The organism is Cysteiniphilum marinum (assembly GCF_014857925.1).
Taxonomy (GTDB): domain Bacteria; phylum Pseudomonadota; class Gammaproteobacteria; order Francisellales; family Francisellaceae; genus Caedibacter; species Caedibacter marinus.
In genome coordinates this window covers 1-57,671 of sequence record NZ_JACYVZ010000014.1, presented here as the reverse complement: position 1 = coordinate 57,671, position 57,671 = coordinate 1, and the positions used below count along the sequence as shown (strand labels likewise).

Genomic DNA, 57,671 nt, shown 5'->3' with positions numbered 1-57,671 from the left:
GATGCACTATATGATCATGTTGTTGGTGAGGGTAATTATAATATCCCATGTCGTATTTACGCGCCAGTGGGGACGTATAAACATCTACTGCCTTACTTGGTCAGGCGCCTATTAGAAAATGGTGCCAATTCATCATTTGTTCACCGTATTGTCGATGAGCAGACACCGATTGAAAGTTTGGTTGAAGACCCTGTTGAAAAAGCAAAGCGTCTAGGCTTTAAAGCGCATCCACAAATTGCTTTACCTGTGAATATGTTTGGAGAAGAAAGAATGAATTCAAAAAGTTATAACTTAAATGACACACGCGCATTAGAAAAATTGGCATTACAAATGAGTCAATTTGATCGCGATGATTATGTTGCTAAGCCTTTAATAAAAGGGATTGATACTTCAAAGCTTACTGCGGAAAATATTTTTAACCCAGCAAATAATCAAATATTTGGCAAAGTTTATCATGCCGACAAGGCAATGGCTGAAAAAGCAATGGAAGTTGCACATAATGCATTTGACGCTTGGAGTCTGGTTGAAGCTGAAAAACGTGCTGACGCTTTGGATAAGTGTGCGGATTTATTAGAAGAAAATATGCCAAAATTTATGGCAATTGCGGTACGTGAAGCAGGTAAAACCTTGGCAAATGCTGTTAATGAGATTCGTGAAGCGGTTGATTTTTGTCGTTATTATGCCGCACAAGCGCGTGCTGAATTCTCAGCACCTAAAACGTTGCCTGGCCCTACAGGTGAGCTTAATCAAATTAGCTTACATGGTCGCGGTGCTGTAGTATGCATCAGTCCGTGGAACTTTCCATTGGCCATTTTCTTAGGTGAGGTAACAGCCGCCTTAGCTGCTGGAAATACAGTGGTTGCTAAACCTGCTGAGCAAACACCTATTATTGCCTATGAAGCGATTAAATTGCTGCATCAAGCAGGTATTCCTAAAGAAGTATTACAATTTGTGCCAGGCACAGGTGAAGAAGTTGGCAGTACGTTGACACAAGATCCACGTGTTGCTGGTGTGATCTTTACAGGATCCACTGAAGTAGCCAAAATCATTCAGAAAACGCTATCAGCCAAAGAAGGTGCGATTGTGCCATTTGTTGCTGAAACAGGTGGGCAAAACGTAATGGTTGTTGACTCATCATCATTGCCTGAGCAGGTAGTGCGTGATGTGGTATCTTCGGCTTTTGACAGTGCAGGACAACGCTGTTCAGCACTGCGCGTTTTATACCTACAAGAAGATATTGCGGATAATGTTATCACCATGCTTAAGGGTGCGATGGATGAATTAAAGGTTCATGATCCAGCGTTTATTGAAACCGATGTCGGTCCTGTGATTGATCAGGAAGCGCAAGCTAATCTAAAAGCACATATCGATAATATGCGCCAATCAGCAAAGCTTGTGCATGAAGTTAGTCAAGATAAGGCGCTTGAGAAAGGAAATTATATTTACCCTGTGGTATTTGAGATCGATAGTATCCATGCACTTAAGCGTGAAGTATTTGGTCCGGTTCTTCATATTGTGCGTTTTAAAGCGACTGAACTTGAAAAGGTCGTTAAAGATATTAACTCAACTGGTTATGGTTTAACGTTTGGTGTGCATAGTCGTATTCAGGAAACCGTTAATTTCTTTAAAAAACATATTCGTGTTGGCAATATTTATGTTAATCGCAATATTGTTGGTGCAGTTGTTGGGGTACAACCTTTTGGTGGTCAAGGTCTATCAGGTACAGGACCTAAAGCTGGGGGACCCTTCTACTTACATCGCTTAGCTGTTGAGCGCACGATTAGTATTGATACCACTGCATCAGGTGGCAATGCCTCATTGATGAGCTTAGAGCAATAAGGATAACGCTTTAAGATGACTAATTTAGAGCAGCAACTGCGCGAGGATCTCGCGGTAAGTCATCATATTGTTTACCATTATGGTTGGGATGATTTATTGGCAACGCATCTAAGTGTGCGTATACCACAATCAAATGCGGTGTTGATTACGCCACATAATGTTCCTTTTGAAGAAGTGAGCGTGGATAATCTAGTTAAAGTTGATCTAAATGGCAAAGTATTATCACAAGATGGTTATACGGTCATGCCGCAAGCTTTTAATATTCATGCTGAGATTTACAAAACAAGCAGCTCTATTCATAGTGCGATGCATACCCATAGCACTTATGGTGTTGCGGTATCATCACTGAAATCGGGGTTACTGTTTTGTAATCAACAAGCGTTACGCTTTTATAATGATGTTGCCTATCATGATTACAATGGGCTTGCATTAGCAAATGAAGGCCATGAAATTGTTCAAAGTTTGCAGGGTAAAAAAGTCATGATTTTACGTAATCATGGCTTATTAACAACTGGTAAAACGATCTATGAGGCGCTTTATTTACTCTACTACCTAGAGAAAGTGTGTGAATTGCAAATTAAATTGCAAAGTGTAAACGACTTACTGATTGAATTAGATGAAGCCGTGTGTCTGAAAACTAAAGCACAATTTGATCGTATTTTAACGCCAGAAAAGGAATTTGTTGTGCTTAAGCGCCGAGTGCAGTACTTAAGCCGGAATAAATAATAGGAAATCCGTTAATTAATCTTTAGAAGTTTGTTAGACTCGGCACGGGACAGGAAAAAAAGGTAATTAACGGGATAGCAAAATATATGGAAAAGATAAAGCAAGCAAGTACCAAAAAAACGGTTGCGATTACGACCTTGGGTGCAGCCTTAGAATGGTTTGAATTTAGTTTATATGGTTATTTGGCGACTTACTTAAGTGTTTTATTTTTTCCGGATGAAAATAGAACTGTCGGTTTGATTACTGTTTTTGGTATCTTTGCGGCGAGTTATTTTATGCGTCCACTAGGCGGCTTTGTCTTGGGTTCTATTGGTGATCGACTAGGGCGACGCTATGCGATCACACTTAGTATTGGTCTTATGTGTATTCCAATGTTTATTATGACCATTATGCCAACGTATAATAGCTTCGGTATTTGGGCGGTAGTTATTTTAATTTTAGCGCGCATGATTCAGGGTTTTTCGGTTGGTGGTGAGTATACTGGCGTTTTAATTATGCTTGCTGAAAGTGCGCCAAAGCAATATCGTGGATTTGCAACAGCTTTAGCGGCAATGTCATCACAAGTTGGTACGATCCTAAGTGCGGTAGTGGTTGGTGTGTTAGCCACAGTTTTTAGCAAAGCACAAATGCTTGCGTATGGGTGGCGTGTGGCATTTTTTATTGGATTTATTTTTGCATTAACCTCAATGTTCCTGCAGCATTCAGTGCGTGAGTCGCCGTTTTTTGAAGAAGTAAAAAAGTCAAAAAAAGCCTTAAAAAACCCATTAATGACGGCGCTAAAGGGTCCCAAGATGCCGCTTGTATGGGTGTTTGTGTTAACCGGTTACATCGGTATTGCTTATTATATGATGGCAACTTTTTTGCCGAATAACTTTATCGCAACGCGCCATTTAGATGTCAGTATTGTGATGTGGATTACTGTTGTTATATCTGTTGTCTATGCTGTGTTCTCGCCATTGTTTGGCTGGTTTGCCGATTTGTGGGGGCGCAAAGTAATGCTAAACGTCCCGATATTCTTATTACTCATTCTTGCCTATCCAATGTTTATCTGGCTTAATTACGGTGGCATTGTTCAGATATTAATTGCTGAGTCGATTTTTGCGTTATTAGTGGCAGCGATGACAGCATCGTTTCAGGTGGCAATTAGTGAGCTTTTTCCAACGGAATGCCGCTATAGCGGGATGTCAGCAGCTTATAATGTAGGAAATGCCTTATTTGCGGGCACAACACCGATGATCTCATTAATGCTGGTAGATGTTTCAGGCTCACATTATGCGCCTTGTTATTATTTGATTATTACGTCAATCATTACTTTGGCAGTGATTTATAAAATGCCAGAAACACGTACCAGTAGATATTTTGAGTTAGGTGAGAACTCACAAAAATAAGTTGCACCAGCTAGCACCTCTCCCCTTGTGGGATTGCTCGTGCAGCTCAAGCTGCACGGGTGAGGGGATTGAAACGCAACTTACTCTTGATTCATTACATCAGGTATTTTTTTGATTTTTGGATCAAATCCAAAAATGACAGCAAAACATTGAGCGATCATATTTGAGCTTGACTCGGATATCTATACTTACTAATGAAACTATTATTTAGGCGCTTAACTATTGTTTATACTTGTTATTCATCCCAAGGGTTAATTAATGCTACGCTCATATCTTTAAAATCAATGATATTACGTGTTACCAGAGTCATTCCATGAGTAATTGCACTTGCCGCGATCATGGCGTCGCGATCTAATTTTGGGTTAGGGATATGAAGTTGAGCGGTATATATTAACACATGAGCTTATAATCACGTATAATCGCCTAAGTTTTGACGTAATAGCGAATGATTTAACATGCTTGAGCAAACAGATGTATTAATTGTCGGAGCAGGTACCGCGGGGTTAACAGCCGCACTTAATTTAGCGGATGATTGTAACGTGGCGATATTGTGTAAATCCGCCTTGGGTGAAGGCTCCAGCCTTTATGCACAAGGTGGAATTGCTGCAGTGATGGACAAAGGGGACTCATTAGAGGCGCATATTAAAGATACCCTTATTGCAGGTGATGGGTTATGTGATAAAAAAGCGGTGCGTTTTACTGTTGAGAATGCTAAATCATGTGTTGAATGGTTGATTGATCAAGGCGTGCACTTTACGTTAGATAGTGAGCATGAAAATTATTACCACTTAACGATGGAAGGAGGACACTCTTATCGTCGAATTTTGCATGCTGCGGATGCTACGGGCAAAGAAGTACAAACGACGTTAACGGCTTTAGTTAAAAATCACCCGAATATAAAAGTATATGAATATTACAATGTCGTTGATTTGATTTTACAGCAACAACGTTGTGTTGGGGCTTACGCGTTAAACCTTAAGTCAAACAAGATTGAAACTTTTGGTGCACGTGCTGTTGTCTTGGCATCAGGAGGTGCCTCACGCGTCTATCAATATTCCACTAATCCCGTGGTCTCTAGTGGCGATGGCATTGCCATTGCCTATCGCGCGGGCTGTCGCGTGGCAAATTTGGAGTTTAATCAATTTCATCCGACTTGCCTATATCACGTTCAAGCAGGATCATTTTTATTAAGTGAGGCATTGCGTGGTGAAGGCGCATATTTGCGTTTGCCTGATGGTAAGCGTTTTATGCCTGAGATTGATGAGCGTGCTGAGCTGGCCCCTCGTGATGTTGTTGCACGCGCTATTGACCTGCAGATGAAAAAATATGGTTTAGAATGTGTTTACTTGGACATTACCCATAAGCCAGAGGCATTTATTAAAGAACACTTTCCGATGATTTATGAAAATTTATTAAAATATGGACTTGATTTGACCAAAGATCAGATTCCCGTGGTGCCAGCGGCACACTACACTTGTGGTGGTGTGATGGTTGATAATAAGGCACGTACCGATGTTGTTGGATTGTATGCTGCAGGAGAGGTAACTTATACAGGACTTCACGGCGCTAATCGCATGGCAAGTAATTCGTTATTAGAGTGTCTTGTATATGCTTTTGCTGCGGCTAATGATATTAAACAAAATCTCTCAAAATTAATACCAATGTCAGATATTCCCCGCTGGGATGATGCACTCGTCATGGACTCGGATGAGGAGATTTTTATTCGCCATAATTGGCGTGAGATCAGACGTTGCATGTGGGACTTTATGGGGATTGTTAGAAGTAACAAACGCTTGGAGCGCGCAATGCATCGGATTAAGCTGTTGCGCCAGGAGGTATTTGACTATTATTCTGATTTTACGGTAACTGCTGATTTGTTAGAGCTTAGAAATCTGGTGTTAGTTGCTGAATTGATGGTTGAGTCTGCAATGCGCAGAAAGGAAAGTCGAGGGCTTCATTTTACGCTGGATTATAAGCAAAAAGATCCGCGGTTTTTAAAACCTACTATTTTGCATCCAGCTAAAAATTAATAAAACGGACGGTGCACTATGTGTAAGTACAATAATGTGATTTTTGATTTTGATTCAACGCTGATCCATTTTGAATCACTAGAAGTTATCATGGCTGAGCTGCTTCAAGGGGATCAGTCTAAAATACAGCAAATTGAAACCTTAACGAATGCCGGTATGAATGGTGAGATGAGTTTTCGTGATAGTTTGGAGGCGCGTTTAAAAGTAGCAAAGCCAACAAAGGCCGCAGTCAATGAGTTTATTACTCAGTATTGTCCTAGTGCATTAACTGTTGGTATCAAGGAATTAATCGAAACATTACATCAGCATAATGTCAAAGTGTGGATTATTAGTGGTGGTTTTAGTGAACTTATTTTGCCTTTTGCTGAGTATCTGGGTATTCCAGCATCACGCGTTTTTGCGGTGAATTTACACTGGGATGAAAATGGATACTTTGATGGCTTAAATAATGACAATGGTTTTTGTGATTCAAAAGTCACTGGTGCTACAAAAATCCAAGATCAATTGACTGGAAAAACCGTAATTGTTGGCGATGGTTTTACCGACTATGAGCTTTATAATGCTGGTATTGCTGATGAGTTTATTGCTTATACTGAACATGCTCAGAGAGACAAAGTTTTATCTGTTACTAGGCTTTGTGCAAAAAATATTGATGAGCTTAGTACATTAATTGGCAGTTAGAGTATTGTTGATTTAGTAGTGAAAACGGCATTGGGCGATAAGTAAATTGTTACCTTCAACTTTATAAACAAGTCTATGCGTCAAATCAATTCTTCGAGAGTACCAACCTTGTAGATTATGCTTTAGCGGTTCAGGTTTGCCAATTCCTTTGAAAGGGTCACGCATGATTTCTTTTATAAGTCTATTAATGGACTTTACTATTTTTTTGTCATGTGCTTGCCAATATAGATATTGTTCCCAAGCAAGACTATGCCAACATAGGATCATTCCATTAGGTCTCTTTGAATAACATTTTTCATCTTCTCTAAATCATGAATTGCTTTATTAAGTTGTTTTGCATTTTCAGGTGAGCTCATCAGATAAAGTGTTTCATTGTAAGCGTTATAATCCTCAAGCGACATTAAAACGGCATCTTTTCCTCTTTCTCTGGTAATTAATAGCGGAGCATGATCATCATTTACTTTATTAATCATCGAGGCTAGATTGTTTCGGCATTTTGAATAGGTTACTTTTTCCATATTTATACTCGCTCTGCTTATAAGTGATTCAAATTGTACAATACATTGTCAATTTAAACAAGAATGGCGTAAGGCAATGATAGAAATACTATAAAATGGTTTGTGCTGATTTGCCTTGTATATTCTGCTATTACAATTTCGATCATGAGGTGGCGGATACAGAACTTTTAACGGAGTGTTGGCTATTGCTTAAATAGTTTTTATACTAAACGTATGATTTTATAAGTAAAGGGCGATGAAATGGATAGAATTGATCATGTTGCCATTGTGGTCAAAGACTTAGAGCAAACACTTACATGGTATTTGTCGCACTTTAATGCCAAACTCATTTATCAGGATGATACGTGGGCAATGATTGAGTTTCAAAATATAAAGCTTGCCTTTGTTGTGCCACACCAGCATCCACCACATATTGCATTTAATTCTGAAAATGCAGAAAGTCTTGGCAAGTTGAAACAACATCGTGATGGTACTTTATCTTGTTATGCAAAAGACCCCTCAGGCAATATTGTTGAATTTATTAAGCCATGAATATTGCTATTTGCTACAAAAAACAATAGAATTTGCGAGCTTTTTAAAAAGCGCTTTAAATTATGATAACAAAAAGTCAAGCGGCATTATGTCAGCTTGAGCATTCGGAGAATATTATGTTCGCAATTATTAAAAGTGGCGGTAAGCAGTACAAAGCCAAAGAAGGTGGTGTACTTAAGCTAGAAAAAATTGAAAAAGGCGTTGGTGAAACGATTGAGTTCACTGATGTGTTGATGTTGCAAAATGGCGATGAGATCAAAGTTGGCAGTCCTGTTGTTGATGGTGCTAAAGTGGTTGCTGAAATCGTTGAGCAAGGTCGTCATAAGAAAGTTCAGATTATCAAGTTTCGTCGTCGTAAGCACAGCATGAAACGTCAAGGTCATCGTCAGTATTACACTGCGGTAAAAGTCACAGCAATTCAAGGTTAATTTAAGGAGTATAAAACATGGCTCATAAGAAAGCAGGCGGTAGTACTCGTAACGGTCGCGATTCCAATCCTAAGTACCTAGGTGTTAAGCGCTATGGTGGTGAAACTGTTAAAGCAGGTTCAATTATAGTACGTCAACGTGGTACAAAATTCCATGCTGGTGTTAATGTTGGTTGTGGTCGTGATCACACGTTGTTTGCAACGACTGATGGCGTTGTTAAGTTCCACACAGGTGGTCCTTTAAATCGTCAATTCGTTTCAATTGAAGCAGTTGCTAACGCTTAATTATCAATTAGCGAAAGCCAACAAATAAAAAAGGCGCCGGATTGGCGCCTTTTTTATTGCTATTTGTTTTATACAAGGGCGTATGCAATACGCCCCTACAAAGTTGCTTGTGATAAATGTAAGCGGTAGAGGCATATGCAACACACCCTTGCAAAGCTGCCTGTAATAAATATAAGCGTAGGGGTATATGAATACGCCCCTAGAAAGTTACCTGTGATAAATGTAAGCGTAGGGGCGTATTGCATACGCCCGCCCTTGAGAAATTTATCTCATTAAATTGTATTGTTTATAGAGGATGTGACACTTGTGAAAACAGAACTTTTTGATTATGAATTACCTGAGCATCTTATTGCGCGTTATCCTGCAAAAGAGCGTGATCAAAGTCGTTTATTGGTACTTGATCGCCAAAAACAAGCATTAACTAATCATATTTTTAGTGAGATTGTTGATTATATACAAGCAGGTGACTTGGTTGTTTTTAATAATTCACGGGTGATGGCAGCGCGCCTTTTTGGACAGAAAGAAACTGGCGCTAAACTTGAATTTTTGATTGAAAAAGTAGTAAATGATAAGCTTTTTGTTAGCCATGTTCGCGCTAATAAAGCACCTAAACTGAATTCAGTGGTGGAGATCGCTGATATTAAAGCACGTGTGATTGAGAAAAATGACGGGTTATATCATATTGAATTAATTGATGGCAATGTTTGGCAGTTAATGGCTGAGCATGGTCATATGCCTCTGCCTCCTTATATCAAGCGCCAAGATGAAACCTTTGATATAGAGCGATATCAGACGGTTTATAGTGAGCTTCTTGGCTCTGTTGCAGCACCAACTGCTGGACTTCATTTTACTAAAGAGATATTACAAAAAATAAAAGACAAAGGTGCTGATATTGCTTATGTCACATTGCATGTAGGCTCTGGTACCTTTAAGCCGGTGCAAACGGATGATATTCATGAGCATGTTATGCATAGTGAATTGATTGATGTGCCACAAAATGTATGTGATCAGATCAATAAAACCAAATCGCAAGGTGGGCGTGTAATTGCTGTGGGTACAACTTCAGTGCGTTCATTGGAAACAGCGGCAGCTAATGGCAATGGTCAGATAAAGGCATTTTATGGTGAGAGTGATATCTTTCTGTATCCAGGGAAAACCTTTCATGTTATTGATGCAATGGTCACCAATTTTCACTTACCAAAATCAACATTAATTATGTTAGTTAGTGCCTTTTCTTCAATTGATATGATAAAAAAAGCATATCGCCATGCAATAGATGACAACTATCGCTTTTATAGTTATGGTGATGCTATGTTTATTCATTAAAGTCACAATCACAATGACAAAAATACGCATTATTTTATCTCTTTTAACCGTCAGTGCTTTTAGTGTGTCATCAGTTTTTGCAGCAACAGAGTCAACAGCTAGCCCAACACATAGTGCTATGACTGAATCGCAAACTCAACAGCAAGCAACGATTGTCAGTGACACATCGCAAACAGGTAGCCGGATGAAAGTTATTTCTCCAGGTAATCAATCGATGTCTTTGGAAGATCAGCTAAGAGGTGTACAAGCGCCGCAAGCGATTACGCCTGAGAATCCTGTTGCCGTTTCACAAACAGCACAAATTAATTATCCAGTAACGGTTGGCAATGAAGGACAAATTGATCAACTGCAAACAGAGCTTAGCAATATGTTTGTTAAAGCGGACAAAAATGCAGATGATCTAACAAAATATCAGCAGTATAGTTTGTATCTAGCTTATAAACAGGCGCAGCAGAATCAGTTGCTGCTTGAGCAGAATAATAAAATTATTTTGGCTTTAGAGAAAATTTCTCTGCAGAATCAGTTGTTACTCACGCGTCAATCTTCAAAATAATCACTATAACCTATAACCTATAACCTATAACCTATAACCTATAACCCATAACCCATAACCCATAACCCATAACCCATAACCCATAACCCATAACCCATAACCCATAACCCATAACCCATAACCCATAACTCGTGAGTCGCCTTTTTATATTTAAAATGTAGGCTATGACCATATTCCTGCCCACTTTGATTGTGTAAGCGTTGGCTGAGCGTAAGTCAAAGCCTCTATGAAGCATGATTACCCACTTCGACAGATGTTCAGTGAATCGCTTCGACTTACGCTTAGGGTGGGGTGAGCACTTGTGGGTGAATATTTAGTCTTAGCTAAAATGTAAATGTTGTGTTTTTAAAATTAAAAATTATAATAATCATTAATTATTAAATGTGTATTTAAGTTAAATCAAATGAAAAATAGTTATTTAGGGGTGAGTTTCACGCTGTTAAGTGCATTAATTTATGCATTTCAAGCAGCATTGATTAAGAAGTTTAATATCGGATTAAGTATACCTGTGATTGTATTTAGTCAAAGTTTAGTTGCGTTAATTCTGATATTGCCAATTATCTTTTATAAAAAGCATCAATGGCAGGTCAATTTATTAAAAACACAAGTGCCATGGCAGCATTTAGCAAGAACGGTGTTTAGTTTGGGGATCAGCTATTTTCTATTTATTGCAATTATGCATGTGCCATTAGTCGATGGTGTATTGTTAGCAAATACAGCACCATTTTTTGTGCCCTTTATCTTATTTATTTTTATGCGACAAAAGTTTCAGCATGCATTATGGTTGCCGTTAATTGTTGGTTTTGTTGGTGTTATGATGATTCTAAAGCCTGATGCTAAAATCATGAACCCTTACGCCATTGTTGCATTAGGGGCTGGCTTATCTATGGCGCTATCAATTATTATGGTGCGTAAAATTTCAAGCTATGATAATGGTTTGACGACTGTTTTTTATTACTTTTTATTTTCAAGTATTATTGCTGGAGTTGTTAGTACTCCTTTCTGGCAAGCAATATCGCTTTACGCACTTTTAATACTCGTTGCAATTGGTGTGTTATTTTTCTTTGTACAATACCTTTTGGTGTTGGCATTAGGCTATATTCAGGCGCAGAGTTTTTCTGTGCTGTATTACGCTAATGTTATTTTTGCGGCCCTTATTGGTGTCTTTTTTTTCGCAGATCGTTATGACTGGCTGACACTTGTAGGAATAGTGCTGACAATCGCTAGTGCCATTGTTATAATCCAGCTTCAGGCACAACGTCAAAGGATAACAAGCTAAGCATGTCAGACGCGACCACGCAACTATTAGAGTTTGCGATTTGTGATACCGGATTATTAATCCGTAAGATTTATAATTTTCATGCAAAAGAATTAGGCTTAAATGTTTTAGATCGGCGTGTACTAGTGCACGCAAGGTTTCGTCCAAAACTTACTCAAATTGAGTTGGCAGGACATCTAGAAATTGAAGCACAGAATCTTATTCGTGTGCTCGATCGCTTGAGTGATCAGGGTCTTGTTGAACGCATTGCACATGAGAGTGATCGTCGTGCAAAATGCGTTATTGTTACCAAACGTGGACTTGCTGTTTTGGAAGAGCTAGATAAAGCAGTAAAACAGCATTATGAGCAGATCTTGGTTGGTGTGGATCTGGATGAAAAAAATGGGCTAATTGCAACACTGGATAAGTTGAAAATCAATCTAGCAAAGACGCTAGAGGATATACAAAGTCAATCTACAGTAATTTAGGCATATGGCTAACTCATGTATACAGGAAGCATAAATAGGATAGCTATAGCTTTTTGTTATGTGCTTGATTATTTTATTTTATTGGATTGATCAAGTGTTCTATGTAACAATTGATCTTGTATCGAGAGAATTGTTCATATAGGAGCACAAAATGCCAAATCAATATAGCAATAACTTTGAGTTAAATATTCTTAAAAAATATGGCAAACCCGCTGAAAAAGTTTTAACAGATCTACATGATCAAGGCGTTTCATATCTTGAGGCCTCTGAATTGATGGGCTATCAAGTATGGACAGTTAAGCGTTGGTGTCGCCGTTATGGAATTAGTCTTGCGCAAAAAGAGTTAAACACTGAGATTAATAATCGTGAGTTTATGAATAAGTTTCATGAACAAGAATTAAATAAATACAATATCTTAAGCCGCAAGTGGGTTGTGCTGCATTAATCTTACTCGTTATACCCAGAGATTTGTTTAGCCGTTGCGCTTTTGGCAACGTCGTTGCGTTCTTTAAATGTGCCAAAACATAAGTCACCTAGATAGTTAGTAATGCCCCAGCAATAGTTCTCGTTATGAAAGTGATGGCGCATATGCGCGCGTTTTAATCTGTGTCCAACCTGAGTTTTGGGTTGATAGGTAGGGGTGTGATGTGCTAAATGCATCCATTCGTAGAATAGATAGTAAAGAATGCCAAATGTAAATGGCACAAGTGCGACACTAAAGCTCCAAGTAATGAGTGCAAATAAAATATAGGTTTGTATGAGATGCAAGATAATGGCTGACCATGGTGCAAACAGTAGTTCAACATCTTGTGGATATTTATGATGCCCATGATGTAGTCTTATCTGGAAATTGCGGAAAGTCCCGTGCTTTTCAGTAAGCTTGGCATGCAATAAATATTTATGGGCATACCATTCATAAAAAGGTGCGATAATAATCGGTAAAAATAACCACCACCAGTGACTCTCAAATACGCCTATAAAAATACTAAGGGCTAAAAAGGCAAAAAAAAGCAACCAAAGCACTTGTACAGTGCGGTGCGCAAAATAAACTTTAAATACTTCCTGCATAAGTCTGTTTGTTATCAACAAATCCAAAGATAGCGTGATTGTAACAGCTACTAAGTTTCCCTGCCATTAAAACAATCATTGAATATAAATTTATCGAATGCTTTAATGAAAAAACTCTGTCAATAAGCTAGGCTAAATAAGATAGACAGATTAAGAGAGAGTAAGGAAAGCTGATGTTAAGTTTCGCTATTGCGTTAATTGTAATTATGAATCCTATTGGTAACTTAGCCATTTATATTGGGTTGATTACGGGGAGAGATGAACAGGATTGCAATAAAACCGCTAAAATTTGTGCCATTGCTATTTTTGTACTCTTGATGATTTCATTATGGATTGGTTGGCCAATTTTAAATTTCTTTGGGATCAGTATTGGCGCATTTAGATTGGCTGGTGGTCTAATTGTTTTACGTATTGCTTTATCGATGATCCAAGGGGGTAATCATACACACAAGAAAGGTGAGAAAAAGATAGATGATGAAAAACAACCGTCTATAGCTGTGGTACCAATGGCAATCCCTGTGATTGCAGGCCCTGGCGCTATGGCGGTTATTATTACCCATGCACATGATTTCACTTTGTGGCAATTTTTGATGGCAAGCATTATATGCGCGGTAGCCGCAGTATTTTTTTGGTTGTTATTAAAATATACACCTAAGCTTGCACGTTTTCTTAGTGAAGAAGCATTATCAGTGATATCGCGTGTCATGGGACTTATTCTAGCGGCCATTGCTATTCAAATGATGGCAGGTGGATTGACAGCACTTTTTCCCAGACTGCATTAGATTAATGTATCGAACCTAATACTTAAGAATACCTATTTGAAACTTATTTTTGGTTATTTATTATTCATAATGTATTTGTTAATGAGTAATAAATGATGAGAGATTGAGTATGCAAAAAGAAGGTATTTTGACACTAGGTTTGGCGATGGTTTTTGGTCTATCTTTTTCTTCAGAAAATATTGATTCATCACGCCTTAAGTTAGCAGCAGCTGGTGCGCAAGCAGCCTACTTGTATCATATTGACTTTGATGAAAGAACTAAAACAACAGAGGTTAAAGCTGCAAATTTTTTAAAAGATCAAGGTTTCACAATAGAATTATTTTCTGACAATGCACAAATTGAACAAAATATCTCAAATACAGACTTAAAGCTTGATTTAAGCTATGACTTAGCAAGGCACAAACAAAACTACGCTTTATTTGAGAAAAATTGGCATTTAAATGAAAATTACCCTGTTCAAACTTATTCAAGTAATATCATGGGGTCACAAGTTTTGGTAGCTAAAAATAGTGATGAAAATACAGTAATTATTAGTTTTAGAGGAAGTGATAATATAACCAATTGGGTTTTGGATACTTTTGTTGTGCCTTCTTTTTTCAATGGAACCAATACAAGGGCGCATACTGGTTTTCAGCTATATTTGATAGAGATAATGCTAAATAAAAGATTTCTAGATTGGATGGATAGCAATGTAGATAATAATACCAAAGTGATCATTTCTGGACACAGTCTAGGTGGCGCTGTAGCAACACTTTTTTCAGCTAAAATGACGGAAGATGATAAGCTAAAATCTGATCATTTATCTGTGATTACTTTTGCCGCACCAGCCGTTGGGCAGTATGACTTTGTTGCATACTTTAAAGATAAACTGGTTGATTATATTTGGGTTGCGAATGTTGTTGACCCAGTTATCTATATGACACAAGCATTTGGTTATCACCACTTTGGAATTTCATATTTTTTCATGAGTGTTAAAGAAAGCTGGGTAACACATAGCATGGCAAATTATTATGACCATATTAGCCATATTTAGCTCTATACGTTAAATCTAAAATGCACAACATCGCCATCGTGAACAATATATTCCTTACCTTCTAAGCGTGCTTTACCGGCATCTTTGGAGCCTTTCTCGCCATTGTGTTCAATATAATCATTAAAGCCAATGACCTCAGCGCGAATAAATCCGCGTTCAAAATCAGTGTGTATTTTACCAGCTGCTTGCGGGGCGGTAGCACCGACAGGAATAGTCCACGCACGCACCTCTTTTACCCCTGCGGTAAAGTAAGTTTGTAGTTGTAATAGTTTATATCCTGCGCGAATCACACGATTAAGTCCAGGCTCATCTAAACCAAGATCACTTAAAAACTCCATTTTTTCATCCTCATCAAGCTCAGCAATCTCAGATTCAATGGCAGCGCATACAGCAACGACATCCGCATTATCTGCTTTGGCAAACTCAATGACTGTATCCAATAAAGGATTATTATCAAAGCCAAATTCATCAACGTTAGCAATATAAAGTGTGGGTTTGTTTGTTAATAGTGGCGTTTGTTTGATCCAAGCGCTTTGCTCATTACTAAAGTCAAAGCTGCGCGCTGGTTTCTCGGACTCCAAATGTTCTTTGAGGCTTTGGTAGAACTCAAGTTGCATCTTAGCCTCTTTATTGGCACTTTTAGCAAGTTTCTGTACGCGTTGTATCGTTTTGTCAACGCTTTCAATATCGGCAAGTAAAAGCTCAGTATTAATAGTCTGAATATCGTCAATTGGATTAACTTGTCCGGCAACGTGTACGACATCATCATTATTAAAGCAACGTACAACATGGGCGATGGCATCAGTTTCACGAATATTGGCTAAGAACTTATTCCCCAAACCTTCGCCTTTTGAAGCACCTGCAACAAGCCCTGCAATATCAACAAACTCCATTGTTGCCGCGATCACTTTTTGTGGATTAACAATATTGGACAATTGATCTAGACGTGGATCAGGAACTGAAACCATGCCAACATTTGGCTCAATCGTACAAAATGGATAGTTCTCTGCTTGAATGCCTGCTTTTGTTAATGCATTAAATAGTGTTGATTTGCCAACGTTAGGCAGTCCAACGATGCCACATTTAAAACCCATGATAAACCCTTACTTTATTGTTATTTAATTCTTATTTAATTTTTATTTCTGGTGAAGCTTATTCATCACACTTTGATGATTGCCCTGTATTATATCGTCTAGATAAGAAATCGCACGTGTAATGCTGTGATCAATCGCAATTTTATCATCAAGCGATGGTTTGCCTAGTACGTAACTCACAACTTTATTGCGATCCCCTGGGTGATCAATGCCGATGCGCAAGCGGTGATAATCACGTGTGCCAAGAGATGCATCTATATCTCTTAAGCCATTGTGCCCACCGTGTCCTCCGCCTTTTTTAAGACGAATTTGTTCGCAAGGTAAGTCAAGCTCATCATGCGCGACTAAGATTTCATCTGGGGTGATCTTATAAAATTGAGCTAATTTAGATACCGCTAAACCACTTTTATTCATAAAGGTATGTGGGTATAAAAGCCAAAGCTTGTTTGCGCCAATTTGTGTTTGTGCTGTGGCGCCATGAAATTTACTATCATTTGTTAGTGTTAAGTTTAATTTATCGGCAACTGCTTCTAAAAACCATTGCCCAGCATTGTGGCGTGTGCCTTCATATTGGTTGCCAATATTGCCAAGACCAACGATGAGTTTGATGTGAGTCATATTTGTAATGCCTTTAATTGATTGTCATTATTCAAGATAAATGCTGTATTATCTTAATTTTGATTTCATTTATTCTTTATTTTCATCATCATCGTAGTCTTCATCATCAAAATCATCATAATCGTCAGCGAAGTCGAAATAATCATCATCAAAGTCATCCTCTGCATAGCTATATAAGCTCTCAGCATCTTGACGTAGTGTATGGATGAGATTTTGCATGTCTTTGGGAGGCTTTGCACTAAATTCAACTACTTCAGTACTCACGGGGTGAATGAATGCTAGTTTGTACGCATGTAAGGCTTGGCGCTCAAAGTCTTTTAATACATCTTGCGCTTCATCAGATAAGCCACGCGCGAGTTTCAACCTTGGGTTATAAACAGGATCTCCTACTAATGGCGCTTTGATATGTGCCATGTGTACACGAATTTGATGGGTGCGTCCGGTTTCTAATTTGCAACGAATGCGTGTATGTGCACGATAGCGCTCTAATACCACAAAGTGGGTAATGGCGTCTTTGCCTGTAGGGGTCACTGCCATTTTTAAACGATTGTGCGGGCTTCTGCCAATTTTGGTTTTGATCGTGCTGCCTACGGTAATATAACCTATGGCAATTGCTTCATACTCACGTTTGACTTGACGTTTGGATAATTGAGCGACAAGTGATGCATGCGCTTTGAGACTTTTAGCGGCAACCATTAATCCAGAGGTATCTTTATCCAGTCGGTGAACAATGCCCGCGCGTGGCACTTTGGCAAATGCTGGATCATGTGCTAATAGCGCATTGGATAATGTGCCGGATAAGTTGCCTGCCCCTGGATGAACAGTCAGTCCTGCAGGTTTGTTAATAACAATGACATCATCATCTTCATAAATGATATCAAGCGGGATATCCTCTGGCTGCCAGTGGTTCTTATCCTCTAGTGTGGCATTAAGTGATATTTCCTCGCCACCAATGATTTTATCTTTGGCTTTTTTGATCTCACCATTGACAAGAATGGCGCCTTGTTTTAGCCATTTTTGTAGTTGTGAGCGTGAGTAATCACTAAAAACGTTGGATAAACATTGATCCAAACGTTGACCCGCACAGCTTTCAGGTGCAATAACATTTTGCTGAATGTTTTTAGATACGGTATGATGTGGCACAAATAAAATCCTATCAAGACGCCGGTTAAATTGTGCATCATTGTAAACAATAAATGACAAAGGCGGTAATAAATTAAAGGGTAATCGATGAAAAAGATCAGTTTGGCATTAAGCGGCTTGGGTGCGCTTTTGTTAATGGCAGGATGCTCAACAACAACGACTAAGGCATTGCCATATCAAGGCGAAAGTGCTGAATATATTTATGCCAAAGGGCATGAGCAGGTTAAAGATGGCGATTATTATAAAGCAATTGATAGCTTTAGGTCATTAAACTCACAATATCCATTCCAAAGCTATACTGAAATGGGTAACTTAGAGCTGATTTATTCCTATTATCAAGATGGGCAGCCTGAGATGGCATTAGGATTGGCTCGTCAGTTCTTACGTGCTTATCCAACATCAAAACACTTGGGGTATGTTTATTATATGATGGGTGTGATTAACTATGATAATGGTCGTGGGTTCTTACAACGTCGCTTGCCATACGACATGGCACAACATGATCCAGCATCATACTTACAAGCGTTTAATGATTTAAAGCGCTCAGTAATCTTAAGCCCTAAAGCGTCTTATGCCGAAGATGCAAGGCGTCGTATGGTGCATATTAATAATGTCGTTGCTGAGTATGAATATAACATTGCTAATTTCTACTTTGAACATGAAGCCTATGTTGCCGCGATTAATCGCGCTAAAATTGTTGTTGAGAAATACCCACAAAGTAATTCGATCGAGAATGCATTAGTTCTGTTGATTAGAAGTTATGATATCTTGAAAATGCCTGAGCTGGCTGAGAAATCAATGGAAGTATTAAAGGCAAATTACCCTAATAATGCGTATTTGAAATCTCTAGAAGATGCAGCAAAACGTCCAACAGTGGTATTTAAGTAATAAAGGTAATAATTATGTGGTTTAAAAATTTAGCATTATTTCAATTTACAGAAAACTTTACAGTCAGTGCCGAAGCGCTTGAAAAACAATTAGCCGAGCATGCATTTAGTCCGTGCTCAACAAGTGCACCCATATCAATGGGCTGGGTATCACCAATGGCACAAGATATGCCATTAGTACATGCAGCTTCTGGTTTTATGATGGTGTCATTTAAAATACAAGAAAAGATGGTGCCAGCGGGTGTTATCAAAGAAATCTTGGATGAAAAAGTTGAGGAAATTGAGCTAAGAGAATCACGTAAAGTCAAAAAGAAAGAAAAAGATACGTTAAAAGAAGAAATCTATCAAAGCTTATTGCCGCGCGCCTTTACGCGCAATACGGTTATTAATGGGTATATTGACACGCAAGCAGGATGGCTTATTGTCAATGCCTCATCCGCTAAAAAGGCGGACACGTTAACCGTTAATTTACGTAAGGCATTAGGCAGCTTGAAGATTCGTATTCCTGAGGTATTACCAGTTTCTATGCTATTAACTCAGTGGCTTAAAACGAATGAATATCCACAAGATCTAACGATTGAAGATCAATGTGTATTGCAAGATAACAAAGATGCTTCAGGCATTATCCGTTGTCAGCGTCAGAATTTGTTTACCGATGATATTTTGTCATTAATTGATTCAGGGCGTGAAGTGATTCAGTTGGGATTATCATGGCAGGATCAGTTGAGTTTTGTTATCAATGATGAGTTTATGCTGAAATCATTGAAGTTTTTAGAAGTCGTTCAAGACAAAGCCAATGATATTGTTTCCGAAACCAAACAAGAACGCTTTGATGCTGACTTTATTATTATGGCCGAAACCTTGCGTGAATTTATTGATTTTATGATGCAGATTTTTGCTAAAGAGGCGCAAGAGATTGAAGCTTCTGATACGACAAATGCAATGACTGATATGAGTCCGATTGAAAATGGCGAAGAAATAAGTCAAGCACATGATGAAGATGATGCGCCATGGGAAGAGAATGAAGCAACAGATGATACACTTGATACTTCAGTTGGCATATCAGTTGATCATCAAAACCAGTAATGTGATATTGTATGCATCCGAATGAAGTAATGTCTTTAAATAATCAGCTTGAGAATATCAAGCGACCACCATCCTCAATCGATGCTGAGCGTTCGGTCATTGGTGGGCTGATATTGGATAATGAGGCATGGTTTAAGATTGAAGAAATCTTGCGCCCTGATGACTTTTACAGTACACAACATCGCATTGTTTTTCGCCAAATGCAAAAGCTTATTAAAGATGAATCACCTTTTGATATCATCACTTTAAGTGACTCATTATCAAATGAGAAACTGTTAGAGCAAGCAGGCGGACTGCATTATTTAGCTGAGATTGCCAAAAATACGCCAACGGCTGCTAACGTTGTTGCCTATGCTGAAATTGTTAAAGAGCGCTCAAAATTACGCGTACTGTTAAATACGGCAACCGATATTGCCAATATGGTTTATGTGCCAGAAGGGCGTAAAGCCGAAGATATCTTGGATGTAGCTGAGCAGAAAATTCTATCTATTGCTGAGAGTGATACTCAGCGTAATGATGGGCCTAAGTCCGTGCGCGATATTATTCCTAATGTGATTGATCGCATTGATGCAATGATGGAAGCAAGTGATGGTATTACTGGTATCTCCAGTGGCTTTACCGACTTGGATGAGCTAACTTCAGGCTTGCATCCGGCGAATTTAGTGATTGTTGCCGGACGCCCATCAATGGGTAAAACAACCTTTGCCATGAATTTGGCTGAGAATGTTGCCAGAGGGGCTGAAAAACCTGTACTTGTCTTTAGTTTAGAGATGCCTTCAGAAGATATTGTGCTTAGAATGATTTCATCTCTTGGTCGTGTTGAGCAAAATGCACTAAGAAATGGTCGCCTAGAAGATGAACATTGGGCAAAGATCACAACGGCAATGGAAGTGTTATCCAAAGATTTCAATATGCATATTGATGATAGTGCGGGATTATCTCCTGCTGATATGCGCTCACGTGCCCGTAAACTCTATAAAGAGCAGGGCGGCTTAAGCATGATTGTTGTCGATTATTTGCAGTTGATGAAAGTGCCAGGTTATGAAAACAACCGTACTCAAGAGGTCTCAGAAATCTCTCGTGCTTTGAAGTCTCTTGCCAAAGAGTTGAATGTCCCTGTCGTTGCATTATCACAGCTTAATCGTGGTGTTGATGATCGTGCTGATAAGCGCCCTATGATGTCAGATCTGCGTGAATCTGGTGCGATTGAACAAGACGCTGATGTGATTATGTTTGTTTATCGCGATGAGGTTTATCATAAGGATAAGGAAGACAATAAAGGACTTGGTGAAATTATTATCGGTAAGCAACGTAATGGTCCAATTGGCAGTATTAAAGTGCACTTTGAAGGGCGCTTCTGTCGATTTGCTGATTTAACCTTCGAGCAAAGTGTACCGTTTGGAGTGCATTAAATATATTTTATGATATACTAAAAAATATTTAAAAATATGGAGATTGCTATGTCAACGATTTCATTAAAGTTGGATGATTCACTCGAGAAAGAGAGTATGCTAATTGCAAAGTCGCTAGGTTTATCTAGAACTAAATTTATTACTCATGCTATTGAGCATGAAATAGCGCGCATAAAACGCAAAAATGAACGTAAGAAAATAGCACAATTTTTAGTGCAAATGAATGGAAATACAGATTATCAAAAAGAATTGAATGAGATTGAAAAAGGTTTAGACGATGATTAAATACCTTAAGAACTCTGGTGTGTATTTGGCGAATTTAAACCCAAATAAGGGCAGTGAAATTGGTAAAAAAAGACTAGTTATTGTATTAACGCATCAAAGCTTTCTTGATAATGATATCTCTCCTATATTTATTTGCCCTTTAAGTACACAGTCATATGATAAAAACCAAATTTTGCACATAAAAATAACGGCAAGAGACTACTTGCAACAGGATAGTTTTGCTTTGCCTGAGCAATGTCGATCAATATCAATGGCAAGATTAGAGCCGACATTGATTACCAGTATTACAGATAAAGAGAGACAGGAAATCTTCAGTAAATTGGACTTATTAATCGGGTTTAAAGAAAATATCAATAATTTTTAATTGTTTGGTCTATGCCATTGATATCATTTTGGCATAGAATGATGGGGTTAATTAACTACAGTAACAGAGCATTCTAGTGTTAGATATACAAAAAATTCGTCAAGACTTTCCTTTTTTAAAGCAAACGATTCATGGCAAGCCCGTGGTGTTTTTGGACACGGGCGCATCAGCGCAAAAGCCAAGTATCGTCATTGATGCGGTGAAAGATAGCTATACCAATGATTATGCCAATGTTCATCGTGGCGTGTATTATCTAAGTGATCAAGCGACAGAGAAATACGAGGGCACGCGTAAGATTGTTCAGCACTTTATCGGTGCGCAAAAGATGGAGGAAATTATCTTTACCAAGGGCACGACAGAGTCGATTAATTTAATTGCAAGCTCGTTATTGGATCAGTATTTTAACGTCGGTGATGAGATTATCATTACCGAGATGGAGCATCATGCCAATATTGTGCCATGGCAGTTGATGAGTCAACATAAATCATTGAGCATTAAATATATACCCGTAACCGATAAAGGTGAGCTTGATTTATCTGTATTACCCACGCTGTTAACAGATAAGACAAGACTTATCTCATTAACGCATTGTTCAAATGTGTTGGGGACGATTAATCCGATTAAAGAAATTATACAAAATATTCGCAAAACGCATCCTGATGTCGCTATTGTGGTTGATGGTGCGCAGTCTGTTGTACATCAAAAAATTGATGTGGTTGACTTGGACTGTGATTTCTTTGCCTTTTCTTCACATAAGCTCTATGGCACGACAGGTGTTGGCGTGTTATATGCCAAAGAGAAATGGCATAAATTAATGTCTCCTTATCAAGGCGGCGGTGATATGATCAAGCATGTGACAATGAATGAGACGACATTTGCTGATCCGCCGTATAAATTTGAAGCCGGAACCCCCGATATTATCGGCGTGATTGGTCTATCTAAAGCGATTGAGTATGTCCAAAGTATTGGGCTTTGTAACATTAAAGCACATGAAGAAGCGTTACTTCACTATGCCACAGAAAAATTGCAAAGTATCCCGGGGCTTAGAATATTAGGCCAAAGTGCACATAAAGCGGCAGTTATTACGTTTGTCATTGATGGCTTTCATGCGAATGACTTGGGTACGTTACTGGACTTATCTGGCGTGTGTGTGCGTACAGGACATCATTGCGCACAACCGTTATTACAACGCTATAACGTACCATCAACAGTGCGTGCATCGTTTGGTATTTACAACACCAAAGAAGATGTTGATATGTTGGTTGAAGGACTGCACAAAGCGATTAAGATGTTGTCTTGAATTTGCGGCGAATTGTTTAATGTACGCGATTTAAGTTTAAGCGTGCCCGGAGCTAAGCCAAAGGGCACGCATAGATAAGTGGCTTAGACTAACGCTCAGCCAACGAGTTGATTATTCTTTTGAACGTGAGTGACGCTTACGATCTGATTCAGTTAGCATTTTCTTGCGTAGACGGATTGATTTTGGTGTGATCTCAACGAGCTCATCATCTTCAATAAACTCTAATGCATACTCAAGAGTTACTTTGATTGGTGTCGTTAAGACGATACTTTCATCTTTGCCAGAGGCACGTACATTGGTCAGCTGTTTGCCTTTGCATGGATTAACAGTTAAGTCATTATCACGTGAATTAATACCGATAATCATCCCTTCATAGACTTCAATACCATGACCAATAAACAGCTTGCCGCGTTCTTGCAGGTTAAATAAAGCAAAGGCTAATGCTTTACCCGCGCAGTTTGAAATCAAGGTGCCATTTAAACGTGATTCAATAATCCCTTTTTTCATCGGACCATAATGATCAAAGATCTTATTGATAATGCCAGTACCTGAGGTAATGGTTAAAAATTCAGTATAAAAACCAATTAAACCACGCGATGGAATGACAAACTCTAAGCGTACACGACCTTTGCCATCTGGCTCCATATTTCTAAGCTCACCTTGGCGCAAGCCCATTTTCTCCATCACAGAACCTTGATATTGCTCATCAACATCAATAATGGCTTGTTCATAGGGCTCACACATTTCACCATCAATTTCTTTAAAGATCACATGTGGGCGCGATACAGCGATTTCAAAACCTTCACGACGCATATTCTCAAGTAAGATAGATAAGTGAAGCTCACCACGACCAGAAACTTTGAATTTATCAGGGTCATCTAGTTGCTCAACACGAAGGGCAACGTTGTGTAAAAGCTCTTTTTCCAAACGATCTTTGATTTGACGAGAAGTGACAAATTTACCTTCGCGACCGGCAAATGGAGAATTGTTCACTTGGAAAGTCATTGAAATTGTTGGTTCATCAACAGATAGTGGCGGAAGCGCTTCAACACAATCTAATGCACAAATAGTGTCAGAGATATTAATTCCCTCAATACCGGTGATGCAGACGATGTCTCCGGCGGATGCTTCAGGCACTTCAACACGTTCAAGTCCCATATGTCCTAGTACTTGTAATACACGACCTTGTCTTGTGTTGCCATTTTTATCAACAATGCTTACTGGTGTATTGGTTTTGATCTTGCCACGTTTGATGCGACCGATACCGATAGTGCCAACAAAGCTTGAGTAATCTAATGATGAGATCTGCATTTGAAATGCACCGTCTTGATCGACTTCAGGTGGCGTCACACACTCAACAATCGTTTCAAATAGTGCATTCATATTGTCGGTAATATTATTTTCATCCATTGTCGCAAAGCCATTTAATGCTGATGTGTAGACAACAGGGAAGTCAAGCTGCTCATCAGTGGCACCTAATCGATCAAATAAATCAAAAACTTGATCCATCACCCAATCAGGGCGTGCACCTGGGCGGTCAATCTTGTTAATAACAACAATAGGCTTTAAGCCACGAGCAAATGCTTTTTCAGTAACAAAGCGTGTTTGCGGCATTGGACCATCAACGGCATCTACTAAAAGTAGTACAGAGTCAACCATTGACATGACACGCTCTACCTCACCACCGAAGTCAGCATGTCCTGGGGTGTCGACGATATTGATACGATAATCATTCCATTTAATGGCAGTGTTCTTGGCAAGAATCGTGATGCCACGCTCTTTTTCTAAATCGTTGGAATCCATTACACGCTCAACATCAGCGCCACGCGTTTGTAAAGTCCCTGATTGTTGTAATAGTTTATCAACCAGTGTTGTTTTACCATGGTCAACGTGTGCAATAATCGCGATATTACGTAAATTTTCGATCATAAAATTATATTCTTTAGAGTTATCGTAAATTGATTAGTGATTGTACGGTCACATTTAAAATACGCAATGTTTTTTTGTGAGATCTTCTATATCCATATTAAAATTCAACCTGTCGATTGTTATTCATCCATGGATTTGAGTATAGATGATAAAAAATATTTTGTTGATTGATTACTCTTAAGAAGGGTCGGATAATGTGGCATTGAGTTTTACTAACCCATATTTTAATAAGTGTCTGTAGATTCGGGAATATAAGTAATTCGGTCACAGGTTACTTCTGGATATAATTGGAGTTTTAACTTCGCTCCTCAATACGCACCTTCTTGGGTGAAATCTTTGTCGGTAAATGTATAAGCTGATTTCAGGCTGAATATTATTTGCATATCATGGTATGCATACTATAATATATAAAAACGGTTGATGACACTAAGATGCCTGTTAAGCCTCAAGACATAATTAAATTACTGGAAAAGCAAGGTTGGCTTTTAATCAGAAAAGGAAAAGGTTCACATCTTGTCTATGGCAAGGATGATAAGAAGACCATTATTGCCATGCATAAAGGGAAAGATGTGCCCAAGTCGACGGTTAGGCAAATCGAAAAACAAACTGGTATTAAAATTATTAAATAGGTGGATAGATGAAAGATAATTTAAATATAAGTTACCCTGCAACTATTGCAGAAGAAAAGCAAAATGATGGCACGGTTTGTTATGTTGTTTCTTTCCGTGATTTAGAAGGCTGCAATACTTATGGTGATAATTATGAAGAAGCCAAAGCCATGGCAAAAGAAGCCTTAGATTTATTGCTTGAGTGCATGCTGGCTGACAATGATGAAATCCCAGCGCCAAGCGTGAGAAAAAAAACTGAGATTGCAATTTACCCTAGTCCTAAAATAGCTGTGCCACTGCTTTTGAAGCTAGCTAGAGAAGAACAAAACAAAACAATTACCAATATAGCAAGCTTGCTCGACGTACCTTATCAGAATTATCAGATGTTGGAGAAAGGCAAAAGAAAAAATGTGACCATATCGACACTTACGAAAGCATTTAATGCTTTAGGATATGAAGCTGAGATTGTGTTGCATAAAATGTAAAAATGAAGTAACTACCCAGCGGGTTAGATTTTGATGCCTTTAGCAAACACTGGCAAATAAGGTTTTAAATAATCACTTTCTTAAATGAGGGTATTTTGAATTTTTAAGATCAATGACCCAGTTTACGGTGGTTAGATGAAGGATTTTTTATTAAGTTGCTTAATGAATTTTCAAGGGCAAGTTTAACAAAATTAAGATCTTATTCCTGTCTTAACTTTGCTAAACACCCTATCCTCCCCCCAGAGTATTGCAATGATGTATTAGCTTTCTTTATGAACTTGCTAAGATGGGGGGTAGATTATCAACAATCTGTTAATTAATAAACATACTGAATCATACGAAATGTATCACATCTGAAATGGACGGAATTAACAGCTCTTTTGTTTTTTAAGTGAGCGACGCTTTTTAATTATTTCAATAATTGCAGGCATGATTGAGACAAGAATAATGGCAATAACAAGATAGCTGAAGTTTTCCTGCATAAATGGAATATTACTAAAGAAATAGCCAAGATATGTGATTGATCCGACCCAAATAAATGCTGCAATAACACTTAAAGTGATAAAGCGGCGATAGGGCATCTCTCCCATGCCAGCGGCAAATGGGGTGAATGTGCGAATGATTGGCACAAAACGCGCGATAATAATGGCTTTGGCACCATACTTTTCAAAAAACTGATGGGTTTTTTCAAGATGAGATGTTTTAAGAATTTTAGCATCTGGTTTAAATAATTTCTCACCAAACAAATGACCCACCCAATAGTTAACGTTATCACCCAAAATAGCAGCGAATGCTAGTACAAATACCATCAAATGAACATTTAGATTGGTGGTTGCAGTAATAATGCCAACGGCAAATAATAAAGAGTCACCGGGTAGAAAGGGCATAATCACCAAGCCGGTTTCACAAAAAATAATTAAAAACAACAGCGCATAAGTCCAAAGACCAAAGGTGTTAACCAGTGTGTTCATGTGAACATTTAGGTTGAGCACAAAGTCAATAAGGTAGTGTATCAAATCCATAAAATAGCGAAGGCCTTCTTTAAGCAAAATTGAGTTGGCTGCATTATAACGAGAGATTGCTAGAGGAGCTATGAAAACATGTGAATTACAGTAGAAGCGCATTAGCTCAATTAAAATGCATCGATTGTAAATATCGGTGGTAAATCTTGATTTTATTACTACCCTTTTAATAAACATGAAAATTAAACAATAGGGCTTATGATATGATTATAAGATGTATGTTATCTTTATGGGCGATGCTTTGGGGTGTTGCAATTGCGAATGAATGTGTTGTTGGAGATATTAAGTTATTTGCCTTATATGACAATAATACGAGATTAGAAAACCTGCATGTTACTGATGGGAGTCTATTGTCAGTGGCGGAGTATCGAAGTTTATCATCGGTCTTAGGGAATAGATTCGGTATGACACTAGATGAGGAGAAGTTTTACCTCCCAAAATTAAAATTTCCCAATACTATGACCAATTATCTGACTTACTTTATTTGCACCAATGGTAATAGTTATGACAATAATGGTTCTTATTATTACACATTAACTCAAAGCGTATTAAAGCCTCAAGTTAAACTCGGAGAAGGATTTATGATTGCAAATGGATCTTTTGTACCTTATGAAGAGGATCAAAAGATTCCTCAAAATCTTTCTAATGAGCTTATTAGTGAGGACCCTAAAGGTATTTATTTGCCAATCATCCCAAGCTTAAAAACTGATGGCATAGTACAAGAGATTAACTATGCTTTTTATCTTGGAAATAAAGGTATGGAATCAGATGAGGAACACTTGTGTATTGTCGGCGAGATTGTACTGCTTAGTATCGATGCTAAAAAAGCGGAGGAACAATATGGCGATAGGTATTTGCCAACAGATGGTAGAGTCATTGATATAAATGACAATATAGTTTTATGCGCAGTAATTGGAGATAAGTATGGATACACTGGTAAAGGGAGTAATTTTCAACTTCCATTCGTGGAATCAACATACAAAGGTACTGGTTACTATATTTGTGCTCGTGGCTTATTTCCACATAGGGTTTAAGTCAAGCATTAAGCGTATCAAGCTTGAGTGAATATGCTTTTTAGACTACAGTTTGTTTTGAGAGTCGATTTAGAAAGGATATCACGATGAAATTTATCAAAAAACTTATAGCGATTATTACGGGGCAATCTAATCCAATGCAGTTATTTTTAGCGGCGTTATTTGGTTTCTTATTAGGGTTTATGCCGGGATTTCAATATTCGCCATTTATCTATCTTGTTGCCGTTTTGCTTTTGTTGTTATTAAATGTCAACTTAGTCGTGGCAGCCATTATTTTTGCGGTTGCTGAAATTTTATCTTTTGTTTTAGAGGCGTTATCTTATCATCTGGGGACTTGGTTATTAGATGGCTTTTTGCAACCTTTATTTAAATGGATGATTAACGCACCAGTATTAGCGTATGCTGGATTTGATTATTATCTGGTGAGCGGCAGCTTCATCTTGGCAATCATTTTGGGTGTGATTGTGGGCATTTTGCTTGCGCGATCTGCCAAAACTATCAAAGTTAAGATGGCGACCCTACAGACTGAAAAAGAAGCTTACAATAGAATTATTAATAAGCGATCTATCAAAGTCATATCATGGGCTGTATTTGGCAAATCAGCACATAAAATTGATTGGGTTCAGTTGCGTGATAAAAAACTGAAGCATCCGTTTCGTTGGTGGGGTGTGATCGTAACGGTTGTGATCATTGTTTTGTTATTTGTTATGAGTAGCTTCTTGCAGTCGCAAGTTGTCAAAAATATTTTAGTTACTCAGCTAACTAAAGTTAATGGCGCGACAGTAGATATAGGTCAACTTGATATTGATGCTTTAGATGGGAAAATAGTTATCAAGGATCTAGCTTTTGCGAACCCTGATGATTTATATCAAAATAGTTTCTTTGCAAAAGAGTTAAAAGCTGAAGTCAATGTAAGCGCACTATTGGCAAAACGCCTTGAGCTAAGTGATGTGGTTGTTGATCGTGTACTAACAAATAGTAAACGTCAAAGCAAAGCCTCATTATATGCTAATACAAGTACAGAAAGTGATACTGCAACGCCAGTTGATGATAAATCAAAAATAGCAGACTCAGCCAAAGATGTGAGCAAAAAGGATGAAACACAACAATTTGATGTGCGTCATTACATTAAAAATGCCAACGAATATTATGACTATCTTGCTAAGCTTGTGCGCGTGATTAAATGGCTAGCACCTGAGCCGGTTGCTCAGGAAGATAAAGTCATCAGCAAAGAAACTAATGATGTTATACCAGTCTATCAATACGCACAAAGGCAGGCATTGCACCTAATCGAGCAATCACCAACCCTTGTGATTGCTAAACTCATGGTCAACAATATTCATTATAGTGATGAGTTACAATTAAATGTCAAAGCAAGTAATCTTTCAACGCAACCGTGGCTGACCATCGCGCCGACAAAAATTAATATTGTTAGTGCCGATAAGACCGTGAATATTGATTTTGTTAGTGCGAATAATAGTCGAATTGCGCCAAGCTTTGGTTTAATGCTTAAAAGTATGCCGGCGGATAAACTGTTAAGTGATATTAAGTTTGGTAATAGCTTTAATCTCACGGCTAAGACATATGATATTAGTATGCATGGATCTTGGGGCTGGCAATCTGGTGATATTCAACTGAATGCGCCTGCAAATATTACATTTTATGATGCGAAGCTTAATGCCGGTGGTGTTAATCAGTCATTAGCCAAACTGCCACTGAAATTTAATGTCAAAGGTAGTTTAGCTCATCCAGTGATTGAGATGGATAATGCTCAATTACAAAACATCTTAATTGAGTCAGGCACCAGTGCAGTGAAGGATCGATTAAAAGATGAGTTAAAAAAGAGATTGCCGATTGGTTGGTGATACATATAATAATGTTGAATGTTGAATGTTGAATGTTGAATGTTGAATGTTGAATGTTGAATGTTGAATGTTGAATGTTGAATGTTGAATGTTGAATGTTGAATGTTGAATGTTGAATGTTGAATGTTGAATGAGTGTGAATTTTATCCAAACAATGAATCATCTCTGGGTGAGGTCAAAAGTAAAATTTTGATTGCGAAATCATCAATTGCTTTGCTCTTAAAAAATAAATCAAAAAACTTTAAAATTTTTTCTTGAAATGCAAATTGCTATCACCATATTTTTGCCTGCAATAAACAACTAATGTTTAACAATAGGTTAAAAAAGGAGTCTAAATATGGCAATTCGCCCTTTACATGATAGAGTGTTGGTTCGTCGCGCTGAGGAAGAAGAAAAATCAGCAGGCGGGATTATCTTAACGGATAGCGCTAAGGAAAAACCAATGCAAGGTACGATTATTGCAGCAGGTCACGGTAAGGTTTTAACAGATGGCGGCGTGCGTGCGCTTGATGTTAAAATTGGTGATAAAGTGTTATTCGGTAAGTACGCAGGCAATGAAGTTAAAGTTGATGGTGAAGAGCTATTGATGATGCGTGAAGAAGATATCATGGGTGTGATTGAATAATCTTTGACATGGCAGTGTTCTTGGTAGGTTTTTGTAGGGGCGTATTGCATACGCCCAATACTGAGGATAATGCCAAATCATATAATTAATTTTTTAAAAGTAAAATTTATAATTAGAAATAAACAAAGAAATTTAAGAGGAAAGAAACATGGCCGCTAAAGAAGTAATGTTTTCAGATGACGCACGTACTCGTATGCTAGAGGGCGTTAATACATTGGCTAATGCAGTAAAAGTAACTTTAGGTCCTAAAGGACGCAATGTGGTACTTGAGAAATCATTTGGCGCACCGGCAATTACTAAAGATGGTGTATCTGTTGCTAAAGAAATCGAATTAAAAGATAAATTTGCCAACATGGGTGCGCAAATGGTTAAAGAAGTAGCATCAAAAACTGCTGATATTGCAGGTGATGGTACAACAACGGCAACTGTTTTAGCTCAAGCTTTATTAACAGATGGCTTAAAAGCGGTTGCTGCTGGCATGAACCCTATGGATCTTAAGCGCGGTATAGATAAAGCAACGATTAAAGCGGTTGATGCATTAAAAGCATTGTCTAAGCCATGTGCTGATAATAAGGCCGTTGAGCAAGTTGGTACAATTTCAGCAAACTCTGATGCAACAGTTGGTGAGCTAATTGCTAAAGCAATGGCTAAAGTTGGTTCTGAAGGTGTGATTACTGTTGAAGAAGGCAAAGGCTTTGAAGATGAGCTAGATGTTGTTGAAGGTATGCAATTTGATCGCGGTTACTTATCTCCATATTTTGCGACTAATCAAGAGAATATGACGGCTGAGCTTGAGAACCCGTACATTTTAATCGCTGATAAGAAAGTCTCTAATATCCGTGACTTACTACCGGTATTAGAGGGTGTTGCTAAGTCTGGCAAGCCATTATTGATTATCGCTGAAGATGTTGAAGGTGAAGCATTAGCAACATTAGTTGTTAACAATATCCGTGGAATTGTTAAAGTTGCAGCGGTAAAAGCCCCTGGTTTTGGTGATCGTCGTAAAGCAATGTTAGAAGATATTGCTATCCTAACTGGTGCGACAGTTATTGCTGAAGAAGTTGGTTTGACATTAGAAAAAGCAACGGTTGAGCATTTAGGTACGGCTTCACGCGTTCAAATTACTAAAGATGATACAACAGTAATCGATGGTGCTGGTCAAAAAGGCAATATCGAAGCACGTGTTGCGCAAATCAAAAAGCAAATTGAAGAATCAACCTCTGATTATGATCGTGAGAAGCTTCAAGAGCGTTTAGCTAAGTTAGCCGGTGGCGTTGCTGTAATCCGTGTAGGCGCTGTGACTGAAGTTGAAATGAAAGAGAAAAAAGACCGTGTTGACGATGCGCTTCATGCAACGCGCGCTGCGGTTGAAGAAGGTGTTGTTGCTGGTGGTGGTGTTGCACTACTTCGTGCGCAAGCTGCTCTTGAGACGCTTAAAGGTGATAATGAAGATCAAGACCATGGTATCGCATTAATGCGTCGTGCGATGGAAGCGCCTTTACGTCAGATCGTTAAAAACGCAGGTGGTGAAGCCTCAGTTGTTGTTAATAACGTTCGCGCTAAAGATGGCAGCTATGGCTACAACGCTGCAAACGACACATATGGCGATATGATCGAGATGGGTATCTTAGATCCAACGAAAGTAACGCGCTCAGCATTACAACATGCGGCATCTGTTGCCGGTCTTATGATCACAACAGAAGCAATGGTTGGCGAGATTAAAGAAGACAAAGCTGATCCGGCTGCTGCAATGGGCGGCATGGGTGGAATGGGCGGTATGCCTGGCATGATGTAATCATCAGCTATCCACAATTATAAATAATAAAAAAGGGGCGTAACGCCCCTTTTTTATTGCTTTTTTAACGCAGCTTTGGTTGTGTTCTGCAGTTAGGCTTACTAGAATACGTTGCATTTGTAGTGCACTGTTTTTCAACCGTGCAATGAAAGTCATTAAGGCAAGGTTTTTTTAGATGTTATTATGGTTAACCGGTTGGTTGTCACAATATTTTACGTTTATGCATATTTTTAGCAGTTATGTGACGGTGCGCTCATTGATGGCAGCATTAACAGCACTTTTGATTAGTTTGTTTATTGGTAAACCAATGATTAACTGGTTGAGTAAAATGCAGATAGGGCAAGTGGTGCGTGATGATGGACCACAAACGCATCTGGTGAAGAAAAACACACCAACAATGGGAGGGTGCTTAATTATTTTTTCCATTGTTGTATCGATTTTACTATGGGCAAAGCTAAATAGTCCCTTTATATGGGTATTGCTTTTTGTACTTGTCAGTTTTGGCTTGATTGGGTTTTTAGATGATTTTCTAAAGCTCGTGTTAAAACACCCTAAAGGTCTACGTGCTAAATATAAATACTTGATGCAGTCGGTTTTTGCGATAGTAGCAATGCTGTGGGTTTATGCTTTATTGCATAACTATATGGACTTTAGTTTATCAATTCCGTTTAGCAAAGACTGGGTTATTCCGCTAGGTGCTTGGGTGATCCTGTTGGGCTATTTTGTGATAACAGGAAGTAGCAATGCGGTGAACTTAACCGATGGCTTAGATGGTTTGGCCATTTTGCCGATTGTGCTTGTGGCAATGGGACTTGCTGTTTATGCCTATGTCATTACCAATAGTGCTTTTGCTGGGCATTTGCTTTTTGATTATATGCCCAATGTTGGCATTGATGAGCTTGTTGTATTTTGTGCCGCGATTGCGGGCGCTGGCTTTGGTTTCTTATGGTTTAACGCGTATCCCGCGGAAGTATTTATGGGTGATGTTGGTTCGCTAGCATTGGGGGCAACACTTGGCACGATTGCGGTGATTATTCGTCAAGAGTTAGTGTTTTTTATTATGGGCTTCTTGTTTGTGATGGAAACGGTTTCAGTTATTCTGCAAGTTGGCTCGTACAAACTAAGAAAAAAACGTATTTTTAGAATGGCGCCACTTCATCATCATTTTGAATTAAAAGGTTGGCCTGAAACCAAAGTGGTGGTGCGTTTTTGGATTTTGACGGTTATTTTTGTGTTAATCGGGCTTGCCGCGCTTAAAGTGCGCTAATGTGACGATGAAATGATCGAGTCAAAGCCTTTTTTCTATTATCAAACACAACAAATAAAACGCGTATTAGTCGTGGGTCTTGGTGTTTCAGGGGTTGCCGTTGTTGATTATCTAAAGGCTTATGCGCTAGAGATCGATATCTTCGATCAGAACCCTAAAAACGTGAGGGTTATAGTTGATTATCAAAACTTTGATGAAATTAGCCTTGAAAGCTATGATTTAATTGTCGTAGCTCCTGGCATTCCCGTCAATAAAGCACCATTTAATCAACTCTATCGTCATTGGCATAAAGTCATTGGTGATATTGAGCTATTTGCACTACATATTGCGGCATGTAATGCAACGAGATCACACAAGCAAAAAGTAATTGCGGTCACCGGTTCAAATGGCAAGAGTACCGTTGTCTCTTTGCTTTTTCATGTGCTTAAAAGCCTTGGGATAAATGCTGCTTTAGGTGGCAATATTGGCACCCCTGCTTTAAGCCTTATCGATGAAAATGTTGATGTTTATGTGCTTGAGGTTTCAAGCTTTCAGATTGATTTATTAAAACACGCACAGTTTGATGTTGTTGCGGTACTTAATTTATCGCCCGATCATTTAGATCGTTATGCTGATTATAAGGCATATTGTAATTCTAAATTGGCATTGTTTGCGCGTGGCAAATATCGTGTGATGAATGCCAAACAAAAAAAATTATTAAATCATAGAGTGGATACTACTCTTTCATATTTTAATAATGACGCTACTTATGTCGATGATGATAAAGCGATATTCCATCACGAGGTATTTTGTCACCAGTCTGAGTTGATATTACAAGGCAAGCATAATCTTGAGAATATATTAGCGGTGCTGGTTATTTTAGACGGATTAATGAATTTGTCAGATGATGATAAAGCCAAGATTAAATCAGCAATTGCTACATTTAATCCGCTAGCGCATCGCTGCCGTTTGGTTAGAACGTTTGAAAATATTCGCTATATTAACGACTCAAAAGCCACGAATATTGCATCAACCGAAGCCGCTCTTATCGGCCTAGGAAGTAAGGAGACTAAAAACATTATTATTTTGTTAGGTGGTTTAGCAAAGGGTACTGATTTTAGCGAGTTGGTACCTGTACTTAAGACGTATGTTAGAAAAGCAGTCGTTTATGGACAGGATCATATGTCAATTTATCAAGCCATTACCAATGAAGTTGATTGTACGCTTTGTCAGAGCTTTGATGAGGCATTTAATGCTGCCACAACCCTCGCTTGTCAAAATGATATTGTGTTATTATCACCGGCATGTGCAAGCTTCGATGGCTTTTTAAGCTATGCTCATCGTGGTGAATATTTTGAAGAATTGGTTAATAAACTAAGGTAACAGCGTGCTTTTTTTTATTCGTAATTTATTTAGTCAGCGCAATAGCAAAAAGGTGCGCGTTCGAGCGACCATTGAGCTTGATATGGCATTTGTTTTTTTAGTGCTGGGATTATTAGCGTTTGGTTGGATTATGGTGACTTCGGCATCAATGGTTGATGCTAATTATGATTATGGCAATCCTTACTTTTATTGTATGCGTCAAGGCTTCTTTGCCGTGCTGGGTATAGGTGCGATGATTTGTGCACTACTGGTGCCAACAGATAACTATCAGAAAATCTATAAACTATGGCTTATCATTGCGTTTGTTTTATTGATTGCTGTGTTGATTCCACATGTTGGGCGCGAGGTCAATGGCTCAAGACGTTGGATACCTTTGATTGTGATTAATGTGCAGGTTTCAGAAGTCGTTAAGCTATGTGCGATTATGTATTTTTCATCTTATCTGGTGCGTTTTGGTGATGTTGCCAGAGAAACATTCAAAGGTGTTGTTAAGCCACTGATTATTCTTGCGGCTATGGCGGGGTTACTGCTTAAAGAGCCTGACTTTGGTGCGTCTGTTGTGATGTTTACCTGTGTGTTTGGCATTATGTTTATGGCAGGTGTCAAATTGAGATGGTTTATTATCCTGATTATATTAGGAGGTGTAGCGGCAACCTTTTTAGTGCTTTTTGAACCGTATCGTTTGGCGCGTTTAAATGGCTTTATGAACCCGTGGGCGGATGCCAATAATACCGGTTATCAGTTGGTACAAGCACTTATTGCGTATGGTCGAGGTGGTTGGTTTGGTGATGGCTTAGGCAGTGGTATTCAAAAGCAGTTTTTCCTACCTGAGGCGCATACTGATTTTATAGTATCAGTGGTCGCTGAGGAGTTAGGTGCAGTTGGTGTGATTACACTGCTTATGGTTTATGCTTATTTGATCTGGAAAGGCATGCGCATTGCGAGTCTTGCTTATATTCTCAATCGTCATTTTCAAAGCTATGTTGCTTATGGTATAAGCTTCTGGGTGGCTTTTCAGGTGATTGTTAATATTGGTGTGAATATCGGTGTTTTACCAACCAAAGGCTTAACACTGCCACTGATTAGCTATGGAGGTAGCAGCTTACTTATTATGTGCTTTGCCTTGGGCATTTTGCTTCGGATTGACTTTGAGAATAAAATTACAGCGGATGAAATTATGCCGCGTTATGTCTATCAAAAAATATCATAAGAGGGGGATATTTATGAAAAAACAAACACATTATGACGTATTGGCGCATATTATTCATTGGTTGTTCGCTTTGGCAATTATTTTTCAATTGCTATCAGCGCAATGGATGCATCATAAAATAAAGCCAGGTGTTGAGCCGTGGACATTGAAATTATTTCTATTTCATGAAATTTTTGGTGTCACTGTATTTTTCTTGTTATTAGCCTATTTATTACGTGCTGCAAGCTTAGTGGAAAAAGATAAATTCGGGCATCTTTTCCCTTACAATAAAAAAGGTTTGATGCCTGTGATAGAGGATATAAAAATGTTGTATCGTCGGCAATTGCCTGATCGTGATTTCGGTGGGTTAGCTGGGTTAATTCAAGGCTTAGGGTTTTTGTTACTTTTCTTAGTTGCTTTATTGGGAATACTCTGGCTTGTGATTCCGGCAAACTATATTGGTGCCCCATTGCTGCATGACATCAAAGAGCTACATGAGTTCTTTGCGCAAATTGTTTGGTATTATTTAGCGGGACATGTTGGCATGTTCTTAATTCATGTTATAGTGGATAAAACTTCAAAAAATAAAAAGTAAAAAACAGTATAAAGTGGAGTAGAGAGCGTGATAGACATACACGATAAAACAGATAATACACGTATCAAAGACAAACGTACCTTGGTGCCATCTGGCGTTATTCATGAAGAGCATCCGATTACCAAAGAAGCTGCGGCAACAGTGATTGCAGCGCGTAAGGCAGTATCCAATGTGCTTCAAAACAAAGATGATCGTATGGTTGTCGTTGTTGGGCCGTGTTCAGTACATGATATTAAAGCGGCAAAAGAATATGCGGGTCTTTTATTGAGTGAAGCGAAAAAGCATGCTGATGAGCTTGTTGTGATTATGCGCGTCTATTTTGAAAAACCAAGAACGACAGTGGGTTGGAAAGGATTGATTAATGATCCTGATTTAGATAATAGCTTTAAAATCAACAAAGGTTTACGTATGGCACGCCAGTTGTTATTGGATATCTCAGATATGGGGTTACCGTGCGCAACTGAGTTTCTAGATGTGATTAGTCCACAGTATATTTCGGATCTGATTGCATGGGGTGCTATTGGTGCGCGTACGACTGAGAGTCAAGTGCATCGTGAGTTGGCCTCAGGCTTATCTTGTCCAATAGGCTTTAAAAATGGTACTAAGGGAAGCATTGGGATTGCGGTTGATGCAGTAAGAGCAGCGAAATCAAAGCATCATTTCTTAGGTGTGACCAAGCAAGGCACAACGGCGATTTTTGAAACAACAGGCAATGCTGATGCACATATTATTTTGCGTGGTGGCAATGATGGACCAAACTATGCCAAGGAATATGTTGATCAAACCGCTAGCGCGTTAAAAGAGCATCACTTGCCACAAAAGGTAATGATTGATTGCAGTCATGGTAATAGCAGCAAAGATTACAAAAAACAATCATTGGTGATCGATGATATTTGTGATCAATACAAAGCAGGTAGTCAAGATATTCTTGGTGTGATGATCGAGAGTAACTTAAAAGAAGGCAATCAATCGATTTTTGTTACTCCATTAGAGTATGGCAAAAGTATTACTGATGCTTGTGTTGGTTGGGATGAAACGGTTGAGATGCTTGATAAACTAGCATCTGCTGTTAAAGAAAAGCGTCAAGTGAAATAAACTAATGTCTAGGACTAAACATTTACCCACAAGTGCTCACCGTACCCTGAGCGTAAGTCGAAGGGTAATACACTCTCATAGAGGCTTCGACTTACGCTCAGCCAGCGCTTATACAATCAAAGTGGGTAGAAATATGGTCATGGCCAAGCTAATCAATCAATAATCGTGAAAACTATTGCTCAAATCAGAGCCTTTCTAGTTGAAATTAATGCATTACAATCAACTGCTTATCAGACTGTAGATCTTAAAAATCATTCTTATTTTCTCATTGAAAACCTTTATCAAGATCATCGTTTAGTCACAAAAAACGATGGCTTTATTGCACTTAAAGGGCAAATGCATGATGGGCATCGTTATGTCAATGAATTACGCGCTCAAGGTGTTCAATTGATCTTGGTTGAGGATGTCAATTTAATTGATCCACAGGATATTCCTTTTGTTATTGAAATTCGGAATTTAAAATCAATTCTCGCAAGCTTAGCAAGTTGGTTTTATGATTACCCATCCGAGCAACAAAGTGTCTTTGCAGTAACAGGTACTAATGGTAAAACTTCAATTTGTCATTTCTTGGCGCAAAGCATGACAAGGCTTAAGCATAAAGTCGGTGTGCTTGGAACGATTGGTAATGGTATATTTCCAAAACTTGAAGCTTCTGCTTTAACGACTTTAGATAATCTAAGCTTACAGCGGGTACTTAAGAACTTTTATGATCAAGATGCTGATACGGTTGCCATGGAAGCGTCATCACATGCCATTAGTCAGCAGCGTATTCTCAATGTCAATATTCAAACGGCGATTTTTAGTAATCTTGATGTCGATCATTTGGATTACCACCAGACGATGGAGCAATATTTTCAAGCCAAGCGTCAGTTATTTAAATTAGCAAGTGTCAAGAAATGTGTGATTAATATTGATAATGACTATGGTAGGCGTTTGTATGATGAGTTGATTGAAGAGCAACAGAAAGAAATTTTTAGTTTTAGCATCGTTAATAGTAAAGCCGATTGTTATATGCCAATAACATCGATATCGCCGCAAGGCTTTGTGGTTGATATATTTTTTAAAAACAACAAGGTATTAGCTATTACAATCCCCATTATGGGTGAATACAATATCAGCAATATTACCGCAGTCGTTTGTGCTTTATTGGCAAACGATTATCCATTTGATGACGTGATAAAAACCTTAAGTGATTTACATAATCCCAAAGGACGTCTTGAAAAACTTATACATGATGGAAAAGTAACCGTTGTTATCGATTATGCGCATACCGCAGATGCTTTAGCCAAAGCCTTACAAGCCGTGCGTGTGCAAACAAAGGGCAAGCTTTATTGTGTGTTTGGTTGTGGCGGCTCACGTGAGCATAGCAAGCGCCCATTAATGGCAAAAGCAGCGCAACAATATGCTGATTTTGCGATTGTGACAGAGGATAATAATCGCACGGATGATATTAAGGATATTGTTCGAGATATTACATCGGGATTTAACGATGAGTTTACTCAGTTTACCGTAATTGAAGCGCGTAAAGAGGCGATAGAATATGCATTAAGCATTGCAAATGCTCATGATGTTATTTTGCTTGCCGGTAAAGGGCATGAAACCTATTTAGATAAAAACCATCAAAAAACACACTTTGATGAACGTGAAGTGGTATTGGAGTTTTGGAGAAAAAATGATTAAGTCATTAAAGTCATTGGCTTTGCAATTAAATGATTGTCAGTATGTTGGGCAAGATATGGCAATTACTGGCGCGCATATTAACTCAAAAGAAATTAATCAAGGGCAGCTTTTTGTCGCTTTACAAGGCGAGCGTGATGGACATGATTTTATTGATCATGCCATACAAAATGGTGCCGTTGCAGTTCTAGTGACTCAACAACAAGCTGATCTTAACGTGCCACAAATCATCGTCAAAGATACGCGTAAAGCCCTATTTGATTTAGCCCTTTTATATCGCCAAACACTTAATATGCCGATGTTATCAATAACGGGCAGTTGCGGCAAAACAACCACCAAAGAAATGTTAGTATCTATGCTTAAAGCATTTGGCAAGGTGCATTATAGTCATGGTAATTTCAACAATGATCTTGGTGTGCCGATGACAGTGTTGTCAACGCCACAAGATGCTGATTTTGTGGTGATTGAAGCCGGAACCAATGCCCCAGGTGAAATCCCGCATTTAACACAGTTAATCAAGCCTGATTATGCCGGCATTACCAATGTGTCAGCATCACACTTGGAAAAGTTAAAGTCTCTAGATGGTGTAATGGTTGAAAAAGGTGCCTTACTGCAAGGCATACAGCCACAGGGTACAGCAATTATTAATTTGGATGATCCAAGAATTAATGCTTTTGCTAAAGCTTTAGCAGTTGATCAAGTGACATTCTCGATGAATAACACGGCAGCTGATATTTATTTATATGATCAAACAGAATCAATAACAACATTGAGCTTTAGAGTGAGCGTGGCAAAGAATCACTATGAAGCACAGTTAAATGTTGTTGGTATGCATAATATTCAAAATACATTAACCGCACTTTCATTTATCTATGCCTTGCAATTAGACATTCACAAAGCACTTAATGCATTAGCAGATTATCAACCTTATAAAGGACGTTTTTCATTAGTTGCTTTAAATGATTATGTGACACTGATTGATGATACTTATAATGCCAGTGTTCAATCGGTTAAAGCGGCAATTAATGATTTAGCGACATTTAATGGTAAGAAGTATCTTGTGCTTAGTAATATGGGAGAGCTTGGCGAGCATGCTAAGCATTATCATCAAGAGATTGGTCGCTTAATCAAACAATCGAGCATTGATTATATCTATTTGTATGGCAATAAAGCATGGATGACATTACTTGCTAAAGAAGCCGGAAATCATGCACAATACTTTGAGCATAAGCATGATTTAATTGAAGCATTACAAGCGGATCTTAATAAAAATCAAAGTACATTTTCGCGTATTTTAGTTAAGGGATCGCGTGCGAATCAGATGGAAGAGGTGGTTGGTGCGTTGAAAAAGTATTATGATGAGACGGTATAGTAATAGATTAAAAATAAGTTGAGTTTTAATTCCCCCTCACCCGTGCAGCTTATGCTGCACGACCTCTCCCACAAGGAGAGAGGTATTAGCTGATGCCACTTATTTACACATTATCCCATAGTGAAAAGTAGCCATCTAAAATGGTTAAATATCTATGCAAATATTACTTTGGATTCTCGGGTCACGTCCGAGAGTGACAACGACTTGTCATATTCGGGCTTGACCCGAATATCCATGATTATCAATAAACTCTTGTTTAGGTGACTGTTAATTTGATTCAATTCGATGTTTCAGCAGTAGCTATATCAGGGCTATAAATAATTATTATGTGTGGTAAAATCGTTATTGGAAATCAATTGTAAAGGGAGTTAATTATGACGAGTAATGTTTGGTGGAGTAGGAACATAGGTCGAGAGTATACTCAGGGTAATGCTGATATTACTAATTATGGCATTGATAAAAGTCGAATTGTACACTCAAAATTTTTCAGAGCATTGCAGGCAAAAGCTCAAGTATTTAATGTGAATGAGCATGATTTTTTTAGAACTAGATTGACCCATTCAATCGAGGTGGCGGATGTTGGCATGCGTATTATTCGTGATTTAGAAAATAACGATAAGATACGATTTAAAGATACGCCAAATTTATCTATTGAACTAATTGAATCAATTTGTTTGGCTCACGATATTGGTCATCCTGCCTTTGGACATGCCGGTGAGCAAGTTTTGCAAGATAAAATGCTTTTAAAAGGAGGTTTTGAAGGTAATGGTCAAACATTTAGAGTGCTTACAAAACTTGGAGAGTATTATGAAAATAATGGATTTAACTTAACTCGAAGAGCTTTACTAGGTGTTATGAAATACCCAGCAAAACACGCGCAATTTTTAAATGCAGTTTTATCAGAGAGAGAAGAATGCTCTAAAGACAAAGACAAAGATAAAGTTAAATGCAAAAAAGAGCAGCAAGAATGGATGCAGCAAAATTTGTTAGTGAAGCAAAGAGCCTTTAAATGTATTCATGATACTGAAAGTCAGATATTTGATTGGATTCTCGAGCCATTAGCTTATAAAGATAAAAAACAATTCAATAGCATAAAGAAGTCTGGTGAAAAATGGAAAACTTCTTATAAATCGTTTGACTGTAGCATTATGGAATTAGCAGATGACATCGCCTATGGTATTTATGATCTTGAAGACTCTTTAGCTATGGGGTTGATCAGTAAAAATAAACTTGAAGAATTAGAAGATGACTTACAAATCATTGATGATAAAAATCTAGGAATTTTTCAAGATTTATGTAGTGATAATCTGTCAACAATGAAAAAAGGAATTAACAATGCTGTTCAATCGCTCATTAGGTCATTGGAAATAATAGAAATAACAGAATTTGATGAGCCATTACTTAGATTCAACGTGTCAATGACAAAAGAAAGCCAAAAAGCACAAGCTTTAAATACGATTAAAAACTTTGTATACAACACTGTTATAGCTAATCCCAGAGTCCAAAGACTGGAGCATAAAAATAAGCGCATGCTTGGGCAACTGTTTGACTTACTAGAAAGTAATCCTAAAGGTTTTTTACCTGTTAATTTACATTCGAGGCTAGAGCAAGAAGATAGTTGTCGTGTTATTTGTGATTATTTGGCGTCAATGACTGATAATGAGGCAAGTTTGTTGTACAAAAATATGTTTATCCCTCATTCTGGGACGGTTTTTTCACCGGTATAATTTTCATGAATCTGTGTTGAGCTAATCAAGGAAGTAACATGATTGAAAAACTAATCATTAAAAATATTGCCAGTTATACAGGGGAGGGTGTTGAGTTAGAAGGACTTAAAAAAATCAACTTTATTTATGGCGCTAACGGTACTGGTAAGACAACTATTTCTAATTATCTAGCAGATCAAAGTAATGATGATTATTCAAACTGTCATATAGCTTGGCAGTATAATCAACCGTATCAATGTTTGGTATATAATAAAAAATTTCGAGAAGAAAATTTTAAAGGCTCTATTAAAGGTGTTTTCACGCTGGGGAAATCAGTTAAAGAAGATATTGAGATGATTCAAGCTAAACAAAAAGAGCTTGAGGATTTAGAGAGTAAAGCTAAGCAACAGAAAAAAACGCTTGATGATAAGAAAGGCTCTGGTGGCGAATTAGATAGCCTAACAGCGGCGTTTTCAGATGAAATCTGGCAATTAGCATATCGCAAATATGAACAAGATTTTAAACCAGCATTTCGTGGGCATATCAAAAACAAAAAAGTATTTAGTTTGGAAGTTGTGCGTAAATATGATCAGTTTATAAGAGAGCTAAGAGAGATTAAATTAGATGAACTACAGGCAAGAGCAAAGACTGTTTTTAATGATGTATCACCGCAGCATATAAATGAACTGATAACGATTAACTTTGATGAGGGTATTGCTATTATTGAAAATGGGATATGGCAAAAGAGTGTAATTGGTAAAAGTGACGTTGATATTGCTAAATTAATCCAACAACTTAATATGAATGATTGGGTAGATAAAGGACGTGAATATTTATTAGAAAGTTCAAATACTTGTCCATTTTGTCAACAAGATACGGTAGATGATCAATTTAAAAAGAAATTAGAAAACTATTTTGATACTGAATATAAGCAGAATATCGATACAATAATGCAGTTATATGAACGTTTTGAGCAATATTGTAATAATTTGCTCTCAAAGCTCAATTCAATTGCACAACAGGAGACGGAGTATAGTGACTATTTTGATAAAGATATTTTTTCTTCTTATCAGTTGGGGTTAGAAGCGGAGTTGAGAAGTATAGGATCTGCTATGGTAAACAAAAGAACTGAACCAAGCAGATCGATATCTTTAGAGACTCCTTCTTTAATAATACATAACATGAATCAATTGATTATTCAGACAAATGAAAAAATTAAACAACATAATGATATTGTACAAAATTATGAACGTGAAAAAGAAAGTTTAATTTTAGATGTGTGGATGTATATTATAAGTGTTAACCAGTCCCTAATTAGAAGTTATATAGGCAGGAAAAGCGGCTTGAACAAAGCAATTGAGTCAATAGAGGAACAATTAAATAATAAAAGGAAAGCATATTCTGAGTTAAAAGCTGAGATCAAAAATTTAGAAAAAAATATTACCAGTGTACAGCCAACCGTTGATGAAATTAATAGGCTATTAAGAAATATGGGTTTTGAGAACTTTCAATTGGTTTCAGCAAGAGAGCAAAAAAATCACTATCAGATCCAGCGAGAAAATGGTGAGCTTGCAACCGAAACACTCAGTGAAGGGGAAATGACATTTATTACTTTTTTATATTTTTTACAGCTAGCCAAAGGCTCTGTTGAAGAGGTGAATATTTCAGAGAAACGTGTGGTAATAATAGATGACCCTATTTCAAGCTTGGATAGCAGCGTGCTTTTTGCGGTAAGTACATTATTAAAAGATTTTATCCTTGATTTAAGAGAACAAAAACAAAAATATCCTGTTGAGCAACTTATTATATTAACGCACAATATTTACTTTCATAAAGAAGTGACATATAACGGTAGTGGAAACAGAAAATGTAAGCATACACATTTTTGGATTTTGAGGAAATTAAATAAAGAAACGTCACTTATTTCATATGCTCAAGAAAATCCAATTCAAACGTCATATCAATTATTATGGGATGAGCTAAAAGATCGAGATAAACTCTCTAACATAACTCTTCAAAATACGATGCGTAGAATTATAGAGTATTATTTTAAGGTGTTGGGAGGCTTTAAAGATGAAGAGATTACTGAACATTTTGATAATTGCCAAGATCAACAAACCTGTCAGTCATTGCTTTCATGGGTGAATGATGGTTCACACACTATTTACGATGATATGCATATCTCTGGTTTAGAAAACACTGTTGATAAATACTTTAATATTTTTAAACAAATATTTATTAATGAAGGGCATGAAAAGCATTTTAATATGATGATGGGTATTAATGAAGTAATTCAACTTGAGAACATGAAAAAAGAAGCTATAACATCATGAAAATCCTCCACACCTCTGATTGGCATTTAGGGCGCATGCTTTATGGCAAAAAACGTTATTCTGAGTTTGAAGCTTTTTTAAATTGGTTAGTTAAAACCATTAAAATGCATAAGATTGATATCTTATTAATCGCTGGTGATGTTTTTGATACCACAACACCGAGTAATTATGCTCAAGAGTTGTATTTTCAATTTTTAAGTGATGTCGCTAAAAATACGGATTGTCAGCATGTGGTGGTGATTGGAGGTAATCACGACTCACCAAGTTTGTTGGAAGCATCCAAAAGTGTGTTAAAAGCGCTTAACATTTATGTGGTAGGGGCAGCGTGTGACAATCCACAAGATGAAGTGATTACACTGACAAAGGATAACGGCATACCGCAAGCAATCATTTGTGCAGTACCTTACTTGCGTGATCGTGATATCAGAAAGGTAGAAGCCAGTGAAACGTTGGATGATAAGAATAAGAAATTAATATCAGGCATTAAGCAGCATTATCATGAGGTGTGTCAGTACGCCAAAGAGAAGCAGATTGAGCTTTGCAAAAAGTATAAGCTTGAACACTTGCCAATGATTGGTATGGGGCATTTGTTTGCCGCTGGAGGCAAGACTGAAGTTGATGACGGTGTGCGTGAGCTATATGTTGGCTCGTTAGCACATGTTGATGCGAGTATATTTCCTGATGATTTAGACTATGTTGCCTTGGGGCATTTGCATGTGCCGCAAATGGTGGCTAAAAAAGAGCATATTCGCTATAGCGGCTCACCGATTGCTATGGGATTTGGTGAGGCTAAGCAGCAAAAGCAGGTATTAATGATCGACGTTAAAGATGGCAATAGCGTCATTACATCTATTGCTGTTCCATGCTTTCAACCGTTAGTTAGCATTAAAGGTAATCTGGAAGGTATCTTGGTGTCCTTGTCACAGTTAATCACTGATAAAAGTAATAGTTGGCTTGAGATTGAATATATAGGTAAAGAAATCATCAGTGATCTGACAGAGCAGATTAATGCTCATATTCAAGGTAGTGAACTTGAGATCAGACGCATCAAAAACAAACGTATAATTGATAAAGCAATAAGCCAATCTCAAAGTAGTGAAACACTAGAGGACCTCGATGAAATAGAAGTATTTGAGCGTTGCTTAGCTGCGTATGATATTCCAAAAGATCAACAAGCTGTTTTGATGGATTGTTATCAGGAGATTATGATGCAGCTTGTTGAGGAAGATGTGCAAGCGCAGTGAAAGCCACATGACCAAGTTAAGACTAAAATTATTTAAAAATCGAAAAAATCGATTTTTAAATGGTGAAAATGTGTGTATGATTCAGGTTTGTTTCATAAAAAATTATTGTTATAAGTGATTATCTGGGTGGTATATAGCGATGTTATTAGAGTTTTCCTTTAAAAATTGGAAATGTTTTAAAGAATTAAATACATTTTCAATGGATGCCAACACACGTCTTAAGAATAATAAAGAGCATTTGCTAATGGTAAAATACCAGCAAACCGGTAAGTCACATGAGGCAGTATTGCCATTTTCTGCAATGTATGGAGCTAATAATTCAGGCAAAACATCATTTGTCGATGCGATAGCTTTTTGTAAGCGTTTAATATGTTTTAAACATGGCGATATACGTGACTTAAAAGCCTATTGCTTAGGAGAACACACTGAAAAAAGCTTTTTTAGTTTTATCTTTTTTATGAATGACAAAATATATCAATATGAATTTACGCTGGATAAAACTCAAATTTATTATGAAAAATTGTTACTGCTAAAACCAACAACGGAACAGATACTATTTGTCAGAGATGTTGCTGATGGTGATTATTCAGGGGCGCTTTTAGAAGGCGATGGAGAGTTTATGACGCTTATTAAGCGGATGCCTACGAATAAGTTATTTGTTTCTCATATGGTAGAGCAAGCTATCGATAATAAAGAGCATTTTGAAGCAGTTTATGACTGGTTTGATGATAAGTTGATTTTAGTAAGTCCAGACACTCGAGATGGAATGAATGATATTCCTTTAAAACTGGAAGAGATAAATGCATCAATAAAACAATTTGATTTGGGGATTGATAGTATAGAACTTGAGATTGCTTCAGAGCGAACTTTAAAGGAGGAATTGCCCCGATCCTTTTATGACTTTATAGTCGAAAATATAAGAAATAATCGCCCAATGATGTTAGCTCTCCCAGATCGCTCTTTAGTTTATGTCACAAAAAAAATAGACTCAGATAGTCTTGATGTGTATAAAATCATGTTACGTCATCAAACAGATGATGGACAATATCTTAATTTTGAGTTTAATGATGAGTCTGATGGCACAAGACGTATCATTGAGCTGCTTCCTTTACTATTAAAGCTAAAGCATGACCCAAATACTGTTGTGATTATTGATGAGGTTGATCGAAGCTTGCATACTCAACTAGCCAAGGAGTTGATCCGCGAACATATATTGGCAGTATTAGATCATAATGCAAAAAGTCAGTTGATTATTACCACACACGATACGCATTTATTGGATTTATCGTTCTTACGTAAAGATGAGTTTTGGTTAGTTCAGAAAGAAGATAATGGTGCTAAACTTGTTGCATTTGATGAATTTATTTTAAAATCTGATAAAAAGTTAAGTAAATACTATCTCAGTGGCAGTTTGGGCGGTACCCCATTTATTTAATAGCTAAGGATATAGAAGATGGCAAGGATAAAACGCTATACCAAAGCAAATAAGAGGCAGCCAATAACACATCAATTTTTATTTTTCGTGGAAGGTAAAACAGAAGAGATTTATATTAAATCTATTTTTAAACAGTTAGAAATAGATGCAAAGATAACTTTTCCAATGAAAGGCAATGATAAAGCAAATATTCAGAATATTGAAAATAGAGTGATAACAACTGATTTTAATGATAGCCAAAGCGTGATTGTCGTTATTGATGGTGATCGAGATCAGCAGAAAATTAAGGAGTTTTCTCAAAAAAAGAAGATTTTTCAATCAGCAAAAAGCTTCTTAATTATTGTGTCAGTGCCAAACTTTGAGCGTTGGTTGACTTTGCATTATACCGAGGATAAAAAGAAATCAATTAAAGATGTTTGCCCTAAGTTTGAAAAGACAAACACAACAGTCGTTGAGGACATTGCTCAACAGCATCAAATAGCCATTGATAGCTCAATAAAGTTGATGCCGCAAGATGTTAGGCAATATGATAATGCTCAGCTAATTCGTTATATGCTTGATAATACAGCGCTACAGATGACAAATTTTTATCAGTTGTTTGAGGTTATTGAAAGGAGTGGAGTTTGAAGCTTTATAATAGAGTTAAGGTATGGTTATGTCTGATAGTTTCCATCACTGTGTTTGCTTGGGTATGGGGAATTAAACAAAGCTTATTGAATATATCCACTTGGCTATTCCGTGAAGTAATTTTATCTTATTGGTGGCTAATTACGGTTATCTTGTTGGCGATAATTATTTATGGAGTCAGGCTATTTCAAAAGAAACAAGTGGTTGATGAATTTATAGGTGGTCAAGCTTTTATTAAACGTTTTAATAAAATACTTGAAAGTCATCAGCCATTTGTTTGTGCACTTACGGGTTTAGTTGGTGTAGGTAAAACTCACTTTATAAAAAATCACATGGCTTATAAAAAAGACAAATGGATTTATATTTCTCTATTTGGTGTAGCAACTGTTAATGAGCTGCAAACAGAAATAATTGCAGCAGACTATCAGCAAAAGTCGTGGCTATCTAAGCTTCTATATTATATTAAGCTTTTACCACAAGTTAGATCATATGGTAAGCTTTGGGAGGAAATATATTATCAGACTAACATTCAAGATCGTGTAATTGTCTTTGATGATCTTGAGCGTTTTACTCAAAGGACTAATGAAGATACGGCTTCAGATAGCTTAAATTTATTTATGGGGCTTGTAGAGAAGCTTAGGCAATCCAATTGTCAGATTTTTATAATTTTAGATGATACAAAATCAAAAACATACGCTAATTACTTAGATAAAGTAATTGATAGACATATTCGATTAAAGAGAAGTATAGATAATATAGATTTTGCGTTTGATCATACTGATCTTGAAGAAGGCTATAAAAAAGCAATACGGAAATATATTGGTAGTTTAGAGATAAAAAATGTGAGAATAATATTTAAAATAACGCAATTATTTGTCGACCTTTTTTCAAAAATACTTAATGACTTTGATGAAGAAACTAATGATGAGTTTATCAAGCTATTTACGTTATATGCTTACTGCTACTATTCTGAGCATGATGACAGTGTCCCTAGTTTAGATTATATTTTTGAAGGCTATCAGCAGGATCAAGCAAACTATGTGTTTCATTCAGTAGCGAATAGAACTAGTCAACAACAAGAAGAAGTTCAGTGGATAGATCAAAGATTTTTTGAATTTTTGCAACAATATCAATATCACGTTCTACCACACCAAGAGAGGACGTTATTGAATTTACTGAGAAAAGCCGTAGAAGATGGTTATATTGAGGATGAATCTTATCTAAAGGAGTGCATTAAAGGTGATGTTGAATATAGTATTAAACAAACCGAAATTAATAGTTTGCAGGAGAAAATAAAAAGCTACTTCTTTTGTAACTTTGACATAACAGAAGAAATGCTTATCAAAAAGTGCGAGGAATTTATTAGACTATCAGTTGATTTTCAAAATCAATTTAGTCAATTACCATCTTACGCAATTGCTCAGGTTGATGAGCTGTTAAGTCATCTGGCATTGGTTGATAGTGTGCAATGTCAAGAGATTAGTGAACAGTTAATTAAACAGTTGGTGGATTTTTATGAGAACAACCTTAGTGTTTGTCCTCCCACACCGATGGGCAGCATAAAAAGTCAGGAGCTAAAGAAAGCATTAGAGGGATCATCTGAAAAGTATTGGCAGACTAACAAAAAACCACTAACTCAACTTATAAATGAATCAATAACAACTCAAGGTCGGATTTTTGAGCTTGCTAGCTTTAGACTTTATAAAGAATATGACTACATTACTTTATTTTCAAGTGATAGCGTAATATGTGATGTTGAATTTTCTAGAGTGTTGGGGTGTGTTAATGATCAGGCTACAAACTTTTTTAACGCAACCATCAAGCCTGCCTTAGAAAAGGTTGCTAAAAAGAATCCACTAAATGAAGCTAAGGTCAAAAATTTGCTAAAACATATCGAATCTCCAAATGATGCTTTTAATATCCCAAAGCCTAATTTTAGGAATATGACGAGTTAAGGGCAAAGCTAATTATACGAAGCAGTAATATAATTAAGGACAAACCATGAAAATCCTCAATTTACGATTCAAAAATTTAAACTCTTTATATGGTGAATGGTCAATTGATTTTACTGATCCTGATTACATAGATAATGGTTTGTTTGCAATTACAGGGCCAACTGGAGCGGGTAAATCAACCATATTAGATGCGATTTGTTTGGCGCTTTATGGGCAAACGCCACGACTAAAAATCATCTCGGAATCGGTCAATGAAGTAATGTCACGCCAAACAGGAGAATGTTTTGCAGAAATTACATTTCAGACGAATGAAGGTGTGTATCAATGTCATTGGAGTCAACGCAAAGCGCGAGGCAAAGCAGATGGAAAGTTGCAATCACCAAAGCATGAAATCAGTGATTATAATAAGGCTAAAGTATTAGAAACAAAAATCAAAAAAGTTAAAGAGCTCGTTGAGCACAAAACAGGAATGGACTTTAAGCGCTTTTGTAAATCAATTTTGTTAGCACAAGGAGGCTTTACCGCCTTTTTAAAAGCGTCATCAGATGAACGATCTGAAATCTTAGAGCAAATGACAGGCTCTGAAATTTATAGTGATATTTCCAAAATGGTATATGCGCGTGATAAGCAGGAAACAGATAAAGTCATATTATTACAGAAAGAGCTAGAGGGTATTCAGGTATTGTCGCAAGAGAAGCTGATACAGCTAAATAATGATCTTGTCATTAACAAGTCATTGATTGAGCGATTAGATACTAGCGAAAAAGTCCTAAGTGATAAAGTGAATTGGCTTCAAACCATTAAGAAGCTTGAACATGAGGTGTCGCAACTACAAGAGCAATATGAGCATATACAGCAACAGCAAGATGCATTCAAACCAAAGCAGCAGCAATTGATCCGTTTACAGCAAGCTAAAGAGATTAAGCCAATTTATGATGCTTATCAGGGAGTTTATGCTGAGCTAAACAAAGTGAAAGATCAGATTGATACTTTGCAGCTTAAGCGTCCACAGTTGCAAAAAGATGCGGATAAATTTGTAGAAAAATCTAATAAGGCAAAAGCAGGTTGGCAACAAGCCAAAGAAGCTCAAGTAGAACAAACTCCAATCATTAAAGACGTGCGCAAGCTTGATCATAATATTCAACATAAACAAGATCAATTGCATCAGCTTGCAAAGAGAGTCAATGCATTAAATACTGAGCTGACGAATCAACAGAAGCAGAGAGAAAGTATCCAACAGGGTATCATTAAGCTTGATAAAGCCAATCAAGATAATATTTTATACACTCAGGATCATGCGGTTGATCAGAGCTTGGTTAGTGATTTTCAAAGCATCAAAGTGCAAGCCACTTCAGTCAATGATAAGCACAATGCACTTAATGGTTATCATACTGAAGTTGAAAAGACGCAAAAGCAACTAGATCAGGCTGTGCAGCAACAAGATCAATGCCAACAATCAGCAAATGCTGCCAATAATGAATTAGATCAAGCTCAGCAGTATTTGACAACATTAAATCTTAATCTTGAAAGTATATTGGCAGGTAAGCAGCTTGAAGATTATGAGGAGACTTTAGAGCTTAAACTGCATATCCAAGAGCAGCAAAAAGTCATTATTCATTTAGAGAAAGAGCGCCACAAGCTCATTAATGGTGAGGCTTGTCCTTTGTGTGGTGCCTTGGATCACCCTTATACACAAGGCTTACCAGTTTTTGATTCAGCTGATGACATTAAAATATTGAAATCACAGATTAAAAAAATAAAAGCATCACAAAAAGAAGTTGCAGAGCAAGAGAAGCAGGTCGCTCAAAAGCAGCAAGTGCATGGTGATTTAACGACACAGTTACGTGTGGCAGATGAAAAAGTAACAAGTGCCAAATCAGTATTAGCTAAAGCAAAAGAGCAACGATCACTAGCGCAAGAAAGCGTATCAAAGGCAATGTGTCAATTTAATGAAATGTTGAATAAATATGGCATGGTAGTAACACATGCTGGGCAACTCTCTGAAATCAATACGCAATTACAACAACGTTTGAATCAATGGCAAAAAACGCAACAGGCACTGCAAAACTATGCACAACAAAAACAACAGTCTACTGAACAACTAAATCTTGTTGAACAGCAAATTAAGCAGAGCAATCTTTCTATACAACAAGAGCAAGCAGCAATAGTTAGCCTCAATGAGGAAAAGAAATCGCTTGTCCAAGATCGGCAACAGCTATTTGCAGATAAAGATCCCGATGATTATGAGCAACAATTGCAACAGGCAGTTGATCAGGCGCAAAAGCAATATGATCATTTCGCTGAAGAAGTAAAATTGATTAATGATAAAATACTTGAATTGAATACTCAATTAACTACCTATCAGGCATTGCAAATAGAAAAAGATAATGAGTATACACGTCGGCAACAGGATTTTTATGAACAGCTAAAGTTATACAATATAATGGATGAAAAGGCCTTTAAAGAGCTTTTAAAGCAAATAGATCAAATCAAACCATTGCAACAGGAAGCGGAGCAATTACAAAATCATTGGCGTGATATAGATAGTCAATTAAATGTCAAAAGGAATGAGTATAACCAAATTCATACTGTGCCATTGACAGATGAGAAACTCGAAGATTTGCTGCTGCAGCAACAGTTTATCCAAAATGAAAAGCAACAAACGTATGAAAGTTTAGGGTCATTAAACACGCAATTACAAGAACATGATAGTGCAGTGCTGGCATTTAAAAATAAGCTAGCAAGTGTTGATAAGCAAAAAGCACAAGCGCAACAATGGGCAAATCTTAGAGCGTTGATTGGTTCACAAGATGGTAAAAAGTATCGCAACTTTGCTCAAGGCTTAACGTTTGAGTTAATGGTTAATTATGCCAATCAGCAATTACAACAGATGAGTGATCGCTATTTGCTTATTCGCGATAGTAATGAGCCTTTACAGCTAAATGTAATTGATAATTATCAAGCAGGAGAAATACGCACGACAAAAAACCTCTCAGGCGGTGAGAGTTTTATTATGAGTTTGGCTTTAGCGCTTGGTTTATCCAAAATGGCTAGCCAAAAAGTTCGTGTTGACTCTTTGTTTTTAGATGAAGGTTTTGGTACATTGGATGAAGATGCGTTAGAGGTGGCGTTGGAAGCACTATCACATTTGCAGCAAGATGGTAAATTAATCGGTGTGATTTCACATGTTCCTGCATTAAAAGAGCGCATTAGCTCGCAGATCAAGGTCACTCCAATCTCAGGCGGGAAAAGTGTATTAAGTGGTGTGGGGTGTTGATGTGGTTAATAATTGGCAAGATATTACTCGTTTTTTGATGGATTTGAGTAGATAATCAATATGACGAAATTAGTAGATGTAACAAAGCAAGAACAAATTAATAATGCAATAGCAATATTAAGGGCGTGGCATAAAGTTGAGTTTTTTCAACCTTATAAAATTCCAGATGATAGTAACTACGAAAATAAAGGAGTTAAAATTACATTTGATGAACTACAAAGGCAGCAGGATGCTATTTTACCTTGGTTAGATACAAACGCCAGACTTCAGATAGGTCTTTATCCAGAACAGCATGCAATGTATACACTACATATCAATCTATTTGATTTAAACGAAATAAATACGATAGTTGATAATGTGTTTAATGAAGTATCAGATGGTTATCAAGAAGTAGAATGGGAAGAGCGCAAAGATGAAAATTTAACAGAAGGTTTTAGCTGTTATGCCAAGTTAACCGTTGATCAAAATGGAATGCCTTTGTTTGATACTATGTCAGTAAGTACATTGCCTTGGGCTTTGGGTAAGCTTTGTCAAAATGCTTTAGATCAACTTGTAATGACAGAGTTTGAAAAAAGTTGTGAGAAATTGCAAGAGGGCTTGTATCGTATAGAAAATGAGCTGCCACTACATCCTGATAATGAGGGTTTAAAAGTTTTAAATGCAAGTTCATTATATAAACTTAGTAAGTTGCTAAATGATTGGGCTAATTTAAATCTGGAAGATAACCTTTGGCTTTTTAAAATTGATTGGAAAGAAATTAAAAGTAGCAAAAAAGAAGAGCAGCTAAAATTATTAAGACATGATGGTATGGAAAATGGTTTATCTCGAGATAACCTATTGTTTGATAGACGTGAGGAGGAGGAAGGTGCTCAAGAAGCTGATGAGGAAAATGATACAAATGAATTTGTAATGCCTATTCTCAATAGCTTTTATATAGAAGATATCGAAAGAGTGATTTGCTTTTTATCAGCAGGTTTTGACCATAAGCCATTAATGAGCTATTTAAGCTTTGTTGATGAAAAACATGTTGATTTATACACTCCAAATGCGTTACCACTAATTGCAGATAAGTTGTCACCAGATATGACGCCAAGAGCAAGATGGCCTTCAAAAGTATCACATCAGATGTCTTTAATGCAGCAGTTTGCTATCAATACGGTTTTTGACGAATTGCATAATGAGGGAGTGCTATCAATAAATGGACCGCCTGGAACCGGTAAAACAACGCTGTTGCGTGATATTGTTGCTGAAAATTTGGTTAATCGATCGAAGGTGTTGGCTTCTTTTGATGATGTTAGAAAGTCATTGGATGAGCAGTTTTATCCTAAATCAGAGCTTTTTGGCTTTGAAATGGTTGTTGCATCATCTAATAACAAAGCAGTGGAAAATATTTCAAAAGAGCTTCCCTTGAGAAAAGACATTGATGGTTTATTTAGTGATTTATCCTATTTATCATCAGTTGCTAACCAAGTAAACGCTAAGAAAAGGAAAGGGCGCTTGCAAGTGATGAGTGACCAAGAGCATTGTTGGGGCTTGATTTCAGCAGCAGGTGGAAGCTCACGTAATAGAAAGAATCTAGTAGATAGAATGTTTTATACAAAGCATTACCAACCATATTCAGAGCAAGAAAGTAAACGTCCAACAGGATTTGATTACTTAAACTTTTGGCGCTGGCGAGATGTGGAGCAAGAAAAAATAGAAAGCTTTTCACAAGCAAAATATAAATTTAATAAGAAATATGATGAACTGGAGAGATATCGAGATAAGATTAAAAAATTTCAGGAGTTACAAGCATATTTTAAAGAATATAATAAAGATAAGGCAACGATAGAACAGAGGCAGGCACTAGATGTTGCTAAATTGGCTTATGAAGATTATGTTGCACTAAATGAGTCTATTGAGGAGAAATGCAAACGTTTTGAAGAAAGAATTAAGTTTATAGAGGACGAGCTTAGCCTTTTTAAAAAACCTCATTGGTTATCATATCTTTTTAAAAGAGCAAAAGTTAAAGCTTACCAAAATCAGTTAAGAACCATAACCAAAGAGTTGCTTGAGCAAAGAAAATTGTACCTATCATTTAAAGATACGCATGTGGACTTTGATAGGAAAGTGAAATTAAATCATCTAAAAAACAATCTTGAAAAAGCCCAAGAAGCGCTTGGTAAAGCGGTTTTACAATTTAAAAACAAAGAAGCTTTATTTGAGAAATTAAATCAGTCATTAGTGGATTTGCGTATACCCTGTCATACTCATAGTATTTATGATGTAGACACCCAAAGACAAAGTTATTGGCAAAGTGAGCATTTGAATTGTTTGAGATCTGAACTATTTGTTTGTGCAATGCATTTACATCAATCTTGGCTTTATGAAGCCAGTTGCTATGAACTATTTAGGCAAAATGTCTTGTTTGGGTTAAGTCAACTTTTGCAAGGAGGATGTCAAATAAGGCAGGAAACCTTATGGAAATCTCTGTTTTTGATGGTTCCCGTTTTATCTACGACATTTGCATCTGTTGGAAATATGTTTAGATCAATTGGATGTGCGCAGTTGGGTTGGTTAATGATTGATGAGGCTGGTCAAGCAGTTCCTCATGCAGCAGTAGGTAGTATTTGGCGTGCGAAGCGAACAGTTGTAGTTGGAGATCCTTTGCAAATTGAACCTGTTTTTACGACACCACAAAAATTAGTTGATAAGCTCATGGATAGTGTCTTGCCAAACTCATATCAAGATTGGTTACCCTACCAGTATTCTGTTCAGCAGGTAGCGGATCGGGCAAATCAATATGGCTGTAATATATCAATTAATAATCAGAAAACTTGGATTGGTATTCCTTTGTGGGTGCATAGAAGGTGCATTGATCCTATGTTTAGTGTGGCAAATAAAATAGCGTATGAAAGTCGGATGATCCATGGCTTTGAAAATGAAAAAATACAACCACAGCTTCATTCTAGCTTGGGGCAGAATAAATGGATTCAGGTCAGAGGTATTTGTACGGTTAAGCAGTATGTGCCAGAAATTGGAGAGCGAGTATCATATTTATTACAGGAGGTTACTAAAAATAGTAAGAGCGCACTGAGTAGTATATATGTAATTACGCCATTTAAGGCAGTAAAGAAGGAACTACAAGCATTGATGTATCGACTTATGAGTCAGTCTAGTATCTTTAATAATGTGGGGTATAAGGAATTGAGTTTTTGGATTAAGAATAATATTGGTACAGTTCACACTTTCCAAGGCAAAGAAAATGAGACGGTTATTCTTGCTCTGGGTTGTGATCAACAAAATGAAGGGGGTGCTTGGTGGGCTTCAGGTAAACCAAATTTACTCAATGTGGCAATTACTCGAGCAAAGAGGAATTTATATGTGATTGGGGATTGGAATATTTGGGGGCAAAAGAAATACTTTAAGGAGCTGTATCAGCAATTGGAGAAGAATAAACGCATCGAAAATTTTTGCTAATTGCTAGCTTAAAGTTTGGAAGGAAACCGTTCACAAATCCTTAATATGACGAAACACATTGCGATATTCTAAAATCAGTCGATCTTGAGTGATTAAGTTTATGCCTTCGACAGCCGATTGAGCGATTAAAGCACGATCAAATGGGTCTTTATGAATATCGAGTGTTAACGTGCGTAACCAATTGGCGTGATCAGCTAGAAAGGGTAAAGATTGTAATCCGGATTCTTCAAGATGATTAGTAAAATCAGGAGCAACTTTGAGTTTGCCAATAGATTCTTTAATGGTGATTTCAAAGATGCTCATTGCACTGAAAAAGATATCATTATCAGTATTTTCAATGATTTTAGTCAATTTGGCTGAGAGTTTTTGAGGCTCATATAATAGCCAAATTAAATAATGGGTATCGAGTAAATACATTTATTCACCGTAAAAAAGTTGATCGATAGTATCATTGGGTGCGTCAAAGTATTGAACGACAATTATCTTTGCCGGTCGGCGACATTTATCTTTGCCGGTTTTGAGTAAATGAAATATGGTAACCAGCATAGTTAAATATCATTCACAAGATAACAAAAATTATGTCAGGCAAACAT

Annotated in this window: 51 protein-coding genes (1 of these 51 running past the window's edge); 42 read left to right on the top strand and 9 right to left on the bottom strand. The window is 37.4% G+C overall.

The annotated features are described in order from the left end of the window. The 5 genes from putA to IE867_RS07985 form a co-directional block, all read left to right on the top strand. Window positions 1–1,839 carry the 3' portion of a bifunctional proline dehydrogenase/L-glutamate gamma-semialdehyde dehydrogenase PutA gene (gene putA / locus IE867_RS08005; RefSeq protein ID WP_192484205.1) on the top strand. It extends 1,629 nt beyond the left edge of the window, so only the last 1,839 of its 3,468 coding nucleotides appear in the window; its start codon lies off the left edge, out of view; its stop codon occupies window positions 1,837–1,839. 15 nt (window positions 1,840–1,854) lie between these two features. Further along, the gene (locus IE867_RS08000) at window positions 1,855–2,565 is read left to right on the top strand and encodes a class II aldolase/adducin family protein (RefSeq protein WP_192484204.1); all 711 of its coding nucleotides are present in this window, start codon (window positions 1,855–1,857) and stop codon (window positions 2,563–2,565) included. 86 nt (window positions 2,566–2,651) lie between these two features. Then, the gene (locus IE867_RS07995; protein ID WP_192484203.1) at window positions 2,652–3,953 is read left to right on the top strand and encodes an MFS transporter; all 1,302 of its coding nucleotides are present in this window, start codon (window positions 2,652–2,654) and stop codon (window positions 3,951–3,953) included. Window positions 3,954–4,408: 455 nt separating this feature from the next. Then, on the top strand, window positions 4,409–5,983 hold the full coding sequence (nadB, locus tag IE867_RS07990; RefSeq protein WP_192484202.1) for an L-aspartate oxidase: 1,575 nt from the start codon (window positions 4,409–4,411) through the stop codon (window positions 5,981–5,983). An 18-nt stretch (window positions 5,984–6,001) separates the two neighbouring features. Next, window positions 6,002–6,664 (top strand): HAD-IB family phosphatase, encoded by a 663-nt coding sequence (locus IE867_RS07985; protein WP_192484201.1) that lies wholly within the window; start codon window positions 6,002–6,004, stop codon window positions 6,662–6,664. A gap of 12 nt (window positions 6,665–6,676) precedes the next feature. On the opposite strand, the gene IE867_RS07980 is transcribed toward IE867_RS07985, so the two are convergent. After that, window positions 6,677–6,931, bottom strand: coding sequence for a Txe/YoeB family addiction module toxin (locus IE867_RS07980; RefSeq protein ID WP_119329534.1), 255 nt, complete (start codon window positions 6,929–6,931; stop codon window positions 6,677–6,679). Then, window positions 6,928–7,182: a type II toxin-antitoxin system Phd/YefM family antitoxin gene (locus tag IE867_RS07975; protein ID WP_119329533.1), complete on the bottom strand. Its 255-nt coding sequence runs from the start codon at window positions 7,180–7,182 to the stop codon at window positions 6,928–6,930. Before IE867_RS07975 ends, IE867_RS07980 begins: the two co-directional genes overlap by 4 nt. 240 nt (window positions 7,183–7,422) lie before the next feature. Here IE867_RS07975 and IE867_RS07970 point away from each other — a divergent pair, with 240 nt between their 5' ends. The 8 genes from IE867_RS07970 to IE867_RS07935 all read left to right on the top strand — a co-directional run bounded on the left by IE867_RS07970 (window position 7,423) and on the right by IE867_RS07935 (window position 12,495). Continuing rightward, a complete protein-coding gene (locus tag IE867_RS07970; protein ID WP_192484200.1) occupies window positions 7,423–7,713 on the top strand; it encodes a VOC family protein in 291 nt (96 codons plus the stop codon). 116 nt (window positions 7,714–7,829) lie between these two features. Further along, the gene (gene rplU, locus IE867_RS07965) at window positions 7,830–8,141 is read left to right on the top strand and encodes a 50S ribosomal protein L21 (protein ID WP_192484211.1); all 312 of its coding nucleotides are present in this window, start codon (window positions 7,830–7,832) and stop codon (window positions 8,139–8,141) included. A gap of 17 nt (window positions 8,142–8,158) precedes the next feature. Beyond that, window positions 8,159–8,425: a 50S ribosomal protein L27 gene (gene rpmA / locus IE867_RS07960; protein ID WP_117003213.1), complete on the top strand. Its 267-nt coding sequence runs from the start codon at window positions 8,159–8,161 to the stop codon at window positions 8,423–8,425. A 306-nt stretch (window positions 8,426–8,731) separates the two neighbouring features. Then, a complete protein-coding gene (queA, locus tag IE867_RS07955; protein ID WP_192484199.1) occupies window positions 8,732–9,751 on the top strand; it encodes a tRNA preQ1(34) S-adenosylmethionine ribosyltransferase-isomerase QueA in 1,020 nt (339 codons plus the stop codon). A 13-nt stretch (window positions 9,752–9,764) separates the two neighbouring features. Next, window positions 9,765–10,304: a hypothetical protein gene (locus tag IE867_RS07950; protein WP_192484198.1), complete on the top strand. Its 540-nt coding sequence runs from the start codon at window positions 9,765–9,767 to the stop codon at window positions 10,302–10,304. A gap of 403 nt (window positions 10,305–10,707) precedes the next feature. Then, a complete protein-coding gene (locus IE867_RS07945) occupies window positions 10,708–11,583 on the top strand; it encodes a DMT family transporter (protein ID WP_192484197.1) in 876 nt (291 codons plus the stop codon). Window positions 11,584–11,585: 2 nt separating this feature from the next. Then, window positions 11,586–12,050 (top strand): MarR family winged helix-turn-helix transcriptional regulator, encoded by a 465-nt coding sequence (locus tag IE867_RS07940; protein WP_192484196.1) that lies wholly within the window; start codon window positions 11,586–11,588, stop codon window positions 12,048–12,050. Between the two features lie 151 nt (window positions 12,051–12,201). Next, the gene (locus IE867_RS07935) at window positions 12,202–12,495 is read left to right on the top strand and encodes a hypothetical protein (RefSeq protein WP_192484195.1); all 294 of its coding nucleotides are present in this window, start codon (window positions 12,202–12,204) and stop codon (window positions 12,493–12,495) included. Window positions 12,496–12,497: 2 nt separating this feature from the next. On the opposite strand, the gene IE867_RS07930 is transcribed toward IE867_RS07935, so the two are convergent. Continuing rightward, complete coding sequence (locus IE867_RS07930) at window positions 12,498–13,118, bottom strand: sterol desaturase family protein (RefSeq protein WP_192484194.1); 621 nt, start codon at window positions 13,116–13,118, stop codon at window positions 12,498–12,500. 173 nt (window positions 13,119–13,291) lie between these two features. On the opposite strand from IE867_RS07930, the gene IE867_RS07925 reads away from it, so the two are divergent. Beyond that, window positions 13,292–13,900 carry a MarC family protein gene (locus tag IE867_RS07925; protein ID WP_192484193.1) on the top strand — a complete coding sequence of 203 codons (609 nt, stop codon included), beginning with the start codon at window positions 13,292–13,294 and terminating at the stop codon, window positions 13,898–13,900. A gap of 109 nt (window positions 13,901–14,009) precedes the next feature. Beyond that, window positions 14,010–14,933 (top strand): lipase family protein, encoded by a 924-nt coding sequence (locus IE867_RS07920; protein WP_203249772.1) that lies wholly within the window; start codon window positions 14,010–14,012, stop codon window positions 14,931–14,933. A 2-nt stretch (window positions 14,934–14,935) separates the two neighbouring features. Here the strand turns inward: IE867_RS07920 and ychF are convergent, their stop codons facing one another. The 3 genes from ychF to rluD form a co-directional block, all read right to left on the bottom strand. Then, the gene (ychF, locus tag IE867_RS07915) at window positions 14,936–16,027 is read right to left on the bottom strand and encodes a redox-regulated ATPase YchF (protein WP_192484191.1); all 1,092 of its coding nucleotides are present in this window, start codon (window positions 16,025–16,027) and stop codon (window positions 14,936–14,938) included. A 42-nt stretch (window positions 16,028–16,069) separates the two neighbouring features. Then, window positions 16,070–16,645: an aminoacyl-tRNA hydrolase gene (pth, locus tag IE867_RS07910; protein ID WP_192484190.1), complete on the bottom strand. Its 576-nt coding sequence runs from the start codon at window positions 16,643–16,645 to the stop codon at window positions 16,070–16,072. Window positions 16,646–16,714: 69 nt separating this feature from the next. Further along, a complete protein-coding gene (rluD, locus tag IE867_RS07905; RefSeq protein ID WP_192484189.1) occupies window positions 16,715–17,788 on the bottom strand; it encodes a 23S rRNA pseudouridine(1911/1915/1917) synthase RluD in 1,074 nt (357 codons plus the stop codon). An 87-nt stretch (window positions 17,789–17,875) separates the two neighbouring features. Here rluD and IE867_RS07900 point away from each other — a divergent pair, with 87 nt between their 5' ends. From IE867_RS07900 to IE867_RS07875, 6 genes are all read left to right on the top strand, one after another. After that, entirely contained in the window at window positions 17,876–18,676 is an 801-nt protein-coding gene (locus IE867_RS07900; protein ID WP_192484188.1) for an outer membrane protein assembly factor BamD, read from the top strand. Window positions 18,677–18,690: 14 nt separating this feature from the next. Beyond that, entirely contained in the window at window positions 18,691–19,761 is a 1,071-nt protein-coding gene (locus IE867_RS07895; RefSeq protein WP_192484187.1) for a recombination-associated protein RdgC, read from the top strand. A 29-nt stretch (window positions 19,762–19,790) separates the two neighbouring features. Then, window positions 19,791–21,173 (top strand): replicative DNA helicase, encoded by a 1,383-nt coding sequence (gene dnaB, locus IE867_RS07890; RefSeq protein WP_203249776.1) that lies wholly within the window; start codon window positions 19,791–19,793, stop codon window positions 21,171–21,173. A gap of 48 nt (window positions 21,174–21,221) precedes the next feature. Next, window positions 21,222–21,458, top strand: coding sequence for a hypothetical protein (locus IE867_RS07885; RefSeq protein ID WP_192484185.1), 237 nt, complete (start codon window positions 21,222–21,224; stop codon window positions 21,456–21,458). Beyond that, the gene (locus IE867_RS07880; protein WP_192484184.1) at window positions 21,451–21,822 is read left to right on the top strand and encodes a type II toxin-antitoxin system PemK/MazF family toxin; all 372 of its coding nucleotides are present in this window, start codon (window positions 21,451–21,453) and stop codon (window positions 21,820–21,822) included. The genes IE867_RS07885 and IE867_RS07880 overlap by 8 nt, the downstream gene beginning before the upstream one ends. Before the next feature lie 76 nt (window positions 21,823–21,898). Then, entirely contained in the window at window positions 21,899–23,122 is a 1,224-nt protein-coding gene (locus IE867_RS07875) for an aminotransferase class V-fold PLP-dependent enzyme (protein WP_192484183.1), read from the top strand. Between the two features lie 111 nt (window positions 23,123–23,233). On the opposite strand, the gene typA is transcribed toward IE867_RS07875, so the two are convergent. Continuing rightward, window positions 23,234–25,051: a translational GTPase TypA gene (typA, locus tag IE867_RS07870; RefSeq protein WP_192484182.1), complete on the bottom strand. Its 1,818-nt coding sequence runs from the start codon at window positions 25,049–25,051 to the stop codon at window positions 23,234–23,236. 431 nt (window positions 25,052–25,482) lie between these two features. On the opposite strand from typA, the gene IE867_RS07865 reads away from it, so the two are divergent. Both IE867_RS07865 and IE867_RS07860 read left to right on the top strand, forming a co-directional pair. Beyond that, window positions 25,483–25,680, top strand: a complete 198-nt coding sequence (locus tag IE867_RS07865; protein WP_119343483.1) for a type II toxin-antitoxin system HicA family toxin — start codon at window positions 25,483–25,485, stop codon at window positions 25,678–25,680. Window positions 25,681–25,688: 8 nt separating this feature from the next. Continuing rightward, window positions 25,689–26,144, top strand: a complete 456-nt coding sequence (locus IE867_RS07860) for a type II toxin-antitoxin system HicB family antitoxin (protein WP_192484181.1) — start codon at window positions 25,689–25,691, stop codon at window positions 26,142–26,144. A 368-nt stretch (window positions 26,145–26,512) separates the two neighbouring features. Here the strand turns inward: IE867_RS07860 and IE867_RS07855 are convergent, their stop codons facing one another. Further along, window positions 26,513–27,166 (bottom strand): DedA family protein, encoded by a 654-nt coding sequence (locus IE867_RS07855; RefSeq protein WP_192484180.1) that lies wholly within the window; start codon window positions 27,164–27,166, stop codon window positions 26,513–26,515. Between the two features lie 203 nt (window positions 27,167–27,369). On the opposite strand from IE867_RS07855, the gene IE867_RS07850 reads away from it, so the two are divergent. The 19 genes from IE867_RS07850 to IE867_RS07760 all read left to right on the top strand — a co-directional run bounded on the left by IE867_RS07850 (window position 27,370) and on the right by IE867_RS07760 (window position 57,078). Continuing rightward, window positions 27,370–28,200, top strand: coding sequence for a tail fiber protein (locus IE867_RS07850; RefSeq protein ID WP_192484179.1), 831 nt, complete (start codon window positions 27,370–27,372; stop codon window positions 28,198–28,200). An 86-nt stretch (window positions 28,201–28,286) separates the two neighbouring features. Continuing rightward, window positions 28,287–30,065, top strand: coding sequence for a TIGR03546 family protein (locus IE867_RS07845; RefSeq protein WP_192484178.1), 1,779 nt, complete (start codon window positions 28,287–28,289; stop codon window positions 30,063–30,065). Window positions 30,066–30,402: 337 nt separating this feature from the next. Then, window positions 30,403–30,690 carry a co-chaperone GroES gene (locus IE867_RS07840; protein WP_192484177.1) on the top strand — a complete coding sequence of 96 codons (288 nt, stop codon included), beginning with the start codon at window positions 30,403–30,405 and terminating at the stop codon, window positions 30,688–30,690. Window positions 30,691–30,838: 148 nt separating this feature from the next. Beyond that, window positions 30,839–32,485, top strand: a complete 1,647-nt coding sequence (gene groL / locus IE867_RS07835) for a chaperonin GroEL (RefSeq protein ID WP_192484176.1) — start codon at window positions 30,839–30,841, stop codon at window positions 32,483–32,485. 175 nt (window positions 32,486–32,660) lie between these two features. Then, window positions 32,661–33,752 carry a phospho-N-acetylmuramoyl-pentapeptide-transferase gene (mraY, locus tag IE867_RS07830; protein WP_192484175.1) on the top strand — a complete coding sequence of 364 codons (1,092 nt, stop codon included), beginning with the start codon at window positions 32,661–32,663 and terminating at the stop codon, window positions 33,750–33,752. A gap of 12 nt (window positions 33,753–33,764) precedes the next feature. Further along, window positions 33,765–35,114 (top strand): UDP-N-acetylmuramoyl-L-alanine--D-glutamate ligase, encoded by a 1,350-nt coding sequence (gene murD / locus IE867_RS07825; protein WP_192484174.1) that lies wholly within the window; start codon window positions 33,765–33,767, stop codon window positions 35,112–35,114. A 4-nt stretch (window positions 35,115–35,118) separates the two neighbouring features. Next, a complete protein-coding gene (gene ftsW / locus IE867_RS07820) occupies window positions 35,119–36,324 on the top strand; it encodes a putative lipid II flippase FtsW (RefSeq protein ID WP_192484173.1) in 1,206 nt (401 codons plus the stop codon). Between the two features lie 13 nt (window positions 36,325–36,337). Further along, the gene (locus IE867_RS07815; RefSeq protein ID WP_192484172.1) at window positions 36,338–36,898 is read left to right on the top strand and encodes a cytochrome b/b6 domain-containing protein; all 561 of its coding nucleotides are present in this window, start codon (window positions 36,338–36,340) and stop codon (window positions 36,896–36,898) included. A 27-nt stretch (window positions 36,899–36,925) separates the two neighbouring features. Beyond that, the gene (locus IE867_RS07810) at window positions 36,926–37,993 is read left to right on the top strand and encodes a 3-deoxy-7-phosphoheptulonate synthase (RefSeq protein ID WP_318779329.1); all 1,068 of its coding nucleotides are present in this window, start codon (window positions 36,926–36,928) and stop codon (window positions 37,991–37,993) included. A gap of 165 nt (window positions 37,994–38,158) precedes the next feature. Further along, window positions 38,159–39,673 (top strand): UDP-N-acetylmuramoyl-L-alanyl-D-glutamate--2,6-diaminopimelate ligase, encoded by a 1,515-nt coding sequence (locus tag IE867_RS07805; RefSeq protein ID WP_192484171.1) that lies wholly within the window; start codon window positions 38,159–38,161, stop codon window positions 39,671–39,673. Further along, the gene (locus IE867_RS07800; protein WP_192484170.1) at window positions 39,666–41,042 is read left to right on the top strand and encodes a UDP-N-acetylmuramoyl-tripeptide--D-alanyl-D-alanine ligase; all 1,377 of its coding nucleotides are present in this window, start codon (window positions 39,666–39,668) and stop codon (window positions 41,040–41,042) included. Before IE867_RS07805 ends, IE867_RS07800 begins: the two co-directional genes overlap by 8 nt. A gap of 374 nt (window positions 41,043–41,416) precedes the next feature. Continuing rightward, window positions 41,417–42,769, top strand: a complete 1,353-nt coding sequence (locus IE867_RS07795) for an anti-phage deoxyguanosine triphosphatase (RefSeq protein ID WP_192484169.1) — start codon at window positions 41,417–41,419, stop codon at window positions 42,767–42,769. A gap of 38 nt (window positions 42,770–42,807) precedes the next feature. Next, complete coding sequence (locus tag IE867_RS07790; RefSeq protein ID WP_192484168.1) at window positions 42,808–45,081, top strand: AAA family ATPase; 2,274 nt, start codon at window positions 42,808–42,810, stop codon at window positions 45,079–45,081. Further along, window positions 45,078–46,325, top strand: a complete 1,248-nt coding sequence (locus IE867_RS07785) for an exonuclease SbcCD subunit D C-terminal domain-containing protein (protein ID WP_192484167.1) — start codon at window positions 45,078–45,080, stop codon at window positions 46,323–46,325. The genes IE867_RS07790 and IE867_RS07785 overlap by 4 nt, the downstream gene beginning before the upstream one ends. A 139-nt stretch (window positions 46,326–46,464) precedes the next feature. Beyond that, window positions 46,465–47,760 (top strand): AAA family ATPase, encoded by a 1,296-nt coding sequence (locus IE867_RS07780; protein ID WP_192484166.1) that lies wholly within the window; start codon window positions 46,465–46,467, stop codon window positions 47,758–47,760. 18 nt (window positions 47,761–47,778) lie between these two features. Further along, complete coding sequence (locus IE867_RS07775; protein ID WP_192484165.1) at window positions 47,779–48,387, top strand: RloB domain-containing protein; 609 nt, start codon at window positions 47,779–47,781, stop codon at window positions 48,385–48,387. Beyond that, on the top strand, window positions 48,384–50,342 hold the full coding sequence (locus tag IE867_RS07770) for a hypothetical protein (RefSeq protein ID WP_192484164.1): 1,959 nt from the start codon (window positions 48,384–48,386) through the stop codon (window positions 50,340–50,342). The genes IE867_RS07775 and IE867_RS07770 overlap by 4 nt, the downstream gene beginning before the upstream one ends. A gap of 46 nt (window positions 50,343–50,388) precedes the next feature. Then, window positions 50,389–53,619, top strand: coding sequence for an AAA family ATPase (locus IE867_RS07765; protein WP_192484163.1), 3,231 nt, complete (start codon window positions 50,389–50,391; stop codon window positions 53,617–53,619). Between the two features lie 60 nt (window positions 53,620–53,679). Next, window positions 53,680–57,078: a DEAD/DEAH box helicase gene (locus IE867_RS07760; RefSeq protein ID WP_192484162.1), complete on the top strand. Its 3,399-nt coding sequence runs from the start codon at window positions 53,680–53,682 to the stop codon at window positions 57,076–57,078. A 30-nt stretch (window positions 57,079–57,108) separates the two neighbouring features. On the opposite strand, the gene IE867_RS07755 is transcribed toward IE867_RS07760, so the two are convergent. After that, window positions 57,109–57,495, bottom strand: a complete 387-nt coding sequence (locus IE867_RS07755; RefSeq protein ID WP_192484161.1) for a type II toxin-antitoxin system VapC family toxin — start codon at window positions 57,493–57,495, stop codon at window positions 57,109–57,111. Window positions 57,496–57,671: the final 176 nt, after the last annotated feature.

Coding starts and splice junctions, on each gene's coding strand:
- IE867_RS07995 (WP_192484203.1), top strand. CDS start 2,652: ATGGAAAAGATAAAGCAAGCAAGTACCAAAAAAACGGTTGCGATTACG.
- IE867_RS07880 (WP_192484184.1), top strand. CDS start 21,451: ATGATTAAATACCTTAAGAACTCTGGTGTGTATTTGGCGAATTTAAAC.
- IE867_RS07780 (WP_192484166.1), top strand. CDS start 46,465: ATGTTATTAGAGTTTTCCTTTAAAAATTGGAAATGTTTTAAAGAATTA.
- rpmA (WP_117003213.1), top strand. CDS start 8,159: ATGGCTCATAAGAAAGCAGGCGGTAGTACTCGTAACGGTCGCGATTCC.
- IE867_RS07885 (WP_192484185.1), top strand. CDS start 21,222: ATGTCAACGATTTCATTAAAGTTGGATGATTCACTCGAGAAAGAGAGT.
- mraY (WP_192484175.1), top strand. CDS start 32,661: ATGTTATTATGGTTAACCGGTTGGTTGTCACAATATTTTACGTTTATG.
- IE867_RS07925 (WP_192484193.1), top strand. CDS start 13,292: ATGTTAAGTTTCGCTATTGCGTTAATTGTAATTATGAATCCTATTGGT.
- pth (WP_192484190.1), bottom strand. CDS start 16,645: ATGACTCACATCAAACTCATCGTTGGTCTTGGCAATATTGGCAACCAA.
- IE867_RS07775 (WP_192484165.1), top strand. CDS start 47,779: ATGGCAAGGATAAAACGCTATACCAAAGCAAATAAGAGGCAGCCAATA.
- IE867_RS07985 (WP_192484201.1), top strand. CDS start 6,002: ATGTGTAAGTACAATAATGTGATTTTTGATTTTGATTCAACGCTGATC.
- IE867_RS07785 (WP_192484167.1), top strand. CDS start 45,078: ATGAAAATCCTCCACACCTCTGATTGGCATTTAGGGCGCATGCTTTAT.
- IE867_RS07755 (WP_192484161.1), bottom strand. CDS start 57,495: ATGTATTTACTCGATACCCATTATTTAATTTGGCTATTATATGAGCCT.
- typA (WP_192484182.1), bottom strand. CDS start 25,051: ATGATCGAAAATTTACGTAATATCGCGATTATTGCACACGTTGACCAT.
- IE867_RS07980 (WP_119329534.1), bottom strand. CDS start 6,931: ATGATCCTATGTTGGCATAGTCTTGCTTGGGAACAATATCTATATTGG.
- rplU (WP_192484211.1), top strand. CDS start 7,830: ATGTTCGCAATTATTAAAAGTGGCGGTAAGCAGTACAAAGCCAAAGAA.
- IE867_RS07815 (WP_192484172.1), top strand. CDS start 36,338: ATGAAAAAACAAACACATTATGACGTATTGGCGCATATTATTCATTGG.
- IE867_RS07860 (WP_192484181.1), top strand. CDS start 25,689: ATGAAAGATAATTTAAATATAAGTTACCCTGCAACTATTGCAGAAGAA.
- IE867_RS07800 (WP_192484170.1), top strand. CDS start 39,666: ATGATTAAGTCATTAAAGTCATTGGCTTTGCAATTAAATGATTGTCAG.
- IE867_RS07940 (WP_192484196.1), top strand. CDS start 11,586: ATGTCAGACGCGACCACGCAACTATTAGAGTTTGCGATTTGTGATACC.
- ychF (WP_192484191.1), bottom strand. CDS start 16,027: ATGGGTTTTAAATGTGGCATCGTTGGACTGCCTAACGTTGGCAAATCA.
- IE867_RS07760 (WP_192484162.1), top strand. CDS start 53,680: ATGACGAAATTAGTAGATGTAACAAAGCAAGAACAAATTAATAATGCA.
- groL (WP_192484176.1), top strand. CDS start 30,839: ATGGCCGCTAAAGAAGTAATGTTTTCAGATGACGCACGTACTCGTATG.
- IE867_RS07850 (WP_192484179.1), top strand. CDS start 27,370: ATGATTATAAGATGTATGTTATCTTTATGGGCGATGCTTTGGGGTGTT.
- murD (WP_192484174.1), top strand. CDS start 33,765: ATGATCGAGTCAAAGCCTTTTTTCTATTATCAAACACAACAAATAAAA.
- IE867_RS07950 (WP_192484198.1), top strand. CDS start 9,765: ATGACAAAAATACGCATTATTTTATCTCTTTTAACCGTCAGTGCTTTT.
- IE867_RS07855 (WP_192484180.1), bottom strand. CDS start 27,166: ATGGATTTGATACACTACCTTATTGACTTTGTGCTCAACCTAAATGTT.
- IE867_RS07840 (WP_192484177.1), top strand. CDS start 30,403: ATGGCAATTCGCCCTTTACATGATAGAGTGTTGGTTCGTCGCGCTGAG.
- IE867_RS07845 (WP_192484178.1), top strand. CDS start 28,287: ATGAAATTTATCAAAAAACTTATAGCGATTATTACGGGGCAATCTAAT.
- IE867_RS07790 (WP_192484168.1), top strand. CDS start 42,808: ATGATTGAAAAACTAATCATTAAAAATATTGCCAGTTATACAGGGGAG.
- nadB (WP_192484202.1), top strand. CDS start 4,409: ATGCTTGAGCAAACAGATGTATTAATTGTCGGAGCAGGTACCGCGGGG.
- IE867_RS07900 (WP_192484188.1), top strand. CDS start 17,876: ATGAAAAAGATCAGTTTGGCATTAAGCGGCTTGGGTGCGCTTTTGTTA.
- IE867_RS07895 (WP_192484187.1), top strand. CDS start 18,691: ATGTGGTTTAAAAATTTAGCATTATTTCAATTTACAGAAAACTTTACA.
- IE867_RS07970 (WP_192484200.1), top strand. CDS start 7,423: ATGGATAGAATTGATCATGTTGCCATTGTGGTCAAAGACTTAGAGCAA.
- IE867_RS07795 (WP_192484169.1), top strand. CDS start 41,417: ATGACGAGTAATGTTTGGTGGAGTAGGAACATAGGTCGAGAGTATACT.
- IE867_RS07945 (WP_192484197.1), top strand. CDS start 10,708: ATGAAAAATAGTTATTTAGGGGTGAGTTTCACGCTGTTAAGTGCATTA.
- IE867_RS07975 (WP_119329533.1), bottom strand. CDS start 7,182: ATGGAAAAAGTAACCTATTCAAAATGCCGAAACAATCTAGCCTCGATG.
- IE867_RS07935 (WP_192484195.1), top strand. CDS start 12,202: ATGCCAAATCAATATAGCAATAACTTTGAGTTAAATATTCTTAAAAAA.
- IE867_RS07865 (WP_119343483.1), top strand. CDS start 25,483: ATGCCTGTTAAGCCTCAAGACATAATTAAATTACTGGAAAAGCAAGGT.
- IE867_RS07920 (WP_203249772.1), top strand. CDS start 14,010: ATGCAAAAAGAAGGTATTTTGACACTAGGTTTGGCGATGGTTTTTGGT.
- IE867_RS07765 (WP_192484163.1), top strand. CDS start 50,389: ATGAAAATCCTCAATTTACGATTCAAAAATTTAAACTCTTTATATGGT.
- dnaB (WP_203249776.1), top strand. CDS start 19,791: ATGTCTTTAAATAATCAGCTTGAGAATATCAAGCGACCACCATCCTCA.
- IE867_RS07930 (WP_192484194.1), bottom strand. CDS start 13,118: ATGCAGGAAGTATTTAAAGTTTATTTTGCGCACCGCACTGTACAAGTG.
- IE867_RS08000 (WP_192484204.1), top strand. CDS start 1,855: ATGACTAATTTAGAGCAGCAACTGCGCGAGGATCTCGCGGTAAGTCAT.